Source organism: Halomonas maura, from assembly GCF_030409305.1.
GTDB classification, from domain to species: domain Bacteria; phylum Pseudomonadota; class Gammaproteobacteria; order Pseudomonadales; family Halomonadaceae; genus Halomonas; species Halomonas maura.
In genome coordinates, this window is sequence record NZ_JAUFPQ010000020.1 from 1 (window position 1) to 55289 (window position 55289).

53 protein-coding genes (1 of these 53 running past the window's edge) are annotated in these 55289 nt (G+C 71.1%); 25 read left to right on the top strand and 28 right to left on the bottom strand.

Going from position 1 to position 55289, the window contains the following annotated elements:
- Window positions 1-254 precede the first annotated feature (254 nt).
- Both QWY76_RS13755 and QWY76_RS13760 read right to left on the bottom strand, forming a co-directional pair.
- Entirely contained in the window at window positions 255-1181 is a 927-nt protein-coding gene (locus QWY76_RS13755) for a LysO family transporter (protein ID WP_290311858.1), read from the bottom strand.
- A gap of 249 nt (window positions 1182-1430) precedes the next feature.
- Complete coding sequence (locus QWY76_RS13760; RefSeq protein ID WP_290311859.1) at window positions 1431-2084, bottom strand: hypothetical protein; 654 nt, start codon at window positions 2082-2084, stop codon at window positions 1431-1433.
- Between the two features lie 143 nt (window positions 2085-2227).
- On the opposite strand from QWY76_RS13760, the gene QWY76_RS13765 reads away from it, so the two are divergent.
- Entirely contained in the window at window positions 2228-2785 is a 558-nt protein-coding gene (locus QWY76_RS13765) for a DJ-1/PfpI family protein (RefSeq protein WP_290311860.1), read from the top strand.
- A gap of 57 nt (window positions 2786-2842) precedes the next feature.
- Here QWY76_RS13765 and QWY76_RS13770 read toward each other — a convergent pair whose 3' ends face one another.
- From QWY76_RS13770 to ehuR, 4 genes are all read right to left on the bottom strand, one after another.
- Window positions 2843-4189: a nicotinate phosphoribosyltransferase gene (locus QWY76_RS13770; protein WP_290311861.1), complete on the bottom strand. Its 1347-nt coding sequence runs from the start codon at window positions 4187-4189 to the stop codon at window positions 2843-2845.
- Window positions 4186-4758 carry a nicotinamidase gene (locus QWY76_RS13775; protein WP_290311862.1) on the bottom strand — a complete coding sequence of 191 codons (573 nt, stop codon included), beginning with the start codon at window positions 4756-4758 and terminating at the stop codon, window positions 4186-4188. The genes QWY76_RS13770 and QWY76_RS13775 overlap by 4 nt, the downstream gene beginning before the upstream one ends.
- A gap of 167 nt (window positions 4759-4925) precedes the next feature.
- Window positions 4926-5861, bottom strand: a complete 936-nt coding sequence (locus QWY76_RS13780; protein ID WP_290311863.1) for a 2-hydroxyacid dehydrogenase — start codon at window positions 5859-5861, stop codon at window positions 4926-4928.
- A gap of 10 nt (window positions 5862-5871) precedes the next feature.
- Window positions 5872-7278, bottom strand: a complete 1407-nt coding sequence (gene ehuR, locus QWY76_RS13785) for a MocR-like ectoine utilization transcription factor EhuR (RefSeq protein WP_290311864.1) — start codon at window positions 7276-7278, stop codon at window positions 5872-5874.
- A 210-nt stretch (window positions 7279-7488) separates the two neighbouring features.
- Here ehuR and doeA point away from each other — a divergent pair, with 210 nt between their 5' ends.
- From doeA to QWY76_RS13845, 12 genes are all read left to right on the top strand, one after another.
- Entirely contained in the window at window positions 7489-8688 is a 1200-nt protein-coding gene (doeA, locus tag QWY76_RS13790) for an ectoine hydrolase DoeA (protein WP_290311865.1), read from the top strand.
- A gap of 135 nt (window positions 8689-8823) precedes the next feature.
- Entirely contained in the window at window positions 8824-9861 is a 1038-nt protein-coding gene (doeB, locus tag QWY76_RS13795) for a N(2)-acetyl-L-2,4-diaminobutanoate deacetylase DoeB (RefSeq protein ID WP_290311866.1), read from the top strand.
- Entirely contained in the window at window positions 9858-10334 is a 477-nt protein-coding gene (locus QWY76_RS13800) for an Lrp/AsnC family transcriptional regulator (RefSeq protein WP_290311867.1), read from the top strand. The genes doeB and QWY76_RS13800 overlap by 4 nt, the downstream gene beginning before the upstream one ends.
- 226 nt (window positions 10335-10560) lie before the next feature.
- The gene (locus QWY76_RS13805; RefSeq protein ID WP_290311868.1) at window positions 10561-11430 is read left to right on the top strand and encodes a carbon-nitrogen hydrolase family protein; all 870 of its coding nucleotides are present in this window, start codon (window positions 10561-10563) and stop codon (window positions 11428-11430) included.
- A gap of 184 nt (window positions 11431-11614) precedes the next feature.
- Entirely contained in the window at window positions 11615-13087 is a 1473-nt protein-coding gene (locus QWY76_RS13810; RefSeq protein ID WP_290311869.1) for a biotin carboxylase, read from the top strand.
- Window positions 13088-13134: 47 nt separating this feature from the next.
- The gene (locus QWY76_RS13815; RefSeq protein ID WP_290311870.1) at window positions 13135-14133 is read left to right on the top strand and encodes a C45 family autoproteolytic acyltransferase/hydrolase; all 999 of its coding nucleotides are present in this window, start codon (window positions 13135-13137) and stop codon (window positions 14131-14133) included.
- A gap of 45 nt (window positions 14134-14178) precedes the next feature.
- On the top strand, window positions 14179-16956 hold the full coding sequence (locus QWY76_RS13820) for an aminotransferase class I/II-fold pyridoxal phosphate-dependent enzyme (protein WP_290311871.1): 2778 nt from the start codon (window positions 14179-14181) through the stop codon (window positions 16954-16956).
- 201 nt (window positions 16957-17157) lie between these two features.
- The gene (locus tag QWY76_RS13825) at window positions 17158-18639 is read left to right on the top strand and encodes an NAD-dependent succinate-semialdehyde dehydrogenase (protein ID WP_290311872.1); all 1482 of its coding nucleotides are present in this window, start codon (window positions 17158-17160) and stop codon (window positions 18637-18639) included.
- 540 nt (window positions 18640-19179) lie between these two features.
- Window positions 19180-20589 carry an aspartate aminotransferase family protein gene (locus QWY76_RS13830; RefSeq protein ID WP_290311873.1) on the top strand — a complete coding sequence of 470 codons (1410 nt, stop codon included), beginning with the start codon at window positions 19180-19182 and terminating at the stop codon, window positions 20587-20589.
- A 118-nt stretch (window positions 20590-20707) separates the two neighbouring features.
- On the top strand, window positions 20708-21706 hold the full coding sequence (gene eutB, locus QWY76_RS13835) for a hydroxyectoine utilization dehydratase EutB (protein ID WP_290311874.1): 999 nt from the start codon (window positions 20708-20710) through the stop codon (window positions 21704-21706).
- 82 nt (window positions 21707-21788) lie between these two features.
- On the top strand, window positions 21789-22736 hold the full coding sequence (locus QWY76_RS13840; RefSeq protein ID WP_290311875.1) for a cyclodeaminase: 948 nt from the start codon (window positions 21789-21791) through the stop codon (window positions 22734-22736).
- Window positions 22737-22809: 73 nt separating this feature from the next.
- Window positions 22810-23493: a haloacid dehalogenase type II gene (locus QWY76_RS13845; RefSeq protein WP_290311876.1), complete on the top strand. Its 684-nt coding sequence runs from the start codon at window positions 22810-22812 to the stop codon at window positions 23491-23493.
- A 3-nt stretch (window positions 23494-23496) separates the two neighbouring features.
- Here QWY76_RS13845 and QWY76_RS13850 read toward each other — a convergent pair whose 3' ends face one another.
- Window positions 23497-24180 (bottom strand): DUF3047 domain-containing protein, encoded by a 684-nt coding sequence (locus QWY76_RS13850; RefSeq protein WP_290311877.1) that lies wholly within the window; start codon window positions 24178-24180, stop codon window positions 23497-23499.
- A 151-nt stretch (window positions 24181-24331) separates the two neighbouring features.
- Here QWY76_RS13850 and QWY76_RS13855 point away from each other — a divergent pair, with 151 nt between their 5' ends.
- Entirely contained in the window at window positions 24332-24811 is a 480-nt protein-coding gene (locus tag QWY76_RS13855; protein WP_290311878.1) for a DUF302 domain-containing protein, read from the top strand.
- Between the two features lie 12 nt (window positions 24812-24823).
- Here QWY76_RS13855 and QWY76_RS13860 read toward each other — a convergent pair whose 3' ends face one another.
- From QWY76_RS13860 to QWY76_RS13875, 4 genes are read right to left on the bottom strand one after another with little or no spacing between them, the layout of a single operon-like run.
- Window positions 24824-25030: a zf-HC2 domain-containing protein gene (locus tag QWY76_RS13860; RefSeq protein WP_290311879.1), complete on the bottom strand. Its 207-nt coding sequence runs from the start codon at window positions 25028-25030 to the stop codon at window positions 24824-24826.
- On the bottom strand, window positions 25024-25611 hold the full coding sequence (locus QWY76_RS13865) for a sigma-70 family RNA polymerase sigma factor (RefSeq protein ID WP_290311880.1): 588 nt from the start codon (window positions 25609-25611) through the stop codon (window positions 25024-25026). The genes QWY76_RS13860 and QWY76_RS13865 overlap by 7 nt, the downstream gene beginning before the upstream one ends.
- A 12-nt stretch (window positions 25612-25623) precedes the next feature.
- A complete protein-coding gene (locus QWY76_RS13870) occupies window positions 25624-26256 on the bottom strand; it encodes a TIGR04282 family arsenosugar biosynthesis glycosyltransferase (protein ID WP_290311881.1) in 633 nt (210 codons plus the stop codon).
- Window positions 26243-26947, bottom strand: a complete 705-nt coding sequence (locus QWY76_RS13875; RefSeq protein WP_290311883.1) for a TIGR04283 family arsenosugar biosynthesis glycosyltransferase — start codon at window positions 26945-26947, stop codon at window positions 26243-26245. The genes QWY76_RS13870 and QWY76_RS13875 overlap by 14 nt, the downstream gene beginning before the upstream one ends.
- A gap of 292 nt (window positions 26948-27239) precedes the next feature.
- Here QWY76_RS13875 and QWY76_RS13880 point away from each other — a divergent pair, with 292 nt between their 5' ends.
- Genes QWY76_RS13880 through QWY76_RS13890 form a run of 3 tightly spaced genes read left to right on the top strand, consistent with a single transcriptional unit; the run spans window position 27240 to window position 29619 of the window.
- Window positions 27240-28289 (top strand): DUF3179 domain-containing protein, encoded by a 1050-nt coding sequence (locus tag QWY76_RS13880; RefSeq protein WP_290311884.1) that lies wholly within the window; start codon window positions 27240-27242, stop codon window positions 28287-28289.
- Window positions 28286-28858 carry a hypothetical protein gene (locus tag QWY76_RS13885; protein WP_290311886.1) on the top strand — a complete coding sequence of 191 codons (573 nt, stop codon included), beginning with the start codon at window positions 28286-28288 and terminating at the stop codon, window positions 28856-28858. Before QWY76_RS13880 ends, QWY76_RS13885 begins: the two co-directional genes overlap by 4 nt.
- Entirely contained in the window at window positions 28855-29619 is a 765-nt protein-coding gene (locus QWY76_RS13890; protein WP_290311888.1) for a YiiX/YebB-like N1pC/P60 family cysteine hydrolase, read from the top strand. Before QWY76_RS13885 ends, QWY76_RS13890 begins: the two co-directional genes overlap by 4 nt.
- On the opposite strand, the gene QWY76_RS13895 is transcribed toward QWY76_RS13890, so the two are convergent.
- The 5 genes from QWY76_RS13895 to QWY76_RS13915 form a co-directional block, all read right to left on the bottom strand.
- Entirely contained in the window at window positions 29616-30272 is a 657-nt protein-coding gene (locus QWY76_RS13895) for an ATP-binding cassette domain-containing protein (protein WP_290311889.1), read from the bottom strand. The genes QWY76_RS13890 and QWY76_RS13895 overlap by 4 nt on opposite strands.
- Window positions 30269-31963, bottom strand: coding sequence for an ABC transporter permease (locus QWY76_RS13900; RefSeq protein ID WP_290311890.1), 1695 nt, complete (start codon window positions 31961-31963; stop codon window positions 30269-30271). The genes QWY76_RS13895 and QWY76_RS13900 overlap by 4 nt, the downstream gene beginning before the upstream one ends.
- A gap of 18 nt (window positions 31964-31981) precedes the next feature.
- Complete coding sequence (locus QWY76_RS13905) at window positions 31982-33217, bottom strand: ABC transporter substrate-binding protein (protein ID WP_290311891.1); 1236 nt, start codon at window positions 33215-33217, stop codon at window positions 31982-31984.
- Window positions 33214-34341 carry an aminoglycoside phosphotransferase family protein gene (locus QWY76_RS13910; RefSeq protein WP_290311892.1) on the bottom strand — a complete coding sequence of 376 codons (1128 nt, stop codon included), beginning with the start codon at window positions 34339-34341 and terminating at the stop codon, window positions 33214-33216. Before QWY76_RS13910 ends, QWY76_RS13905 begins: the two co-directional genes overlap by 4 nt.
- 277 nt (window positions 34342-34618) lie before the next feature.
- Complete coding sequence (locus tag QWY76_RS13915; protein ID WP_290311893.1) at window positions 34619-35023, bottom strand: VOC family protein; 405 nt, start codon at window positions 35021-35023, stop codon at window positions 34619-34621.
- Between the two features lie 87 nt (window positions 35024-35110).
- On the opposite strand from QWY76_RS13915, the gene QWY76_RS13920 reads away from it, so the two are divergent.
- The 8 genes from QWY76_RS13920 to QWY76_RS13955 all read left to right on the top strand — a co-directional run bounded on the left by QWY76_RS13920 (window position 35111) and on the right by QWY76_RS13955 (window position 42899).
- The gene (locus QWY76_RS13920; RefSeq protein ID WP_290311894.1) at window positions 35111-35413 is read left to right on the top strand and encodes a putative quinol monooxygenase; all 303 of its coding nucleotides are present in this window, start codon (window positions 35111-35113) and stop codon (window positions 35411-35413) included.
- 53 nt (window positions 35414-35466) lie between these two features.
- Window positions 35467-36972 carry an NfeD family protein gene (locus tag QWY76_RS13925; RefSeq protein ID WP_290311895.1) on the top strand — a complete coding sequence of 502 codons (1506 nt, stop codon included), beginning with the start codon at window positions 35467-35469 and terminating at the stop codon, window positions 36970-36972.
- 45 nt (window positions 36973-37017) lie between these two features.
- Entirely contained in the window at window positions 37018-37779 is a 762-nt protein-coding gene (locus QWY76_RS13930; protein WP_290311897.1) for a slipin family protein, read from the top strand.
- A 411-nt stretch (window positions 37780-38190) separates the two neighbouring features.
- Entirely contained in the window at window positions 38191-39681 is a 1491-nt protein-coding gene (locus QWY76_RS13935) for a SulP family inorganic anion transporter (RefSeq protein WP_290311898.1), read from the top strand.
- 101 nt (window positions 39682-39782) lie between these two features.
- On the top strand, window positions 39783-40637 hold the full coding sequence (locus QWY76_RS13940; protein WP_290311900.1) for a universal stress protein: 855 nt from the start codon (window positions 39783-39785) through the stop codon (window positions 40635-40637).
- Window positions 40638-40729: 92 nt separating this feature from the next.
- The gene (locus QWY76_RS13945) at window positions 40730-41929 is read left to right on the top strand and encodes an MFS transporter (protein WP_290311901.1); all 1200 of its coding nucleotides are present in this window, start codon (window positions 40730-40732) and stop codon (window positions 41927-41929) included.
- 184 nt (window positions 41930-42113) lie between these two features.
- Window positions 42114-42455 carry a TraR/DksA family transcriptional regulator gene (locus QWY76_RS13950; protein WP_290311903.1) on the top strand — a complete coding sequence of 114 codons (342 nt, stop codon included), beginning with the start codon at window positions 42114-42116 and terminating at the stop codon, window positions 42453-42455.
- 78 nt (window positions 42456-42533) lie between these two features.
- Complete coding sequence (locus QWY76_RS13955; RefSeq protein WP_290311904.1) at window positions 42534-42899, top strand: RidA family protein; 366 nt, start codon at window positions 42534-42536, stop codon at window positions 42897-42899.
- A gap of 76 nt (window positions 42900-42975) precedes the next feature.
- Here QWY76_RS13955 and QWY76_RS13960 read toward each other — a convergent pair whose 3' ends face one another.
- From QWY76_RS13960 to QWY76_RS14015, 12 genes are all read right to left on the bottom strand, one after another.
- Window positions 42976-44487, bottom strand: coding sequence for a PhnE/PtxC family ABC transporter permease (locus QWY76_RS13960; RefSeq protein WP_290311905.1), 1512 nt, complete (start codon window positions 44485-44487; stop codon window positions 42976-42978).
- A complete protein-coding gene (locus QWY76_RS13965) occupies window positions 44484-45245 on the bottom strand; it encodes an ATP-binding cassette domain-containing protein (protein ID WP_290311906.1) in 762 nt (253 codons plus the stop codon). The genes QWY76_RS13960 and QWY76_RS13965 overlap by 4 nt, the downstream gene beginning before the upstream one ends.
- On the bottom strand, window positions 45245-46099 hold the full coding sequence (locus QWY76_RS13970; protein ID WP_290311907.1) for a putative selenate ABC transporter substrate-binding protein: 855 nt from the start codon (window positions 46097-46099) through the stop codon (window positions 45245-45247). The genes QWY76_RS13965 and QWY76_RS13970 overlap by 1 nt, the downstream gene beginning before the upstream one ends.
- 67 nt (window positions 46100-46166) lie before the next feature.
- Window positions 46167-46787, bottom strand: coding sequence for a 4'-phosphopantetheinyl transferase superfamily protein (locus QWY76_RS13975; RefSeq protein WP_290311908.1), 621 nt, complete (start codon window positions 46785-46787; stop codon window positions 46167-46169).
- Window positions 46781-47506 carry a 3-oxoacyl-ACP reductase FabG gene (gene fabG / locus QWY76_RS13980; protein WP_290311909.1) on the bottom strand — a complete coding sequence of 242 codons (726 nt, stop codon included), beginning with the start codon at window positions 47504-47506 and terminating at the stop codon, window positions 46781-46783. Before fabG ends, QWY76_RS13975 begins: the two co-directional genes overlap by 7 nt.
- 9 nt (window positions 47507-47515) lie before the next feature.
- Window positions 47516-47974 carry a hotdog family protein gene (locus QWY76_RS13985; protein ID WP_290311910.1) on the bottom strand — a complete coding sequence of 153 codons (459 nt, stop codon included), beginning with the start codon at window positions 47972-47974 and terminating at the stop codon, window positions 47516-47518.
- A gap of 1 nt (window position 47975) precedes the next feature.
- A complete protein-coding gene (locus tag QWY76_RS13990; protein ID WP_290311912.1) occupies window positions 47976-49163 on the bottom strand; it encodes a beta-ketoacyl-ACP synthase in 1188 nt (395 codons plus the stop codon).
- Entirely contained in the window at window positions 49160-49741 is a 582-nt protein-coding gene (locus tag QWY76_RS13995; RefSeq protein ID WP_290311913.1) for a DUF3261 domain-containing protein, read from the bottom strand. Before QWY76_RS13995 ends, QWY76_RS13990 begins: the two co-directional genes overlap by 4 nt.
- The gene (locus QWY76_RS14000) at window positions 49738-51000 is read right to left on the bottom strand and encodes an NAD(P)/FAD-dependent oxidoreductase (RefSeq protein WP_290311915.1); all 1263 of its coding nucleotides are present in this window, start codon (window positions 50998-51000) and stop codon (window positions 49738-49740) included. Before QWY76_RS14000 ends, QWY76_RS13995 begins: the two co-directional genes overlap by 4 nt.
- A complete protein-coding gene (locus QWY76_RS14005; protein ID WP_290311916.1) occupies window positions 50984-53320 on the bottom strand; it encodes an MMPL family transporter in 2337 nt (778 codons plus the stop codon). Before QWY76_RS14005 ends, QWY76_RS14000 begins: the two co-directional genes overlap by 17 nt.
- The gene (locus tag QWY76_RS14010) at window positions 53307-53858 is read right to left on the bottom strand and encodes a LolA family protein (protein WP_290311917.1); all 552 of its coding nucleotides are present in this window, start codon (window positions 53856-53858) and stop codon (window positions 53307-53309) included. The genes QWY76_RS14005 and QWY76_RS14010 overlap by 14 nt, the downstream gene beginning before the upstream one ends.
- Before the next feature lie 37 nt (window positions 53859-53895).
- A protein-coding gene (locus QWY76_RS14015; RefSeq protein ID WP_290311918.1) for an HAL/PAL/TAL family ammonia-lyase crosses the window boundary here: on the bottom strand, window positions 53896-55289 show its 3' portion. It continues 160 nt past the right edge of the window; only the last 1394 of its 1554 coding nucleotides appear in the window; its start codon lies beyond the right edge, outside the window; the stop codon is at window positions 53896-53898.

The following is a 55289-nucleotide window of genomic DNA, read 5'->3' on the forward strand; positions in this document are numbered from 1 at the left end:
AGCGGCGGCGAAAGCCGCGAGAGGAGGAACCCGCTGACCACCGCCAACCGCCACCGGCACGCAGGTCACGCCGCCGTGCGGCTGGCTGACCCCGGGAGAGCGGCAGGGTGCCCCTTGCCTACAGCGTCGGCAGCAACAGGATCAGCGGCGGCGAAAGCAGCGAGAGGATGAACCCGCTGACCACCGCCACCGGCACGCAGGTCACGCCGCCGTGCTGCTGGCTGACCCCGGGAGAGCGGCAGGGTGCCCCTTGCCTACAGCGTCAGCAGGAACAGGATCAGCGGCGGCGAAAGCAGCGAGAGGATGAACCCGCTGACCACCGCCACCGGCACGCAGGTCACGCCGCCGTGCTGCTGGATGACCGGCAGGGTGAAGTCCATGGCCGTGGCGCCGCCGTAACCGATGGCCAGCGCCGCCTGGCGGCGGATCACCAGCGGGATCAGCACGAAGGCCAGCAGCTCGCGGCCGAGGTCGTTGAAGAAGGCCACGCCGCCGAGCAGGGGACCGAGCTGGTCGCCGATCAGGATGCCGGACAGCGAGTACCAGCCGAAGCCGGCGGCCAGGGCCAGGCCCTGGTTCCAGGGCAGCTCGAGCAAGGGGGCGGCGAGCAGGCCGCCGGCCAGCGAGCTCGCCGCCAGGGTGGAGGCGATGGCCAGGCCGAACCGGTTGAGCAGGATCTGCCGGAGCGGCATGCCGGAGTTGCGCAGCTGGCAGCCGATCAGCGCGAGCAGCGCATAGAGCACCCACTCCGCCAGCCGCTCGGCCCAGGCAAACAGCGGCTCGCCCAGGGGACCGCCGGCGGCCACGCCCAGTACGACCCCCAGCAGCACCACCCCGACGAGCGAGAGGGACCCGGCCAGGGCGGCGAGCTTGCTGGTCGGAGCGCCGGCCACCGCCCGGGAGGGGTCCACCGCCAGGCGCAGCCGGCGGGACAGCCAGCCCAGCGCGGCCAGGTTGCAGGCCGAGGTCACGCCGAGCAGGGTCAGGGCCTGCCCGCCCATCCGCGAGAGCTGGCCGCCGAGGTCGTCGAGCCCGGCCAGTCCGATCCCCATCAGCAGCAGGATCACGTAGATCGAGGCATTCACGCCACGGTTGATCAGGGCCATCGGCTCCGCCTGTCGGACCCGGACCAGATAGCCCAGGGCCAGCGGCAACAAGACGATCAACAGACCGATCAGCATGCGAGAGTCCCTTCTCCATGGGGGCGCCGTCGGCGCCGCGGAAGCCGACCACTCTAGCAGCCTGTCGGACTCGACGCTGCTCGACTGCGAAACCCGGGCGTTCGGCCGATTTCATTCGATCTGATTCGTTGAATCGCGCGCACTTCACCTCATCCGATCGATGGGCTCGTCTCGAAGGCCGTCTTGCTCGTGATGATCGGTCGAATCCGACCGGCTGCCAGGCGCTCTTGCCCCGCGGCGGAAGGGGACTCAGGGCTCGGCCAGCGCGGTCAGGGTCAGCCGGCTGCGGCGCCGGCCGTCGCGGTGGTACTCCAGGGCCAGCAGCAGGCCGGGACGCCGCGCATCGAGGTCCAGCACCAGGCGCTTGTTCGCCTCGCCCGGCTCGCTGAGGGCGACCCTTACCCGCTCGAAACGACCCAGCGGCAGGGACAGGGCATCCCGCCTCAGCACCCGGTAATGCAGCACCTCCTCGCGGCCCTTGTGGTCACGGTAGCGCAGTGGGCAGTCCCGGGTGCAGCGATCGCCGATGGCCCGGCGGGCGAGGGCGACCAGCGCGCTCTGGCGGTCGGGCAGGGCGCCGAGGTCCCGCCGATCCAGCGAGTAGCTTCGCTGGATCCCCAGCAGCGAGTAGCCGGCGGCATAGTGCAGGGCGCGCACCCCATGCCCGGCGACCCGGAAGCGTCCCCACTCCCGCCCCCAGGCCCCGGGCAGCTCGGTACGCATCTCGCTCTGCCAGGCGTCCCCGGCATGGCGGAGGCGGTGGCGGATGTCGGTATCCGGCCAGCCCTCCAGCTGCAGGTGATAGCGGGCGCTGAAGGCCTGTGGCGGGGGCGCGGCCAGGGCGGGCAGGGCCAGCGACAGCAGCGCCAGCCAGCCGATGAGGCGCAGGGCGGAAAGGCGCATGGTGGTGCCCTCGATGGGGTGACTGTCCTGAGAGCGCGGCGGGTCGCCCCGGGTTCCCGCGGGTCATGGCCGATTCACCGATGGCGGGCTAGGCTGCCCTGGCAGGGCCCCGCTTTCCCTCCCCATGCACAAGGAGATCCCCCATGGCCAGCTTGCTGCTTATCGCCGGCGACTTCGTCGAGGACTATGAGATCATGGTGCCCTTCCAGGCCCTCCAGGCCATGGGCCACCGGGTGGATGCGGTGTGTCCCGACAAGCGCGAGGGCGATCGCATCCGCACTGCCATCCACGACTTCGAGGGTGACCAGACCTATTCCGAGAAGCCGGGCCACAACTTCGTCCTCAACGCCACCTTCGCCGAGGTCACCCCCGGCGACTACGACGGCCTGGTGATACCGGGGGGGCGCGCCCCCGAGTACCTGCGCCTGGACGAGCGGGTCCTGGAGCTGGTGCGCCACTTCTTCGACCACGAGAAGCCGGTGGCCGCCATCTGCCATGGGGCCCAGCTGCTGGCCGCGGCGGTCTCCCTGGAGGGGTTCCGGGTCTCGGCCTATCCGGCCTGTGCCCCGGAGGTCCATCTGGCCGGCGGCGACTTTGTCGAACTCGAGGTCGACCAGGCGATCGTCAGCGACACGCTGGTCACGGCCCCGGCCTGGCCGGCCCATCCGGCCTGGCTCGCCCGCTTTCACGAGTTGCTCTAGGCGCGGGCCGCGAGTCCCCGCCGGCGTGGCCCGCCCACCGGCGGGCCGTGTCCGGGGTCAGTCGCGGGCGACCCGGCGTTGCAGTGCCGCAGAGAGCGCTACCGGGTAGCCGCTCTCGCCGTGGTCGAGGCGTCGCAGCGTCGCCGGCAGGCGGGTCAGGGCCCGTGCCACCCGTTCCCGGGCGGTATCCGCCAGGGCCATCGCTTCGGGGACGGGCCGGCCCCCTTTCACGCTGGGCATCAGCAGGGGCGTGGCCGCCTCGATGGCCTCGTCCCGCCCGGCGATGATATCCCCGCGGAAGTGGCCGGTCGCGTCCCGGCGGCGAAACACCTGCTTGCGCCCGGGCAGGTTGATCTTGCCCGTGGAGTGCTTGACCCGCGGCGTGCCGGCGTACTCCACCAGCTTGTAGGAGAGGTCGATGACCGGCGCATCCGCCGCCACGCCCATCTGGGTGCCGACCCCGAAGGCGTCGATGGGGGCCCCGTCCGCGAGCAGTGCCTCGATGGCCTGCTCGTCGAGGCCGCTGCTGGCGACGATCCTGATGTCCTCATGGCCGGCCTCGTCGAGCAGGGCCCGCGCGCCCTTGGCCAGCTCGCCCAGGTCCCCGGAGTCCAGCCGGATGGCGCCGATGCGCAGCTCGGGCGCGTCGCGCATCAGCTCGATGGCCAGGCGCACCCCGGCGAGGGTGTCATGGGTGTCCACCAGCAGGGTGGTGTCGGGGTAGTAGCGGGCGAAGTCACGAAAGGCCTCTCGCTCGCTGTCGTGGGCGAGCACATAGCTGTGGGCCATGGTGCCGTTCAGGGCCAGGTCGTGGCGCAGGCCGCCGAGGACGTTGCTGGTGCCGGCCAGCCCGGCGGTGCGGTAGGCTCGCACCCCGCGCACGGCGGCATCCACGCCGTGCATGCGGCGCATCCCGAAGTCCACTACCGGCCGGCCCCGGGCCGCCATGACGATGCGCACCGCCTTGGAGGCGAGTACCGTCTCCAGCTGCACCAGGTTCATCACCAGGCTCTCCAGCAGCTGCGCCTGGGCGATGGGGGCGTCGACCTCCAGCAGCGGCTCGTTGGCGAACACCGGCGTGCCCTCGGGGAGGGTCCAGATATCGCCCTCGAAGCGCCAGTTCGCCAGCCAGTCGAGAAAGCCGCTCTCGAAGTGGTCGACGCTGGCCAGCCGGGCCAGGGCCCCATCGGTGAAGCGCAGCCGGCTGGCCACCTCGGCGGCATGCTGCTGGCCGCAGGCGAGCATGAAGCGCCGCTGGGGCGGCAGCCGGCGAAAGAACAGGCTGAAGGTGGCGACCTCGTGCATGGCCTCCTTCCAGTAGGCCTGGGTCATGGTCAACTGGTAGAGATCGGTAAGCAGCGCCAGTTCGTCGTCATCCACCTGGAGGGGCGTCGGCCGGCTCATGGGCGCACCTCGGCGCCGGCATCGGCGACTTCGCGCCGGCACGTCGCCACGCTGTCGGCATCCACCGCCGCGCTCAGCGACGCGAGCAGCAAGGTGTCGAAGCCCGCTCGGCAGGCGTCCAGCACGGTGGCCCGGACGCAGACGTCCAGGGCCAGGCCACAGACGACGACCCGGGTGATGCCGCGGTGGCGCAGGAAGCCGCCGAGGCCCGTGCCGTCGAATCCCGAATAGGCATCGGCATCGAAGGCCGTGGCCTTGCTGACGCGGATGGTCTCCGCCGGCAACCGGAGGTCCGGATGGAAGGCGGCCCCCTCGGTGTCCTGCACGCAGTGCACCGGCCAGGGGCCGCCGCGATGAGCGAAACTGACATGATCCACCGGGTGCCAGTCCCGCGTGGCGACCACCAGGGCGCCCGCTTGATGGGCCGCGGTGATCTCGGCGTTGATGCCGGCCACCAGGGCGTTGCCGCCGTCCACGGCCAGGGCGCCGCCCTCGCAGAAGTCGTTCTGCATGTCCACCACCAGCAGCGCGTCGCGGGGACCGTAGTCCACCTGAGCGTGACGCATCATGCACCTCCTTCGAGGTCGGTGTGTCTTCCCTCAGACTACGCCCTGCATCCGCTTTCGTGTAGAGCCCCTTCGGAAGCAGGGTGATTGCCGTGACGGGGCCGCGTCCTCCGTCCTCGCCCCGTCACCGGCGCCCCTCGGCATGCCTGGCCGGGAGCGATGCGGGCCCCTCAGTAGCCGGCCTCGGGGTCGATGGTCTCCACCGGCTCGCCGGCCTCGAGGGCACGCAGGGCGTCGACGACCTGGTCCACGGCCTCGGCCAGCGGCGTGGGACCGGCCATGTGGGGCGTGACGAGCACCCGCGGGTGGTGCCACAGCGGGCTGGTGCCGGGCAGCGGCTCCTCCGGGAAGGCATCCAGCAGCGCCCCGCGCAGCCGGCCCTCCGCCTCGCCGTCACCGAGGGCCTCGAGCAGGGCGGCCGCGTCGATCAGCGAGCCGCGGCCGGGATTGATCAGGGTGGCGCCCTCGGGCAGCGCCGCCAGGACGTCGGCGTCGATGATCCCCCGGGTGGCCGGGGTGTCCGGCAGCAGCAGTATCAGGCTCTTCACCCGGCCGAGCAGCGTCATCAGGCCGCCCTCGCCGTGGTGGCAGGTCACCCCGGGCAGCCGCTTGGGGGAACGACTCCAGCCATGCACCGGGAAGCCGTCGGCGGCGACCATGGCGGCCACCCGAGCGCCGATGGCCCCCAGGCCGAGCACGCCCACCGGCCAGTCGGCCTTGTCGACCAGCGGATGCTCGTGCCACTCGGCCCGCGACTGCTGGCGGGCGTAGCGGTCGAAGTCGCGCTGGAAGTGCAGCAGGCCATAGCGCACATAGTCGCCGATGGGCCCCGCCATGCCGGCATCGCGCAGCTTGACGATGGGCACGCCGCGGGGCAGCCCCGGGTTGTTCAGCAGGGCGTCGACGCCGGCGCCGAGGTTGACGATGCCCTTGAGCCGCGTCGGCTCGCCGAGCAGCTCGGCGGAGGGCTTCCAGGCCGCCAGGTAGTCCGCCCGTCGGCGCTCGGCGAGGGGCGCGGCGCTGGTGAAGACCTCGGCGTCGGGCAGGCGCCTGGCCAGCGCCTCGCGCCAGGCCTCGGCGGCATCGATGTGGACCATTACGCGCATGGGAGCTCCTTCAGTAGACGATCTGCATCATGGGGGGTGGGGCCTCGTCGAGCATCCCGCCGAGGCGAGCCAGGCCCTGCTCGAGGCGTGCGATATCGGGCTCGGCGCCCAGGCTGAGCCGGATGCGCCGCGGGGCCGGGGTCTGCTCGACCATGAAGGGCACCGCCGTGGTGATGGCCACCCCTTCCTGCTCGGCCTGCTGCTGGAGTTCCTCCGCCCGCCAGGCGGGGGGCAGCGAGACCCAGACGTGCAGGCTGGAGGGGCGGGCGCTGCGTTCATGGCCGTCGAGCAGCCTCGCGGCCAGTCGCTGGCGCTCGGCGAGCAGCCGGCGCTGCTCCGCCGCCATGGCCTCCAGGCTGTCGTCGGCGATCCAGGCATCGGCGATCTCGAAGATCAGCGGGGTGGCCATCCAGGTGGTGGCGCGCATCCGCGGCAGGGTGTGGTGCAGCTGGCCCCGGGGCACGCTGAGATAGCCGGCCCGGACCCCGGGCACGGTGGCCTTGGTCAGGCTGGTGACATGAAAGCCCAGGTGGGGCAGGCGGGCGGTGAGCGGGGTGAGGCCCGGCGGCTCGAGCAGGGCATGGACATCGTCCTCGATGAGCCAGACGCCATGGTGATCGAGGACCCGGGCCACGGCGTCGCGACGCGCGCTGTCCATGGTCGCGCCGGTGGGGTTGAGCTGAGTCGGCGTCAGGCACACGGCTTGCGGCTTGAAGCGCCGGCAGGCGATATCCAGGGCCTCGGGGACCACGCCACGCTCGTCGATGGCCACGCCGCGCAGCTGGAAGCCCAGGGTCCGGGACAGGGCGATCAGGCCATGGTCGGTGAGGGCCTCGGTCAGCACCAGGTCGCCGTGCTGGACCACCGTCGAGATGGCCAGCATCAGGCCATGGGCGGCACCGTTGCACAGCACCCGGCTCTCCGGCTCGCCGGGCACGCCGAGCCGCTGGCTCAGCCAGTCGCTGGCCCGCTCGCGCTGGTGGGGCAGGCCGGCGATGGGCCGATTGGCGGTCACCACGTCCGGTCTGGCCTGCTCGGCGAGCCGTGCCAGGGTCTCGCGGAAGCGCAGGTGATGGCCCGGCGGGCAGATCGGATGGGCGATGGACAGGTCGATCAGGGCGCTTTCATGGCGCGGTTCCTGGCCGCGCAGGTAGGCCGACTCCCGGGCGTCGTCGAGGGCATTGATCCAGGTGCCGCTGCCGACCCGGGCCTGCACCAGGCCCATCTTCTCGGCCTGGGCATAGGCGCGCGAGACGGTCTGCACGCTGACGTTCAGGGTCTCGGCCAGCTGACGGTGCGGCGGCAGCCGGGTCCCCGGGGTGAGGTCGCCCTGACGGATGGCCTCGGAGAGGGCACGAGCGATGGCCAGATACTTGGGGCCGGTATCCGAGAGATAGGGTGTCAGATCAATTGTCATGATGCAATAAAGCCTTTGACCGGTCGCCGATCGGGGGTGCTAGTATCAGCGTTGAGACATTGACCGGGAATTGTCATGACACATGCTAGCAAACGTCATGACAATTCACACGACCTTAGACGTGGCCGGCGAGTCCGCCCTTGCGCCCCGGCCGCCCCCAGGAGAGGACGTGGCCGGATTCGGTGATGTGATCGTTTGATGAGCGATTCCATGATTGAGGTTTCCCTGCCGTTCACTCGTGAGGAATATCTCGGCCGCCTGTGGAAGGTGCGCGCCGAGATGGCGAGTCGAGGCATCGATGTGCTGATCATCAGCGACCCCTCCAACATGGCCTGGCTGACGGGCTATGACGGCTGGTCCTTCTATGTGCACCAGTGCGTGCTGCTCGGCCTGGAAGGCGAGCCGGTCTGGTACGGCCGGCGGATGGATGCCAACGGCGCCCTGCGCACCTGCTGGATCGACCCGGAGAACATCACCTACTACCCGGACTACTACGTCCAGAACCCCGACATGCATCCCATGGACTACCTGGCCCAGACGATCCTCCCCGATCGCGGCTGGCACGAGGGCGTGGTGGGCATGGAGATGGACAACTACTACTTCTCGGCCAAGGCCTACCAGAGCCTGCTGCGCGAGCTGCCCCATGCCCGCTTCATGGATGCCAACGCCCTGGTCAACTGGTGTCGCACCATCAAGTCGCCCCAGGAGATCGAGTACATGCGCATCGCCGCCAAGATCGTCGAGGGCATGCACTCGCGCATCCTCGAGGTGATCGAGCCGGGGCTACCCAAGAGCAAGCTGGTCTCCGAGATCTACCGGGTCGGCATCGAGGGCTGGAAGGATGCCAGCGGCAATGTCTACGGGGGAGACTACCCGGCCATCGTGCCCATGCTGCCCACCGGCAAGGATGCCGCCGCCCCCCACCTCACCTGGGATGACTCGCCCTTCCGCGAGGGCGAAGGGACCTTCTTCGAGATCGCCGGGGTCTTCAAGCGCTACCACGCCCCGATGTCGCGCACCGTCTTCCTGGGCCGGCCCCCGGCGGAGTTCATCCGCGCCGAGTCGGCATTGCTCGAGGGCATCGACAACGGCCTGGCGGTGGCCAAGCCCGGCAATCGCACCGCCGACATCGCCATGGCCCTCGGCGCGGCCATGGACAAGTACGGCTTCGACCGCGGCGGTGCCCGTTGTGGCTACCCCATCGGCATCAGCTACCCGCCGGACTGGGGCGAGCGCACCATGAGCCTGCGTCCCTCCGACGACACCGTCCTCAAGCCGGGCATGACCTTCCACTTCATGCCCGGCCTGTGGGAGGAGGAGTGGGGCCTGGAGATCACCGAGAGCATCCTGATCACCGAGACCGGCTGCGAGACCCTGGCCGACTTCCCGCGCCAGCTGTTCGTGCGCTGAGCCTGGCGATGATCAGCAGGCGGGGCGCCGGGGGCAGGTCGTAGGGGAGGTCCTGCGATTGGCCTCCGGGACGGCCCCGAGTGTCGCAGGCGCAGTAGTGTCGCCTGCCGCAAGAGAACAAGGAGTTACATGGCCATGACCAAGCGACCCAGCCCGATTTCCGCCACCGTCGACTTCGACGCCGAGGGCGTCCAGCACGGTTTCCTCAAGCTGCCGATCTCCAACGACGAGTCCGCCTGGGGCGCGGTGATGATCCCGGTCACCGTGATCAAGCACGGCGAGGGGCCCACGGCCCTGTTGACCGGCGGCAACCACGGCGACGAATACGAGGGCATCACCGCCCTGCAGAAGCTGTCGAGCTCGCTGGCGGCCGAGGATATCCAGGGGCGGGTGATCATCGTGCCGATGATGAACACCCCGGCGGCCCAGGCCGGCCGGCGTACCTCGCCGATGGACGGCGGCAACCTCAATCGCAGCTTCCCGGGGGACCCCGACGGCAGCGTCACCGAGAAGATCGCCGACTACTTCACCCGCACGCTGGTGCCGCTGAGCGACGTGGTGCTGGACCTGCATTCCGGGGGGCGCACCCTGGACATCCTGCCCTTCGCCGCCTCCCACGTGCTCGAGGACCCCGATCAGCAGCGCCGGGCCCTGGCGGGCGCCAAGGCCTTCGGCGCCCCCTATGCCATGATGATGTTCGAGCTCGATGCCGAGGCGCTGTTCGACACCGCCGTGGAGCGCCAGGGCAAGATCTTCGTCGCCACCGAGCTCGGCGGTGGCGGCACCTCGACGCCGCAGAGCCTGGCCATCACCGAGCGGGGCATCCGCAACTTCCTGGTTCACTTCGGCCTCGTCGAGGGCACCCTGGAGGCGCCCGAGGCGCCCCAGGTGTACCTCGACATGCCGGATGCCAGCTGCTACGTGCAGAGCGAGCATACCGGCCTGCTGGAGCTCACCGTGGCGCTGGGCGAGGGCGTGGCGAGAGGGCAGGTCATCGCCCGGGTCTACGACATGACCCGCAGCGGCGCGGCGCCGGTCGAGTACCGGGCCGGGCGCGACGGCGTGCTGGCCGCCCGGCGCTTCCCGGCCAACGTCAACATGGGCGATACCATCGCGGTGATCGCCGAGGTCGTCGAGTCGCTCGGCGGAACCCCTGACCAGAGATCCCCATGAAGCTCGATCGTTACGACCTGAAAATCCTCGAGATCCTCTCCCGGGACGGGCGCATCACCAAGTCGAAGCTGGCCGAGGCGATCAACCTCTCGGTCAGTCCCTGCTGGGAGCGGGTCAGGCGCCTGGAGAAGGCCGGCATCATCGAGGGCTACGCGGCCCGGCTCAACCCCCGGGTGCTGGTGCCGCGCACGCCGGTCTGGGTACAGATCGAACTCAAGGCGCACCATGCCGAGAGCTTCGCGCGCTTCGAGGCCCTGGTGCATGACACGCCCGAGGTCACCGAGTGCGTGGCGGTGGGTGGCGGCGTGGATTACCTGGTGAAGGTCGAGGCGTCCTCCATCGACGCCTACCAGCGGCTGATCGATGCCTGGCTGACGTCGGACGTGGGCATCGAGCGCTATTTCACCTACATCGTCACCAAGACCGTCAAGCGCCCGGCGGCCGGCGTTTCGGCGGCCGAGCTGGCCCTCTAGTTCGTCGGCATGGAGCAGCTCCGAGCGCCAAGGCTAACTACAATAGCCATGGACTGCGGACCCACAGCGTTGATTTCGGGTGACGGACATGGGATAAGCTGGTCGAGGGGTGGGTAGAAGACCCACCCCTGCCGGGCGATCCCACCGGCGTTGACGAATCTTGCGGCGCCGGAGTGCTGGACCTAGCCCGACTGATTCGAGATCGCCTGACGCAGAGAGACCGCCGATGTCCTACTTCACGATTGCCGGTGTCCAGATGCATGCCCTGCATCATGGCGACAACACCGAGGCCATGCGCCATCGCATCGATGTGCTGATGAGCCGTTTTCCCCAAGTGCAGATGGTGCTGTTCAGCGAGCTGATGCCCATGGGCGCCTCGCCGCACCACGCCCAGCCCCTGCCCAGCAACGCCGAGGCGATGTTCTGCCAGCTCGCCGAGCAGCACCGGATCTGGCTGATTCCCGGCTCGATGTTCGAGCAGGCCGAGGGAGCCGTCTACAACACCCTGTCGGTGATCAATCCCCACGGCCAGGTGGTGGCCCGCTATCGCAAGATGTTCCCGTTCCGCCCCTACGAGGCCGGGGTGGAGAGCGGCAGCGAGTTCGTCACCTTCGACGTGCCGCGGGTCGGCCGCTTCGGGGTGTCGATCTGCTACGACATGTGGTTCCCCGAGACCACCCGCACCCTGGCCGCCATGGGCGCCGAGGTGATCCTCCACCCGACCATGACCGATACCATCGACCGGGATATCGAGCTGTCCATCGCGCGGACCAACGCCGCGGTGAACCAGTGCTACTTCTTCGACATCAACGGCGCCGGCGCCATCGGCAACGGCCGCTCCATCGTGGTGGGGCCCTCCGGGGACGTCATCCACCAGGCCGGCACCGGCGAGGAGATCATGCCCATCGAGGTGGACTTCAGCCGGGTGCGCCGCGAGCGCGAGACCGGCCTGCGCGGCCTCGGCCAGCCGCTCAAGAGCTTCCGCGATCGCCGCGTCGATTTCTCGCTGTATCGCCACGAGGGCGGCTCCACCCCTTTCCTCGATACCCTGGGGCCGCTCGCCAAACCACAGCGCGCCGATATCGAGGAATACTGACTCGCCAGGGACAGGCGCCAACGGAAGAGGAGGTCCCATGCTTACCCGGATCCTGCACGTCCTGCGTCGCCTGTTCGACCCGTCCCGGGCCGCCGGCCCCGCCGGCGCGTCCCCGCCCGACCGGCCCGCCCCCGCCAAGGGGGCGGGGCAAGGGTCATCCGCCGATAGCCAGGGAGCGACAACGATGAGCAAGATAACCAGCATTGCCGATGTCCGCCGCCACTTCCTCAACAACAAGGAGCCGATCTACTTCATCTCGGCGACCAACTTCAACCTCCTCGGGATCGGCGACTGGGTGGGCAACTTCCGCCATATCAACTACATCGACTGCTTCGAGGGGCGCCAGCGCAACGTCTTCGTGCCCCGGGAGAAGTTTCCCCGCGACTTCGAGAGCATCGAGGACATCAACAACTACCTGCTCGAGCACAAGGAGGTCATCGACTTCCTCCAGTCGCGGGCCGACGGCGACAACGCCGGCACCGCGACCTTCCTGATGTTCGACGAGCACACCGAGGAAGTGTGCGAGCAGCTGGGCCTCAAGGTGGCCTTCCCGCCGGCGGAGCTGCGCTCGCGAATGGACAACAAGATCGAGACGGTGCGCATCGGCAACAAGGCCGGGGTGCCCAGCGTGCCCAACGTGCTGGCCAGGGTGGGCAGCTACCAGGAACTCTGCGAGGTCAGCCGCGAGCTGGGCACCGACCTGGTGGTGCAGACCGCCTTCGGCGATTCCGGCCACACCACCTTCTTCATCGCCAGCGAGGACGACTACTACAAGCATGCCGAGGAGATCGAGGCCGAGCCCGAGGTCAAGATCATGAAGCGCATCAACTGCCGCGGCTCGGCCATCGAGGCCTGCGCCACCCGCTGCGGCACCGTGGTCGGCCCGTTGATGACCGAGCTGGTCGGCTTCAAGTCGCTGACCCCCTACAAGGGCGGCTGGTGCGGCAACGAGATGTTCGCCGGGGCCTTCAGCCAGGAGGTGCGCGACAAGGCCCGCGAGTACACCTTCCGGTTCGGCGAGGCGCTGCGCGAGGAGGGCTATCGGGGCTATTTCGAGCTCGACTTCCTGATCGACATGGACAGCCAGGAGGTCTATCTCGGCGAGCTCAACCCGCGGGTCACCGGCGCCAGTTCGCTGACCAACGTGGCGGCCTTCGCCCATTCCGACATCCCGCTGTTCCTGTTCCACCTGCTGGAGTTCTCGGCGCTGGACTTCGACCTCGATATCGCCGAGATCAACGAGCGCTGGGCGCACCCCGACAGCATCGACAGCTGGAGCCAACTGGTGATCAAGCATACCGAGGAGTCGGTCGACCTCTTGACCCAGGCGCCCCAGTCCGGTGTCTGGAAGATGGCCGAGGATGGCAGCATCGCCTACGACCATTACGATTCCCACCCGCATGCCGCCGAGAATGAACGGGAGGCCTTCTTCCTGCGCATCAGCGGCGAGGGCGACTTCCGCTACGAGGGCGCCGACCTGGGCATCCTGATCACCCGTGGCCGGCTGATGGATGACGACTTCCAGCTCACCGAGCGGGCCCGCGCCTGGATCGAGGGCATCCGCGGCCAGTACGCGGGCCAGTCGCTGCAGGATCCGGTGGTGGAGGAGGTCGCCGTCAGCCATGCGGTCGGCGGCGGCAACTTCAAGATCCTATGAGCGGAGAGCAAGGCACCGACCCGCAGGGCCGGATGCCGCGGGGCGCGATGGACAAGATGCTGGACTTCCGGACCGTGCGCGAGGACAGGCCCGGCGCCCGGTGGAAGTCGCTGTTCGACTACCACTGGCCGGCCTACGAGCACTGGTACCTCAGCGAGGGCGAGCGCGAGCGGCCGGCCTACCTGGCGTGCTTCAACGCCCTGCGTCGCCATATGCCGGAGTTGCTGGGGACCTACCGGGCCCTCTGCGACCTGGCCGGCGGTGGCGACCTCAGCGCGCGACTGCTCAGCCTCTACCGTCCGCCCCCCTATATCACCGGCTGCTCCCAGGCGGTGCTGGCCCGGCCCGGGTCCACGCTGCTGGCGCGCAACTACGACTATCCGCCGGAACTCTGCGAGGGCACCATCCTCTACAGCCGCTGGAACGAGCGCCGGGTGATCGCCATGTCCGATTGCCTGTGGGGCGTGCTCGACGGCATGAACGATGCCGGCCTGGCCGTCTCCCTGGCCTTCGGCGGACGCAAGGTGGTCGGTGACGGCTTCGGCGCGCCGATCATCCTGCGCTACATCCTGGAGTTCTGCGACAGCGTGCCCCAGGCCGCCGAGGTGCTGGCCCGGGTGCCCACCCACATGGCCTACAACATCACCGTCGCCGACCGCGCGGGGCGCTACGTGACGGCGATGATCGCGCCGGACCACAAGGCCAGCATCCGGCGCGTGCCGGTGGCCACCAACCACCAGAAGAAGATCGAGTGGTATGCCCATGCGCTGGCCTCCGAGACGCTGATCCGCGAGCGCCAGCTGTCGATCCTGGTCGACGACCAGGCCACCACCGAGGAGCGCCTGGTCTCGGCCTTCTTCGCGCCGCCGCTGTTCCGCCACGACTACGGACGGGGCCTGGGCACGGTCTATACCTCCGTCTACCGCCCCGCCGAGGGGCGCGCCCAGTTCCACTGGCCGGGCCTGCACCTGAACCTGACCTTCGACGACTTCCCGGAGGAACGCATCACCGTGCGTTATGGCACGCGCGGCCTCTATTCGGGCTGAGCCGCAACGCCTCCCTGCAGAACAACGACCGAGAAGGGTGTCGCCATGCAAGAACCGACGCAAACCGAAACCCCCTACACCGCCCTGGGCTTCTACCACAAGATTTCCCACCTGCGTGCCGATACCTGGAATGCCCTGACCCGGGACCTGGGCCAGCTGGTGCGGCTCAAGGACGAGAGCCGGACGAAGAACCTGATCAAGGCCATCGACGTCAAGCTCACCCGCCTGGAGATCATCGAGGACTACCATGCCTTCCCCTCCAAGGAGGACTTCCGGCACATCTGGGGGCTGTTCGAGCGCGAGGAGTACGTGCTGCTCGAGAAGGTGGTCAAGCGCCTGGTCAGGGCGCTGATCAGCGAGTCCTACCGGCGTCGCCACGTCGACCTCAGCGAGACCGACGCCGATGCCGAGGACCTCGAGACCCTCGATGCCCTCAACCAGCTGCGGCGCGGCCATCCGGCCTCCAACAGTTCGGCCCAGCCCTACTTCGAGTTGCTGATCGTCGACAACTGCTCGCCCCAGGAAGAGGAGGTGGTCCGCGAGGCCTTCCACAACCTGCGTCGCCCCGAGGACAAGTTCGTCTACGACGTGGTCACGGCGAGAAGCTTCGAGGACGCGCTGATCGCGGTGCTGGTCAACCCCAACATCCAGGCCTGCCTGATCCGCTTCGACTTCCCCTTCAAGTCGAAGTACAACCTCAGCGCCCTGCGTGGCTACCTCGAGGGCCTCTCCGAGCAGGCACTGGACAGCCAGACCGAGGCCGATCGCAGCATCATGCTGAGCTCGATGATCCACGAACTGCGCCCCGAGGTGGACCAGTTCCTGGTCACCAGCGGCGACGTGGAGTCCACGGCCAGTCGCGACATGCGCTACTTCAACCGGATCTTCTATCGCGAGACCGACTACATCGAGCAGCACCACACCATCCTGCGCGCCATCGACAGTCGCTTCCGCACGCCCTTCTTCGATGCCCTGCGCGAGTACAGCAAGAAGCCCACCGGGGTCTTCCACGCCATGCCCATCTCGCGGGGCAAGTCGGTCACCCGCTCGCACTGGGCGGGGCACATGATCGACTTCTACGGCATCAACATCTTCCTCGCCGAGACCTCGGCGACCTCGGGGGGACTCGACTCCCTGCTGCAGCCCTACGGACCGATCAAGAAGGCCCAGGAGTATGCCGCCCGGGCCTTCGGCGCCCGCCAGAGCTTCTTCGTCACCAACGGCACCTCCACGGCCAACAAGATCGTCGTCCAGGCGCTGATCAAGCCCAAGGACATCGTGCTGGTCGATCGCGACTGCCACAAGTCGCACCACTACGGCATGGTGCTGGCCGGGGCCCACGTCAGCTACCTGGACTCCTACCCGCTCAACGACTACTCGATGTACGGGGCGGTGCCGCTGCACGAGATCAAGAAGACCCTGCTGGCCTACCAGCGGGCCGGCCTGCTGCACAAGGTCAAGATGCTGCTGCTCACCAACTGCACCTTCGACGGGGTGGTCTACAACGTGCGCCGGGTGATGGAGGAATGCCTGGCGATCAAGCCCGACCTGGTGTTCCTGTGGGACGAGGCCTGGTTCGCCTTCGCCTCCTTCAATCCCACCTACCGGCCACGCACCGCCATGCACGCCGCCCGCACCCTGCGCGACCGCTACCGCAGCGAGGCGTACCGCGAGGAGTACGCGGCCTGGAAGGCCGAGTTCGACCAGCTCGACCCCGACGATGATGCCACCTGGCTCGAGCGGCGCCTGCTGCCGGATCCGGAGCGGGTGCGGGTGCGCACCTATGCCACCCACTCCACCCACAAGACCCTGACCTCGCTGCGTCAGGGCTCGATGATCCATGTCTACGACCAGGACTTCCGGCAGCGCGTCGAGGCCCCCTTCCACGAGGCCTACATGACCCACACCTCCACCTCGCCCAACTACCAGATCCTCGCCTCGCTGGACGTGGGACGCATGCAGGCGGAGATGGAGGGCTTCGAGCTGGTGCATGCCCAGGTCGAGACGGCGCTGTCGCTGCGCGAGCAGCTCTACACCAATCCGCTGCTGCTGAAGTACTTCCGCGTGCTCAAGAACAGCGACATGGTCCCCGCGGCCTACCGCGAGTCCGGCGTCGAGTCCTACTACGACCCGGTGAGCGGCTGGAACCAGATGGAGGAGGCCTGGGCCCGGGACGAGTTCGTGGTCGACCCGACCCGGGTGACCATCGCCATCGGCAACACCGGGGTGGATGGCGATGCCTTCAAGAACGAATACCTGATGAACAAGTACGGCATCCAGATCAACAAGACCTCGCGCAACACCGTGCTGTTCATGACCAACATCGGCACCTCCCGGGGCGCCATCGCCTACCTGCTCGACGTGCTGATGAAGATCGCCAAGGAGTTCGAGTACCGCTGGGAGGACAGCAGCCGGCCCGAGCGCAAGATCATCGAGCGCCGGGTGCACTCGCTGACCCGGGAACTGCCGCCGCTGCCCGATTTCAGCCGCTTTCACGACGCCTTCCGCCAGCGGGCCGAGACCCCGGAGGGCGATATCCGGCGGGCCTACTTCCTGAGCTACGACGAGGAGAACACCGAGTACCTGCGCTTCGACAACGGCGAACTGCAGGCCCAGATGCGCGAGGGCAGGGACGTGGTCTCGGCCAGCTTCGTGATCCCCTATCCCCCCGGCTTCCCGGTGCTGGTGCCGGGTCAGGTGGTCAGCGAGGCGATCCTCGCCTTCCTGCAGGCCCTGGACGTCACCGAGATCCACGGCTATCGCCCGGAACTCGGCCTGCTGGTGTTCTCCGAGCAGGCCCTGACCGCCCCGCCGGACGACTGACCCTCGGCCCACGGCGGGGCACAAAAAAAACCGTAACTTCTCGGGCGCGGAACGAAAAACCCGCCGTGTCCGGGGCGGTGCTTCGAAAAGTCCTGAGCGTCCATCTCCCTTACCATGAAGGCATCGCGCGGCTCCGGCCGCGGATGACATTTCATCGCCGGCGCGACGACCCGACGCGCCGGTGCCTCAGGGGAGGTGCCCATGACTCTGTCCAACATGCTTAGCGATCCGCGTCTGTTCCGTCAGTATGCCTATGTCGACGGCAAGTGGACCCATGGCGATGGTGGCCGCGAGGACACCGTGTTCAATCCCGCCACCGGCGAGGCGCTGGGGCACATCCCGCTGCTCGAGGCCGAGCAGGTCAGCGCGTCCGTGGACGCCGCCGAGGCGGCCTTCGCCCGGTGGCGGGCGCTGCGCGCCGACGAGCGCTGCGAGCGCCTGCTGGCCTGGTACGACCTGCTGCAGGCCAACCGCGAAGACCTGGCCACCATCATGACCCTGGAGCAGGGCAAGCCGATGCCGGATGCCCGCGGCGAGGTCGAGTACGGGGCCAGCTTCGTGCGCTGGTTCGCCGAGGAGGGCAAGCGCACCTTCGGCGAGACCATCCCCAGCCATATCCCCAACGCGGCCCTCGGCACGCTCAAGGAGCCGGTGGGCATCGCCGCGCTGATCACGCCCTGGAACTTCCCGCTGGCGATGATCACCCGCAAGGCCGCCGCGGCCATGGCCGCCGGCTGTCCGGTGATCGTCAAGCCCGCCCACGAGACGCCCTTCTCGGCGCTGGCCCTGGCCGAGCTGGCCGAGCGCGCCGGGATTCCCGCCGGGGTCTTCAACGTGGTGCTGGGCGAGGCCGCCGAGGTCTCGAAGATCCTGTGCTACGACGACCGGGTCAAGGCGCTGTCCTTCACCGGTTCCACCCGGGTCGGCCGGCTGCTGCTGGAGCAGTGTGCGAACACCGTCAAGCGGGTCTCGCTGGAGCTCGGCGGCAATGCGCCCTTCATCGTCGGCCCGGACATGGACCCCAAGGAGGCGGCCTACGCCGCGGTGGCGGCCAAGTTCCAGACCGCCGGCCAGGACTGCCTGGCGGCCAACCGCATCCTGGTACACGAGTCGATCCATGACGCCTTCGTCGAGCAGTTCGCCAGCCGCATGGCGGCGCTCAGCGTGGGCAACGGCATCGAGGCGGAGGTCGACCTGGGGCCGCTGATCCACCGCCAGGCGGTGGAGAAGGCCGCGTCCATCGTCGATGACGCCCTTTCCCAGGGCGCGACGCTGGTCGCCGGCGACCAGCTCGAGGCCCCGGGCCCGAACTTCTTCATGCCGACCCTGTTGACCGGCGTGACGCCGCAGATGAAGGTCTGGCGCGAGGAGAACTTCGCCCCGGTGGCCGGCATCACGGCCTACGGCGACGACGACCAGGTCATCGAGATGGCCAACGACACCGAGTACGGCCTGGCGGCCTACGTCTACACCCACGATATCCGCCGCATCTGGAAGCTCCTGCGCGCGCTCGAGTACGGCATGGTGGCGGTCAACTCGGTGAAGATGACCGGCCCGCCCATCCCCTTCGGCGGCGTCAAGCAGTCGGGGCTGGGCCGCGAGGGCGGCGTAACCGGCATCGATGAGTATCTGGAGACGAAGTACTATTGCCTCGGCGCCCTGGGCTCTGTCTCCGGGAGCTAGCTGCGCTTGGCCATACGGCGTTGGATCTTGACTCGGGCGCGAGTCCGATCGAACAGCTCATTTACAGGACGTAAACTCCGCTGTTCTCGTCAAGATCCGCCTTGTGACCCACACGGATGTGGGAAATGCGTTGGCCCGTAGGGAAGGGGCCTGGCCCAGGCCTTCGCTCGCAGAGCTCTCTGGACCGGGGGCACTAGGGAATCGGCCATCCGAGCTCGATGGGCGTCGGGGTCAGGTCGCAGTGAGGGTCTTTTGCCATGGGTGAGGCGGAAGGAGAAGACCATCCAGTGAATGTTCTTCCCGCCGAACGGGTTGGCCACGGATGGCCATCCCGGGCCCTGCAAGCGGAGCAGGACGCAAGAGCGCCGCAGGGCAAAAGTAGCGCCCAGGGATGGGTTGACAGCGCCCTCACGGAGGCCTGCCGCCGGACAGCCCCTTCCTGCATTGGCCTAGTGGCGAAAAGAATCACCAGACCAAAGACAACCCGAGAATGACGAACATCCTCCCCGGCGGGGCCGGGGAGCCTTACTGGAGAAGCGCATGACCACCCATCAGGACCTGATCGACCGCGACCGCAAGGTGACCTTCCACGCGTCCACCCACCTGCGCGACTTCGCCCATGGCGACGCCCCGGGACGCGTGATCACCGGCGGCAAGGGCATCCATATCATCGACAAGGACGGCCGCGAGTTCATCGACGGGTTCGCCGGGCTGTACTGCGTCAACATCGGCTACGGCCGCACCGAGGTCGCCGAGGCGATCTACCAGCAGGCCCTGGAGATGTCCTACTACCACACCTATGTGGGCCATTCCAACGAGCCGCAGATCGCGCTCTCCGAGAAGATCCTCGAGCTGGCCGGCCCCGGCATGTCCAAGGTCTACTACGGCATGTCCGGCAGCGACGCCAACGAGACCCAGCTCAAGCTCGTGCGCTACTACAACAACGTGCTGGGGCGGCCGCAGAAGAAGAAGGTCATCGCGCGGATGCGCGGCTACCACGGTTCCGGCATCGCCTCGGGCTCGCTGACCGGCCTCAAGGCCTTCCATGATCACTTCGACCTGCCCATCGACACCATCCGCCACACCGAGGCGCCCTACTACTACCACCGCGCCGCGGAGCAGGAGGGCATGACCGAGCGCGAGTTCTCGGCGCACTGCGCCGACAAGCTCGAGGAGATGATCCTCGCCGAGGGTCCGGAGACCGTGGCTGCCTTCATCGGCGAGCCGGTGCTCGGTACCGGCGGCATCGTGCCGCCCCCGGAAGGCTACTGGGAGGCCATCCAGGCGGTCCTGGCCCGGTACGACGTGCTGCTGATCGCCGACGAGGTGGTCTGCGGGTTCGGTCGCATCGGTGCCGACTTCGGCAGCCACCACTACGGCATCCGGCCGGACCTGATCACCGTGGCCAAGGGCCTGACCAGCGCCTACCAGCCGCTCTCCGGCGTCATCGTCGGTGATCGGGTGTGGCGCGTGCTGGAGCAGGGCACCGGCGAATACGGTCCCATCGGCCACGGCTGGACCTATTCCGGTCACGCCCTGGGCTGTGCGGCCGGCCTCGCCAACCTGGCGATCATCGAGCGCGAGGGCCTGACCGCCAACGCCGCCGAGACCGGCGCCTACCTGCAGCGGCAGATGCAGGCCGCCTTCGGCGACCACCCGATCGTCGGCCAGGCCCGCGGCGTGGGCATGCTGGCGGCCCTGGAGTTCTCCGCCGACCCGGCGCGGCGCCGCCACTTCGACCCGAGCCTGAAGGTGGGGCCGCGCATCGCCGCCGCCGCCCTGGAGGAGAACCTGATCGCCCGGGCCATGCCCCAGGGGGACATCCTCGGCTTCGCGCCGCCGCTGACCACCCGCCGCGACGAGGTCGACGAGATCGTCGCCCGCACCCGCCGTGCGGTGGACAGGGTCACCGACGCCCTGGTTCGGGAGGGCGCCCTCGAGACCGCCTGACCGCGACCGCGGTCAACGTCGAGCGCCGCGGGGTGGCCCCGCGGCGTGGCTGTTGGAGGGGCGCATCGACCATCTTCATGGCGGATGCCCCGTGCCCGAAGCCCTGAGGAGGCCGTGGATGCGCGAGCCGAGCCATGGCGTCACCCTGGCGGCGATCCAGGCCGCCCGTCGGCGCCTCGAGGGCCAGGTGGCCCGCACGCCCCTGGTGCGTTCCGAGGCCCTGTCGCGGCGCTTCGACGCCGATATCCTGCTCAAGCTCGAGACCTGCCAGCCCACCGGCGCCTTCAAGCTGCGCGGGGCCACCAACATGATCGCGGCCCTGCTGGAAGAGCGGGGGCGGGAGGCCCTGTCCGCCGGGGTGGTGACCGCCTCCACCGGCAACCATGGCCGGGCGATGGCCCATGCGGCGGCGCGGCTGGGGATCCCGGCGGTGGTCTGCCTGTCGCGGCTGGTGCCGGCCGACAAGGCCGAGGCCGTCGCCGCCCTGGGCGCCGAGGTGCGTCGTGTCGGCGATAGCCAGGATGCGGCCTTCGCGGAGGTCGCGCGGCTGGTCCGCGAGCGGGGCATGGTGTCGATCCCGCCCTTCGACGATCCCCTCGTCGCCGCCGGCCAGGGGACCATCGGCCTGGAACTGCTGGAGGACGCGCCCGATCTCGACCGCGTGCTGGCCGGGCTCTCCGGTGGCGGCCTGCTCGGCGGCATCGGCGCGGCGCTCAAGGCGCTGCGCCCCCAGGTCACCGTCACCGGTGTCAGCCTCTGCCGCGGCGCGGCCATGGCCGAGAGCCTGGCCGCGGGGCATCCGCTGGCGGTGGAGGAGGTGGCGAGCCTGGGAGACTCCCTGGGCGGTGGTATCGGACTCGACAACCGCTGTACCCTCGCCCTGGTCCGCGAGGTCATGGACGAGCACTACCGGGTCTCGGAGGCGGCCATCGCCGCGGCCATGGTCGACTTCCTCGAGCACGAGAAGCGCCTGGTCGAGGGCGCCGCCGTGGTCGGCCTGGCGGCCCTGGCCGAGCACGGTATCGCGGTGCGCGGGCAGCAGGTGGCCCTGGTGGTCTCGGGCAACGCGGTCTCGCTCGAGACCCTCGATCGGGCCCGGGCGATGGTCGGGCGGTAGGGGTGAGGAGACGGCGATCACCGCCTGCTCACGCCTCTCACCTGACGCCTCACCCTTCCCCCTCACTCGTACGGAGATCCATATGCAGCTCTTTCAGCGTGACGCCATCGAGGCCGCCGTGGGCATCGATCGCGAGGCCCTGGTGGCGGTGGAGGCCGGTTTCGCCGCCCTGGGCCGCGACGAGGCCGTGCAGCCGCCGATCCTCTCCATGGCCATCGAGGAGGCCAATGGCGAGGTGGACGTCAAGACGGCGCATATCCGCGGTGCCGCGCGCTTCGCCATCAAGGTCAGCCCCGGCTTCTTCGACAATCCCGGGCTCGGCCTGCCGAGCCTCAATGGCCTGATGATGGTGTTCTCGGCGAGGACCGGCCAGGTGGAGGCCGTGCTCTTCGACGAGGGCTACCTGACCATGGTGCGCACGGCCCTGGCCGGAGCCATCGCCGCCCGTCACCTGTCCCGGGAGAACAGCCGCCGGGTAACGGTCCTGGGGGCCGGTGAGCAGGCCGAGCGCCAGGTGGAGGCCCTGCGCCTGGTGCGGGACATCCGTGTGGTGGATGTCTGGGCGCGCCGTGCGGAGGCCGCCGAGGACCTGGCCGGGCGGCTGCGCGCCCGCGGCCTCGAGGCGCATGTCCATGAGGAGGTCCCCGGCGCCTGTGCGGCGGCCGATATCATCGTCACCGCCACGCCGTCCCGGACGCCGCTGCTGTTCGCCCGGGATCTCCCGGAGGGGGTGCACGTCACCGCCATGGGCTCGGACAGTCCCGACAAGCGCGAGCTCGATGCCTCGGTGCTGACCCGGGCCGACGCCTTCGTCGCCGACAGCCGGGCCCAGAGCGAGACCAACGGCGAACTCAAGGCCTTTGCCGGCCGGGAGACGCCGTTCAAGGTCCACGAGCTCGGCCGGGTGATCGCCGGCGGTGACATGCTGCGGCTCTCGGCGGCCACCATCACGGTCTGCGACCTCACCGGCACCGGTGTCCAGGACACCGCCATCGCCGCCCATGCGCTGTCGCGGCTGGCCGGGACCTAGCCTTGTGCCCGGCGCCGGCCTGGCGCAGGCTGCACGGGTAAGCCCAGTGATCGACGCAAGGAGAGAGCACGAGATGGCAATGGTACTGGCCTTCGATGTCTACGGGACCCTGATCGATACCCATGGCGTGGTGACCGAGCTGGAGCAGCGGCTGGCCGCCCAGGGCCAGTCCGAGCTGGCCCCGGAGTTCTCGCGACGCTGGCGGGACAAGCAGCTCGAGTACAGCTTCCGTCGCGGCCTGATGGGGGCCTACGTGGGCTTCTCGCAGTGCACCCGGGAGGCCCTCGACTACACCGACCGGGCGCTGCGCACCCGACTCGGCGAGGCCGACAAGGATCACCTGATGGACGCCTACGCGCGGCTGCCGGCCTTCCCCGAGGCCGAGGCCGCCCTGGCGCGCCTCGCCGAGGCCGGCGTGACCTGCGTGGCCTTCTCCAACGGCGGCCGTGACGCCGTCGAGGGCCTGCTCGGCGAGGCCGGCCTGCTCGAGCGCTTCGACGACATCGTCAGCGTCGAGGAGGTCAAGCGCTTCAAGCCCGACCCGGCGGTCTATGCTCACCTGCGCCACCGCCTCGAGGTGGAACCCGGTGACACCTGGCTGATCTCGAGCAACGCCTTCGACGTCATCGGCGCCCGCCATGCGGGCCTGCATGCGGCCTGGGTCAGGCGCCTGCCGGAGGCGCCCTTCGATCCCTGGGGCATCGAGCCCGACCTCACCGTGGCGGATCTGGCGGGGCTGGTCGACGCCCTGGTCTGAGCGTCAGGCGGGACACGCCAGGGGCGTGGCATCCGCCGAGAAGACCAGCCGGCCGAACCAGGCACGGGCATCGCCCCCGGCATTGTCGCCATCGGTCATCAGGGCCACGCCGTCGATGGTCGCCGGGGTGGCCCCGAACAGGCGGCGGTAATCCGCGCGTACGTCGCGAACTTCGGCGACCCACTCGCCGACCCGGGCCGTTCCGCCCTGCAGGGCCAGCAGGTGGGCCCGGTCGGTGAAGGCGTTGGGCCAGTCGCTGCCGGCGGCCTGGGTCGACGACCACACGTAGTTCACCGACTGCACCTGCCAGGGCAGCAGGCCGGTGCGCCGGGCCACATAGACCCGCCCCGGGTAGTCGTCCCCCGCCTTGGTGGTCTCGTCGAGGCCGGGATAGATCCCCGAGACCCGCCAGCACCATTTCAGATAGGGCGTGGCGGTCAGGTCGATGCGCCGCTCCAGGTACTTGGCCGAGGCCTGGCCATCGGCCCGGGCCCGCAGCACCATCTGGCCGTCGAGGTCCACCAGCCGGTACTCGGTGTGGCCGACGAAGGAACGGCTGGGCCAGCCGAGGATGTCGCGGGGCGAGAACGCCAGCTCGGCGGCGGCCGAGGCGCTCGCCAGGCCGAGGAGCAGGCCGGCCAGCAGGTGCAGCACCAGGCGTTTCGGGGTAGCGGAAGGGGGACGCATGGAGTCTCCTTGCGGGGAGGGGGCGGGTGACGGGAACGCTGCGAGGGGCTGGGTCGCGGCGGTCGGGCCTTCCTTGCCTGTGCCCCTGATGACTTGACCCGCTGCCGGGTGTCGCCAAGGCTGAGGACGTCCACCGACGGGAGGGAGTGCCATGAAGCGACTGACAAGGCCCCTGGCCATGCTGGGGCTGGCGATGGGGGTGGCGCTTGGCGCCGCCGCCGATGACGCCAGCGAGCGATCGCAGCATGGCATCCTTCACAGGATAAGCCAGGACGACATCGCCCGGGTCGATGGCCGCCTGCGCGAGGCTCTGGCGGCTCGCGGCATGCGCCTGATGACGGTGGTCGACCATGCCGGGAACGCCGCCGGGGTCGACCTCGAACTGCCCGAGACACGCACCTTCGTCTTCGGCAATCCCGCCGTGGGCACGCCCATGATGCAATGCCGGGGCAGCCTGGCCCTGGACCTGCCCCAGAAGATGCTGCTGCGCGAGACCGCCGAGGGCACCCGCATCGAATGGAACGATCCCCGGTACCTGGCCCGGCGCCATGACCTCGAGGCCTGCGAGCTGCCGCTGGGCAAGGTGGCGGGAGCGCTGTCGGGCATCGCCGAGGCGGCCGCCGGGCCCTAGCGTCCCGGGAACTCAGCGCTCCTCGTCGTCGCGGGCCTCGCCTTCCGCGGGGGGCGCATAGTGGCGGCCCACCCGGTGCAGCAGCTCGAATTGCCGGTCGCAGTTGCGGCAGGCGCCGCACATCGCCAGGTGCAGGCGCAGCGACAGGCGCTCCTGGAAGGTCAGGGGGCGGTCCCGCTTGAGCGACATCAGGCGTGTCGCCTCCTTGCACATCAGCATGTCGAATCCTCCAGCCAGCCGCGCTCGATGCAGGCGCGCAGGCGCAGTCGTGCCCGGTGGAGCATCACCCAGCAGTTGTTCTCCTTGATGCCGACCTCGTGGCAGATATCGTCGGTGGACAGCCCCATCAGCTCGCGCAGCGAGAAGACCCGGGCCAGGTTGTCCGGCAGATGGATCATGCAGGCGTCGAAGACCTGCCAGAAGCGCTCGTTCTCGAAGGTCGCCTCCGGCTCGCCCCAGCTCGATGGCCGGGCGGATTCCTGCCAGCGGCCGTTGCGCTGGAACTGGCGATCGATGGCGTCATCCTCGTCCTCGTCCTCCAGCGGTTGCCACTTGCCGTGGCGCTTCTGGGCCCGCAGGGCGTCGAGGATCTTGTACTTGAGGATACCGAACACCCAGGTCTCGTAGCCGGAGCGACCGGCGAAGGCGTCCTGCTTCTCGATGGCGGCGACCAGGGCCTCCTGCACGGCGTCCTCGGCCTGGGCGGCATCGCGAAGGTGCATCAGGGCGAAGGCCACCAGGCGTGGCCTGACGGCCGCCAGGCGGCGGTGGCGATCATCGTCGGGGCTGTTCGTGGTCACATGGCCTCCCTGTCAATCCGTGAACGCGTCCAGGGCGGCGAGCCGCCGCAGGTCCTCTGGGCGGTCAACATCCCATACCTCGGCCGGACAGGCCAGTCGCCATCCCAACGCTCGTGCCCGTTGCCGGGTCTGGGCCATGACACGGTCCGTGCCCCAGGCGATGCCGCGAAACAGCCCGGGGTGGCTCTCGCGGATGCCGATCAGCGCGTAGCCGCCGTCCTCGGCGGGCAGGCAGACCGCCTCCGCCGTGTCCAGGGCCGCGTGGCATTGCCCCAGCAGCGCGGGGGTCAGCACCGGGCAGTCGCCGCCCACCAGCAGGCCGGGGCCGTGGATGGCCGCCAGGGCATGATGCATGCGCGCGCCCAGGTCGCCCGCGGGCTGGGGGGCCAGGCGGATGCCGTGGTCCTCGGCGAGCGCCAGGAACAGTGGGTGGGCAGGGTCCAGGGCCGTCCACAGGGTGATCCGCTCGGGGTGGGTCGCCGCCAGCGCCACGGCCAGGGTATGACGCAGCAGCCGGACATGCAGTGCCGCCGCGCCGGCCGCGCCCAGCACGGGAATCAGCCGCGTCTTGACGCGTCCAGGCAAGGGGGCCTTGGCGAGGATCGCCAACCGCGGGCCATCCGGCCGGAACTCAGCGGACATCATGGTAGTGCCTGGCCAGTTGTGCGGGAGGAGTGCCACGCCAGTAGCGGTAGCGCAGCCACCACATCAGCAGCATGGTCCGCCAGGCGCCGCGGCGCTCCCAGCGTCGCCCGTCGCTGACCACCGGGTCCGGCAGGCAGGCCGGGTGCGACAGGCGCTTGAGGCGCCGGGACATCTCGATATCCTCCATCAGTGGCTGATCGGGAAAGCCGCCCACGGCGTCGAAGGCCTCGCGGGTCATGAACAGTGCCTGGTCGCCGGTGGCGATGCCGGTGAGCCGCGAGCGCAGGCTCATGGCCCGGGCGATCACCGGCAGCAGCGGGTGGCGCCCGGCCAGGCGGATGTCGAAATGGCCCCAGTGGTGGGCACCGGCCAGGGCGGCGGCGATGCGCCGGTCGGCGTCGGGGGGCAGGCGCGTGTCGGCATGCAGGAACAGCAGCCGGCGGGCCCCGGCCAGCCGGGCCCCGGCGTTCATCTGGCGGGCCCGGCCGGACGCGGCGACGACGACCCGGGTGGCCAGGGGCTCGGCCAGCTCGGCGGTGTGGTCCCGGCTGCCGCCGTCGACCACGATCAGCTCGGCGCCGCGTTGGCGATACACGCGCAGCGCGTCGAGGGTCGCCGTGATCGTGCCGGCCTCGTCAAGCGTCGGCACGATGATGGTCAGGGGCGGGGGGGCAGCGTGTGGGTCGTGCACGGTCGGTGTCCTGGCGACGTCGAAGGCAAGCCACTTGGTCGGCGAGCCTGTGCCTAAGGTTTGTCTGAAAAGTCGACGAGCGATGGCCAAACAAGGCAAAAACCGGAGAAAAGACGGAGTTTACGCGGTGTAAATGAGTACTTTGATCCGATTTTTAACGCCGGATGGGCGAGCGCAGGCAGTTTTCAGACAAAGCGTAGCTTACCGCGACCTCGCGCCCGTGTAAGTCCCGGCGCGGATTAGCGACGAACCCCAGAGAGACGATGAGTGATTCGCCGAGGGGAGGACCGCGATGATGGCACGCGCCTTGTCGACCCTGATCCTGGGCCTGTCGCTGTTCCTGGCCGGGTCGGCGGCCGCGTGGGCGGCGGCACCGCCGACGCTCCCCCGGCCCGAGGTGCCGCTGGCGCATTCCCTGGAGGCCTTTCGTCAGGCGGTGCGCTCCGGTGGGCCGGGCAAGGACGGCATTCCCGCCATCGACCGGCCGCGCTTCGAGACGCTCGCCGAGGCCGATGGCTGGCTGGCGCCGGGCGATCGGGTGATCGGCCTCTATCGCGACGGCGAGGCCCGGGCCTATCCCCAGCGCATCCTGGTCTGGCACGAGATCGTCAACGACGCGGTGGCCGGCGAGTCGCTCGCCATCACCTACTGCCCGCTGACCGGCTCGGCGCTGGGCTTCCGGCGAGGCGACGGCACCTTCGGCGTCTCCGGGCGCCTGCTCAACAGCAACCTGGTGATGTACGACCGGGCCACCGACAGCGAGTGGCCCCAGCTGCTGGGCGTGGCCATCGACGGCTCCCTGGCCGGCCGGGGGCTGGTCCCCGAGCGGCTGGTGTGGACCACCTGGGGGGCCTGGAAGGCCCGTTATCCCGCGACCCGGGTGCTGAGCCGCGACACCGGCTACGTGCGCAACTATCGCCGCGACCCCTACGGCGACTACAACCCCTTGGCCGGCTACTACCGGCCCGAGAGTCGCCGCCTCTTCCCGGTGATGGCCGAGGATCGCCGCCTGCCGCCCAAGGCCATGGTGCTGGCCTTCCGCGAGGCCGGGGGCGCCGCCGCCGTCAGCCTGCCGGCGCTGCGCCGGGCCGGCATCCTGCGCTTGACCCTCGGGGAGCGCGGCTATGTGGTCATCCATGATCCCGAGCTGGATACCGGCTGGGTCTATCGCCATCCCGAGGAGCGGGACATCGACCCCGCGGCGCTGCGCTTCGGTCCCGGAGGCGTGAGCGGGGCGGGGATCGCGGCGCTCGAGCCGGTGAACGCCTTCCAGGTCATGTGGTTCGCCTGGGCCGGCTTCCACCCCGACAGCCTGCTGGTCGGCGAAGGCGGGGCACCGTGAGCGCCCTGGCCCGGCTGCTCGCGGCGCTGTTATCGCGGCCCGTCACCCTCGCCATGATGGCCGCGACGACCCTGGGCTATGCGCTGCTCTTCCTGTGGCTGTCCGGCGATATCGCCGGCGGCGGTCGGGGCGGCGTGCAGCTGTCCCTCACCGCCTGGCAGCGGATGTTCGAGTCTCGTGGGCCGCTGCGCTTCGAGCCGGTGGGGCTGGTCGAGCTGGGCCCCTGGGTGTGGACCCTCAGCCCCCTCGACACCCTGATCGCCCTGGGGCTCGGCCTGCTGCTGGGCGGTAACCTGGCCGGGCTGTGGCTGGCCCGCCGGGAACCGGCCGCCTGCCCGAGGCGGGCGCCTCGCGTCGCCGGGCTGGCGGCCCTGCCGGCGTTGCTGGCCGGCGGGGCCTGCTGTGCCCCGCTGGTGGTGGTCTGGCTGGGGCTGCCGATCGCCGGCGGCCTGGCGGTCCTGGCCCCCTGGCTGATTCCGCTGGCCTACCTGGCCCTGGTGCTGGGACTGGTCCGCCTGGCGGCCGGGCGCGAGCAGCAGCGGCAGGCGGGCCGGGGAGGGGGGCGATGACGACCTGGCGGGAGCGGTGCGGCTATTGGCTGGGCTGCTGGCTGTCCTGCCCGCGGCCCTGGCACCGCACGGTGGCCCCCTACGACGAGGACGTGCGCGGCTGCCTGCGCCCCGGCGATGTGCTGCTGGTCGAGGGCTCGTCGCGGTTGAGCACGGTCATCAAGTACCTGACCCAGTCCTCCTGGTCCCACGCCGCCCTCTACGTGGGCGAGCACCAGGCTCGGCGCCTCGGCATCGCGCCCGGCCAGGGGTTCATCGAGGCCGACCTGGCCGAGGGGGTGCGCCTGGTGGGCTTCGACGCCTATCGGGGCCACACCCTGCGCATCTGTCGGCCGGTGGGCCTGTCGGCGGCGGAGATCGAGCGGCTGATCGACTTCGCCCACGCCCGGGTGGGCCATCGCTATGACCTGCGCAATATCGTCGACCTGGCCCGCTACCTGATGCCCCTGCCGCCGGTACCGGTCGCCTGGCGGCGCAGCCTGCTGGCGCTCGGCAGCGGCGACCCGACCCGGGCCATCTGCTCCACCCTGCTCGCCGAGGCCTTCCAGTCGGTGCACTATCCCATCCTGCCGATTCGCGTCGCCGGCCATCGTCGGCTGTTCCGGCGGCGACACTACACCCTGTTCACGCCCCGGGACTTCGATATCTCGCCCTTCTTCGCTGTCGTCAAGCCACGCCTGGTGGGTGGCTTCAGCCCCCGCGAGCTGCGCTGGCTGGAGGATCTGCCCGCGCCGCGCGTCCCGGCATGGCCCGCGCCCTAGGCGAGCTCGATCACCCGCCCCCCGGCCGCCTCGGCATCGTCGCGGTCGTGAGTCACCATCAGGGTCGGCAGGCCCCGGGCGCGGATGCGCGCGAACACCAGGCGGCGCATCTCGTCGCGCAGCGCGGCATCGAGCTTGGAGAAGGGCTCGTCGAGCAGCATGGCGCGGGGCTCGGCCAGCAGCACGCGCATCAGCGCGACCCGGGCGCGCTGCCCGCCGGACAGGGTCGCCGGGTCGCGGTCGGCGAAGCCGGCCAGCCCGATGTCCGCCAGGGCCGCCTCGACGGCCTGCCGGCGCCGCCGGCGGCCGCCGTCGGCGGGCATGCCGAAGGCCAGGTTGCCGCCCACGCTGAGGTGGGGAAACAGCAGCGGATCCTGGAAGAGCAGTCCCAGCCGCCGGCGCTCCGGGGGATGACGGCTCAGGTCGTCGTCGCCGAGCCGGATCCGCCCGGTGGCGGTGAACACCGGGGCCAGGAAGCCGGCGACCTGGGCCAGCAGGGTCGACTTGCCGACCCCGGAGGGGCCCATCAGGGTCAGCACCTCACCCGGCGGGATCCGGGCATCCACGGCGACCAGGGGCTGCTCGCCGTGGTGGATGACCACCCGCTCCAGGATCAGCGGGGAGGGGGCGGTCGGGGGCGTGGTCTGGGTCATGGCAGTAGCTGGCGTCGATGGCGAAACAGGAAGCGGGGCAGGCCGAGGGCCAGCGCGAAGCCCAGGGCCGGCAGGGCGAGCTGGCCCAGCGCGTAGACCGCCGTCAGGCGACGGTCGCCGCCGCTGGCCAGGCTCACCGCCTCGGTGGTCAGGGTGGCCAGCCGGCCGGCGCCGAGCAGCACGGTCGGCAGGTACTGGCCGACGCTGACCGCGAAGCCCACCGCGGCGGCCACGGCGATCGGCCCGGCCAGCATGGGCAGCCGGACCCGCCGAAAGGTGGCGGCCCGGGACGCGCCCAGGGCGGCGGCGACCTGGCCCCAGCGGGGGTCGAGCCGCCGGTAGCTCTCGGCCAGCGAGAGGAACACATAGGGCAGCACGAAGAGACTGTGGCCGAGGGTCACCGCCAGCCAGCCGGCGGCCAGGCCGAGCTGGGCCTGGAGCTGGACCAGGCCGTAGAGGAAGGCCACCGGGGGCACCAGCAGCGGCAGGTAGAGGATCAGCTGGGCCCCGGGCCGCAGCGGCCGCCGGCGCAGGGTCTCGGCCTCCAGGCAGCCGACCACCAGCACCACCGACAGGGCGGTGGCACCGAGGCCGATGGAGGCGGTATGGCGCAGCGGCTCCAGGGCCGTGTCGGCGGCCTCCCGCCAGGTGCGCAGCGTCATCGGCGAGGGCCAGGCGGCGGGAAAGGGCCAGTAGGCGGCCAGCGACCAGAGGATCAGCCCGGCCAGGCTGGCCGCCAGCAGGCCGATGGCCAGCCAGGTCAGGCCGGCGCCGAGCACCCGGCCGGTGGCCTCGCCGCGTCGCCGGCCGCCATCGATCAGCCAGCCGGCTGCCAGTCGGCGCACCAGGCGCTCGGCGCCCCACCAGGCGAGCAGGGCCAGGGCGGTGGCGGCGAGCTGCAGCAGGGCCCCGGCCGAGGCCAGGAAGCGCAGCGACAGGTCGGGGTCGCCGAGCCAGCGGACCACCGCCACGGCCAGGGTCGGCGGCGTCGAGGGGCCCAGGATCAGCGCCACCTCGACGGTGGACGAGGCGAAGGCGATGACTGCGTAAACCGGCAGGCGGATCAGCGGGTAGAGCCCCGGCAGCACGGCCTTGGCGAAGGCGCTGACCGGGCCGTAGCCCAGCGAGCGCGCCACCATCAGGCGTTCCCGGGCCTGGCACTGGGGCAGGGCGGCCAGGCTCATCAGCAGCAGGAAGGGGACCTCCTTGAGCACCAGGCCGGCGATCAGCGCCACCCCCCCCGGGTCGCCGGGGAAGAGGAAGTCCGGCGGCTGGGTCCAGCCGGTCAGCCACGGCGAGAGCAGGCGGCTGGCGAGCCCCGAGGGGGCCAGCAGGAAGGCCAGGCCGATGGCGGCGGCGGCGTGGGGCACCGCCAGCAGCGGCGAGAGCAGGCGCCTGACCACCCGGAACAGCGGCGTCTCGAGGAAGGCCGCCAGGAACAGCACCACGATGGCCAGCGCCAGCAGGGTGCTGGCGAGCCCGGTGACCAGGCTCAGGCGCAGCATGTCGGCGAGCCCCGGCGCCTGCCACAGCGCCTGCCAGTGGGCCAGCGTCCCGCTGCGCCCGCCCAGCGCCGGCAGCCAGCCGAAGGCCGGCGCCACGACGCCCACCAGGCCCGCGGTCACGGGCAGCACCAGCAGCAGGATGGTCAGGCGGGGCAGCAGGCGAATCGCCAGGGTGAAGCCCGACATCAGCATCCCACCCGAGCGTCAGCCCTTGGCATAGCGGGCGATCCAGGCCGCCTCCAGGGCCTCCATCCAACTGGGGTGGGGCTCGGGCAGGAGTTTCTCCAGGGCCTCCGGCGGCAGGCGTGCCGGGTTGGCGTCGCCGCGGTCGAAGGCCTCGCGCTGCTCGGCACTCAGGCGGTCCATATCGAGCACGGTGGGATCGCCCCAGACCGCGATGTCCTGCTTGCGGGCCTGGGCCTCGGGGGACAGCAGGAAGTTGGCCAGCACCATGGCCCCGGCCTTGCGCCGGGCATTGAAGGGGATCGCCACGAAGTGGACGTTGCCCAGGGTGCCGCCGTCCAGCACGTAGCTGCGGGTGCCGGGGGGCAGCTGGTGGTCGGCCACCGCCGCGGCGGGCTCGGCGGGATTGAAGGTGAAGGCCAGCGACAGTTCGCCGTCGCCCATCAGCTGCTTGAGCTCGGGCCCGCTGGCGGGGAAGTGGCGGCCCTGGCGCCACAGGTGCGGGTGCAGGGCATCCAGGTAGTCCCACAGCGGGGCGGTCACGGTTGCCACCTCGTGGTCACTCGCCGGCTCGGCCAGCACCGTCGGGTCTTCGACCAGCTCGAGCAGCGCCTGCTTGAGGAAGGTGCTGCCCAGGAAGTCCGGGACCAGGGGGTAGGTGAAGCGGCCGGGGTGGGCCTTCGCCCAGTCGAGCAGGGCCCGCATGTCGCGCGGCGGCGCCTCGACGCGTTCGGCATCGTAGTAGAAGGTCAACTGAGCCTTGCCCCAGGGGGCTTCGAAGCCCTCGGTGGGCAGGGTGAAATCGGTGCGCATCTCGGGATTGTCGTCCGGCGCGGTCAGTGCGAAGTGGGGCAACCGCTGGGCGAAGGGACCGAACAGCAGGCCGTTGCGCTGCATGGCGGCGAAGTTCTCGCCGTTGATCCACACCAGGTCGATGGCGCCGTCGTCGACGTTGCCCGCCGATTTCTCGGCGATGACCCGGGAGACCGCCGCCGCGGTGTCGTCGAGCTTGACGTGCACCACCTCCACGCCGTGGCGCTCGGCCATCCGCTCGGCCACCCAGCCGATATAGCGGTTGACGGCGGCATCGCCCCCCCAGGCGTTCCAGTAGACGGTCTGTCCCCGGGCCTGGGTCTCGATGGCGTCCCAGTCCTCGGGCAGGCTCGTCTCGGCGGTCGCCGCCGCGGGAAACGAGAGGGCCAGCGGTATCGCCAGCAGCAGGGGGAGCGCGCGTCGGGCCAGATCGCTTGGGGTCATCGCGGTGATCCTGTGCAGTGGGGAGAGCGGGGGAAACGCGCCGCCAGGGCCTCGAGTTCGTCGCGGCCGCGCCGCAGCGTGGCCGGTGCCAGGTAGTGATCGACCCGGTCGCGCACGTGGCTGACCAGGGCGTCCTCGCTGAGCGCGGCGGACCAGTCCTCGCCGTCCCCGGCGTGACGGGGCCGACGCCCCTGGGCGACGCGCCACTTGGCACACCAGGTCAGTGACCACAGCCACATGGCACGGCGACAGGCCAGCAGGGCGTGCGGGGAATGCGTGGCGGCGGCCGGGCCCATGGCCTCGCGCCAGTGGGCATGGAAGTCGGCGAGCTGGTCGAGGCTCAATACCGCCTGGCTGGCGAGGTCCCAGGTGGTGGAGGTGTAGAGGCTGGCATGGGCCAGGTCGAAGCCCGGCAGGCCATAGCGGCACTTCTCCAGGTCGACCAGCACCGCGCGGCCGCCGGCCTCGACCAGGAAATTGCCCGGGTGGGCATCGAAGCTGATCAGCCTCGCCATGCGCGCGTCCCCCGGCAGCCGCTCGGGGAGCGCGGCGAGCTGGGCCTCGATCAGCCGGCGCGCCTCGGTCCCGAGCCCCGCCTCGGGCAGGGCGGCGGCCTGGCCGAGCACTTCCTCGCGCATCGCCCGCCAGGGAGCGTCGGGTGCCTGCAGGGGGGCACGCTCCGTCGCCGGCGGGCAGGGCAGCCGATGCAGGCCGGCCAGGCTGCGCGCGATGGCCGGCAGGTCCTCGGGGAGTCGCGCCGGGCGACCGTCGATGGCCTCGACCAGCAGGGCGCCGCGGGGCAGGTCCTCGTCCGGCGGCAGGCGGCCGTGCAGGGTCGGGGCATGGCCGCCGGCGGCGGCCCGCGCGAAGCAGGCCGCCTGGTAGGCCAGGTTATCCCGGGCCGGCAGGCCCATCTGGCTCTGCTTGGGGATACGCGCCACCCGGTCGCCGTCGCGCCGGTGAAGCCAGACATGCCAGTGGGCGAGGCCGGTATCGGCCATCGTCGTGAGATCCTGGATCGCCTCGAGCTCGCCGGCCCGCGCCAGGGCGCGGGTCAGGCGAGCCAACAGGGTATCCGCGTCGCGGCGATCCGTGTCGGCCGGGGGGGACGACGTCTCGGGCATCGGGGCTCCTGTGGTGGGTAGCGTGCCGACACTCGGTCGCATGCGGCACGCTTTCCTTACAACGGCGGGCGGCAAGACCGCGTCCTCGTGTCTCAGCATAGCCGCCGGCGCCCGTTGGCCGGGCGCTCGCCGTCAACGCCGTAGCCTGTCGGCCCGCCGCCTCGATCGCCAGTCGCGGCACGCTAAAGGGCGCCACCATGGCCGGTGGCGCCTCGCGAGTCGGCATGCCGAGCAGGCCGGGGAGTCGGCGGTCGGGGACCGCCGCGAGTCAACCGGGTCAGCGCAGGCGCTGGCCGGAGACGCTGGGATGGTAGAGCGGCTGCACGGTGTTGCCGTCCGGGTCCTTGCAGTAGAGGCTGCGCCCCCCGTCGGCGTGGTCGTGGGGACCGCGCACCACCTCGACGCCCCGGTCGACGAGGTAGGCGTGCCAGGCATCCACGTCCTCGCGCTTATCGACCACGAAGCCGAAGTGGTCGAGGCGCTGGGGATCGTCACCGGTCGGGCGACGGGCGCGGGACAGCGAGACATTGTCGTTGCCGAGCGTCAGGTAGACGAGGTCCTGGTGGGCGCGGCGCAGCACGTCCAGGCCGAGCACCTCGACGTAGAAGCGCTCGCAGGCCTCCAGGTCCTGGACCTGCAGGGCGATGTGGCGCATGCCGTTGAACGGGGCGGGACGTTGCATGGGGCCTCCTCGGCGCAATGGGGCTTCATCGATGAATTGGAAAATGTTTCCATATAACTTCTCGATCCACAACCCTCGGGAGTCCCCATGTATTGCATCATCGTCCAGACCCGGCTGAAGCCCGGTAGCCGCGAGCGCTTCCTCGCGGCCATGCTGCCCAATGCCGAGGCCTCGGTCCGCGACGAGCCGGGTTGCCATGCCTTCGACGTGATCGAGGACCGCGATACTCCGGACCTCATCCATCTCTACGAGATCTACACTGACCAGCAAGCCCTGGCGGCCCACAAGGCCACACCGCACTACGCGGCCTGCCGGGCGATCGTCAACGAACTGATTGCCGAACAGCAGGTGATTCGCGCCGATGTCCTGGCGACGAGCCCCAGGGCCTGAACGAATCGCCGGACCAGGCATCTCAGCTTTAACCTTATGCCGAGGCGGGGGTCATGATGTCCACCGGATCGCATGCCAGGCGTCGAGTCGTCTTATGGCTGAGCCTGGCCTGTCTGCTGCTGGGTAGCCTGGCCGCCTGGCAGTCGACGGCTCAACAGGAGCGTGGCACGGCGCTGGTGATGACCCTCGACGGCGCCATCGGCCCGGCCACCAGCGACTATTTCATGCGCGGTCTCGACCTCGCCGAGGAGGGCGACGCCAGCCTGGTGGTGGTGCAGATGGATACCCCCGGGGGCCTCGACGCCGCCATGCGCGACATGATCTCCGCCATGCTGTCCTCCGAGGTACCGGTGGCCTTCTATGTCTCCCCCGGCGGCGCCCGGGCGGCCAGCGCCGGCACCTACCTGCTCTACGCCAGCCATGTGGCGGCCATGGCCCCGTCCACCCACCTGGGCTCGGCCACACCGGTGCAGATCGGCGGCGGGGGCGGCTTGCCCGGCATCGGCGAGCCGGAGACGCCGGACGACCCGGAAGGGGAGGCCGGTGGCGGCGACGGCGCCTCCCGCGGCGGCAAGGACAAGAGCGGCGGCGCGGCGAGCGAGGAGGATGCCGGCGGCCAGCCGGACGACACCGCCGAGGCACCGGGCAGCGAACCTGGCAAGCGCCGTGGCGAGACCGCCATGGAGCGCAAGGTGCTCGAGGACGCCGTGGCCTATATCCGCTCGCTGGCCGAGCGCCACGGCCGCAACGCCGACTGGGCCGAGGACGCGGTGCGCGAGGCGGTCAATCTCACCGCCCGGGAGGCCCTCGAGCAGGACGTCATCGACGTGCTGGCCACCGACCTCGACGATCTGCTGACCCAGATCGACGGCCGCGAGGTGGTCATGGCCGACGGTACGCTGACCCTGGCCACCGCCGACCTGGTCATCGAACGCTTCGATCCGGACTGGCGCACCCGGCTGCTGGAGGTCATCACCAATCCCAACGTGGCCTACTTCCTGATGATCATCGGCTTCTACGGCCTGATCTTCGAGCTCTCCAACCCCGGCAGCCTGGTGCCGGGCACCATCGGCATCATCTGCCTGTTGCTGGCGCTCTTCGCCTTCCAGGTGCTACCCGTTAACTATGCCGGCCTGGCGTTGATCCTGGTGGGGCTGGGGCTGATCGTCGGCGAGGCGCTGATGCCCAGCTTCGGCATCCTCGGCATGGGCGGCATCGTGGCCTTCGTGATCGGTTCGGTGATGCTGATGGACGCGGACACCCTGAATATCTCGCTGCCGCTGATCGGCGGCATCGCCCTGGTGGCGGCGGGGCTGATGCTGTGGATCATGACCCGCTTCCTCGGCCTGCGCCGGCGCCCGGCGCGTACCGGCCAGGAGGAGCTGCTGGGCAATGAGGCCCAGGTGCTGGAGGATTTCCAGGGCGAGGGGCATGTGCGCCTCCATGGCGAACGCTGGAACGCGCGCAGCCGGCGCCCCTTGAATCGTGGCCAGGTGGTGCGCGTGGTCGGCATCGATGGCCTTACCGTCGAGGTCGAGCCGGAGGATGGATCGTCCTGAAGGAGGCCGGCTGATGCCGGCCGTCAACGTCGAGGAGAGACAACCATGATGATTTCCTATCTCGTGCCGGTCGTTCTGGTGCTGATGCTGATGGCGGCCTCGATCCGCATCCTGCCGGAGTACAAGCGCGGCGTGGTGTTCTTCCTGGGGCGCTTCCAGGCGGTGAAGGGGCCGGGGCTGTTCATCATCATCCCCGGCATCCAGAAGATGGAGGTGGTCGACCTGCGGGTGATCACCATGGACGTGCCCGAGCAGGACGTCATCTCCCAGGACAACGTCACCGTCAAGGTCAACGCGGTGCTCTATTTCCGGGTAGTCGACCCGGAGAAGGCGATCATCCAGGTGGAGCACTTCGTCACCGCCACCAGCCAGCTGGCCCAGACCACCCTGCGTTCGGTGCTCGGCAAGCACGACCTCGACGAGATGCTCTCCGAGCGCGACAAGCTCAACGACGATATCCAGGAGATCATCGACGCCTCGGCGGAGGGTTGGGGCATCAAGGTGGCCAACGTCGAGATCAAGCACGTCGACCTGGACGAAAGCATGATCCGCGCCATCGCTCGCCAGGCCGAGGCCGAACGCGAGCGGCGCGCCAAGGTCATCCATGCCGAGGGCGAGCTGCAGGCCTCGAAGAAGCTGGTGGAGGCCGCCCATGTCATGTCGGCCAACCCGGCGGCGCTGCAGCTGCGCTACTTGCAGACCATGAACGACATGAGCAACAAGAACGCCTCCACCATCGTCTTCCCGATGCCCATGGACCTGATGGAGGCCTTCCGGCAGATGGCCAAGCCTGGCGGCAGCGACTGATCCGCCTCGCCGGCGTTACCGCATGCAGACCGTCGACATTCCTGCTAGAATCCAGCGCCTTTGTGCCCGGGGCCATGCCCCGAGGCCGCTCAGGAGCACAGGGATTCGACCGACCATGATACCGCCTCGCGCCGGGCAGGCCACGCCGCCCTAGCCATTCCCGCCCCAGGCGATTCGGCGGGCGCCGTCATCGGCGCGTCATCGCCCGGCATCATCTTGGTGCCCCGGTGTCTCTCGGCACCCTCCCTGCGACCCCCAGAACGCTCGACACGTGCCCGACGCGGCAGCGGCGACAGGGCCTGTCCGTGTCGTCTGAACGCTGGGCGTTGGCCGGGAAGCGCAGGGACTCTTCAGACATGCCCAGGCCCTGGCGCCTTATGGCATCACACACCCCTTCGACTGGACCGCAGCATGATCCGATCCATCAAGCAAGACTGGTTCTCGAACCTGAAAGGCGACAGCCTGGCGGGCATCGTCGTGGCCCTGGCCCTGATTCCCGAGGCCATCGCCTTCTCCATCATCGCCGGGGTCGACCCCAAGATCGGCCTCTATGCCTCCTTCTCCATGGCGGTGATCATCGCCTTCGCCGGCGGCCGACCCGGGATGATCTCGGCGGCCACCGGCGCCATGGCGCTGCTGATGGTGACCCTGGTCAAGGAGCACGGCCTGGAGTACCTGCTGGCCGCCACCCTGCTCACCGGGGTGCTGCAGATCGCCGCCGGCTACCTGCGCCTGGCCGACCTGATGCGCTTCGTCTCGCGCTCGGTGGTCACCGGCTTCGTCAATGCCCTGGCGATCCTGATCTTCATGGCGCAACTGCCGGAACTGACCAACGTGACCTGGCATGTCTATGCCATGACCGCGGCGGGGCTGGGGATCATCTACCTCTTCCCCTACGTGCCGGTGATCGGCAAGACCCTGCCCTCGCCGCTGGTCTGCATCCTGGTGCTCACCGCCGTCTACCTGCTGACCGGCATGGACATCCGCACCGTCGGCGACATGGGCGAGCTGCCGGATACCCTGCCGGTGTTCCTGTGGCCGGACGTGCCGCTCAACCTGGAGACCCTGGCGATCATCCTGCCCTACTCGGTAATGCTCACCGTGGTGGGCCTGCTGGAATCGATGATGACCGCCACCATCGTCGATGACCTCACCGACACCGGCAGCGACAAGAACCGCGAGTGCAAGGGCCAGGGGCTGGCCAACATCGGCACCGGCCTGCTCGGCGGCATGGCGGGCTGCGCGATGATCGGCCAGTCGGTGATCAACATCAAGTCGGGCGGCCGCAGCCGCCTCTCCACGCTGATCGCCGGCGTGATGCTGCTGCTGATGGTGGTCTTCCTCGCCGACTGGGTGTCGCGGATCCCCATGGCGGCCCTGGTGGCGGTGATGATCATGGTCTCCATCGGCACCTTCAGCTGGACCTCGATCCGCGACCTCAGGAAGCATCCGATGTCCACCAACCTGGTGATGCTGGCCACCGTGGTGGTGACGGTGGGCACCCACAACCTGGCCATGGGGGTCTTCGTCGGGGTGCTGCTGGCGGCGCTGTTCTTCGCCAACAAGGTCGGCAATATCCTCTACATCGGTGCCGAGGCCGGCGAGGGCGAGAGCACGCGGGTCTACAGGGTGGTCGGCCAGGTGTTCTTCGCCTCCTCCGAACGCTTCGCCGCCGCCTTCGACTTCAAGGAGAGTCTGGAAAAGGTCACCATCGACCTGTCCCGGGCCCACTTCTGGGATATCACCGCCGTCCAGGCCCTGGACCGGGTGGTCATCAAGTTCCGCCGCGAGGGCACCGAGGTGGCGCTGATCGGCCTCAACGAGGCGAGTGCCACCATCGTCGATCGCTATGCCATCCACGATGATCCCGAGGCGGTCGAGAAGCTGATGGGCGGTCATTGAGCCGTTGCCGATCCATCGCCGGGTCGCCCCTGTGACGGGGCGGCCCCGATGGTGTAGAACGTGGGTAACGAGACAACACACGCCAGCTTCAGGACAGACAGATGACAGAACAGGTGATGGCCGCCATCGACGGCTCGCAGTTTTCCGAGGGCGTCTGTGACTACGCGGCCTGGGCCAGCCTGGCGCTCGGCGCGCCGCTGACCTTCCTCCACGTGGTCGACAACCACCCCCAGACCGCCGAGGCGGACCTCTCCGGCAATATCGGCCTGGGCTCCCGGGAGCACCTGCTCGAGGAGCTCTCGCACCTGGATGAGCAGCGCGCCAAGGTTGCCCAGGAGCAGGGCCGCCTGATGCTCCAGGCGGCCCGGGAGCGGGCCATCGAGGATGGCGTGGCGGAGCCCGCCACCCGCCAGCGCAACGGCACCCTGGTCGAGACCCTGGCCGAGCTGGAGGACGACATCCGCCTGCTGGTGGTCGGCAAGCGCGGCGAGACCGCCCACCAGGCCAGCGAGCATCTGGGCTCCAACCTGGAGCGGGTGGTGCGCAGCCTGCATCGCCCGATCCTGATGGTGCCCGAGGGCTTCCAGCGCCCCGAGAAGGTGATGATCGCCTTCGACGGCAGCAAGACCACCCGCAAGGGCGTCGAGATGCTCGCCAGCAGCCCGCTGTTCAAGGGCATTCCCTGCCATGTGCTGATCGTCGGCGCCGACACCGGCGACAACCGCTCCCAGCTCGACTGGGCGCTCGCCACCCTGCGCGAGGTGGGCCACGAGGCCGAGGGGGCCATCCGCGCCGGCGAGGTGGAGGAGACCCTGCGCGCCTACTCGGAAGAGCACGCCATCAACCTGGTGGTGATGGGGGCCTACGGGCATTCGCGCATCCGCCACCTGCTGCTGGGCAGCACCACCACCACGGTGCTGCGCCGCGCCAGCATCCCCGTGCTGCTGCTGCGCTAGGCGGTGCCCCGGCCATCCCGGGGCACCCCGCAAGACTCAGGCCCCGCCCCGGCGGGGCCTTTGCCGTTCGTCGCCGCCAACCGGAGAGCATCATGAGCTATCGCACCCTGCTGAGGGACCATCGGGGGCTGCTCGGCATCGCCTTTCTGGCGATGTTCTCGTCGAGCCTGGGCCAGAGCTTCTTCATCGGCCTCTTCCAGGTGCCCATCGGCGAACGGCTGGGCCTGTCCGCCGGCGAGTTCGGCACCGCCTACGCCCTGGTCACCCTGGCCAGTGGCTTCGCCATGCTGCGCCTCGGCCCCAGCATCGACTGGGTGGCGCCGCGTCGCTTCGCCCTGGCCGTCCTGCTGGCGCTGCTCGCCGGCATCCTGCTGCTGACGCTGTCTCCCGGCTGGCTGGTCGGGCTGCTGGGGCTGGGCCTGGTGCGGCTGTGTGGCCAGGGCATGATGAGTCACCTGGGCAATACCCTGGCGGGACGCGAGTTCACCGCCCTGCGTGGCCGGGCCCTGGGGCTCGCCGGACTGGGGCTGATGCTCGGCGAGACCCTGCTGCCGCCGCTGGTCGCCGCGCTGCTGGTGTGGCTCGGCTGGCGCGAGCTGTGGTGGAGCCTGGCCGCGGCGGTCGCCCTGGCGTGGCTGCTGATGCTGGGCGGCGCCCCCTGGCCGGCGGCACCGCGCTCGCGGCGGGACCGACAGGCCAGCCGCGAGGGGCCGCGGCCCTTCCGCGAGGCGCGCTTCTGGCGGCTGCTGCCGCTGTTGATGGTCTTGCCGATCACCATGACCGGGCTGTTCATCTACCAGGCCCATCTGACCGAGGCCATGGGCAGTTCGCTGGCCAGCTACTCGCTGGCCCTGACCGGCATGGGGCTCGCCAAGCTGCCCGGGGCGCTGCTCGGCGGCCACTGGGTCGACCGGCTGGGACCGGTGCGCCTGGCACGCCTCTACCTGCTGCCTTTCGCCCTGGCCCTGCTGCTGGCCCTCACCCTGGGGGGGCACCTGACGGTGTGGGCGTTGATGATGGGCGGCGGTCTGGGGATGGGCGCCCAGGAGGCCATCGCCACCAGCCTGCTGGTGCGGCTGTGGGGCGCCGAGCACCTGGGGCGGGTGCGTGCCACCCTGAGCGCGGCGATGGTGTTCTCCACCGGGATCGCCCCGGCGCTGGTGGGGCTGGCGCTCGACCTGGGCGCCTCCTTCACCCTGGTGCTGGCGGGCATGCTGGCGCTGCTGGTCGGCAGCTGGTGGCTGGCCCAGGGGGTGCTGGCCAGTCCCGAGGCCCGAGGGGCTACCCCCTAGGATGGGGGCGTACCGGCCTGGCGCCGGGCGCGTGACGCCCTAGGGTCTTTGTCCTTCGGGTCAACATGGCAGCGGTGCCACCGCGCATCGCGGCGATGCGCCGATAGGCCTTGATGTGTCGCGGCCGCTGACGAATGCTTACAGGGGCCGCGCCACTACGTCGTCATCACCGTGAGAAGAGCCCATGAACCATCCCGAGCTGGACATGGCCGCCGTCACCGCCCGCCTCGAGGCCCTGCGCGACGACCTCCTCGAGCAGAGTGCCGACAGCCGCGACGCCCGCGAGACCGTGATGCTGGACCAGACCGCGGTGGGGCGGTTGTCGCGCATGGATGCGCTGCAGGGCCAGGCGATGGCCAGGGCCGAGGAGGAGCGTCGCCGGCTGGCCCTGACGCGTATCGCCTCGGCCCTGGCGCGGATCGCGCGGGGCGAGTACGGCGTCTGCATCGCCTGCGGCGAATGGATCGCGGCCCGGCGCCTGGAGGGAGACCCGGTGGCATTGAAGTGTATCGATTGTGCCGAATGAATCGGTGATATCGACTGCTTTGTTCTTTATCGCTAGGTTATCATCTTGAGTTCACCCCTTATGGCAGGAGACGTATCGATGACCATCCAACGCCACGACACCAAGGCCCGCATGAGCCGTGCCGTGATCCACAATGGCGTGGCCTATCTGTGCGGCCAGGTGGCCGGCCCCGAGGCCCGTCAGGGCGACATCACCGAGCAGACCGAGAGCATGCTGGCCCGGGTCGATGCCCTGCTCGAGGAGATCGGCTCGGATCGCGAGCACCTGCTGTCCGCCACTCTTTACCTCAAGGAAGGCCATGACTTCGCGGCCATGAACGCCGTCTGGGATGCCTGGGTGCCGGAAGGCCATGCCCCGGCACGCACCTGTGTCTGTGCGCCGATGCCTGCCGACGAGCTGCGGGTGGAGATCACCGTCACCGCCCTGGTGAAGGACGCCGCCTGATCCCGGTCGTGATGCACGCCTGAGGCGAAGGGCCGGCGCTGGATGGCGCCGGCCCTTCGCCTTGCGTGTTCGGGGATCAGCGCAGGCAGGGGTCGTCCAGCGGGACCTGGCGGGGGCGCAGGCGTCGCGACAGGGCATCCACGGCGATGTTGAGCCCGGCGGTGACCAGCAGCAGGAAGAAGGCCACGTCGAACATCAGGTACTGGAAGTTCTCGTCGATGTAGTAGCCGAGTGTCGCCACCCCCAGCATGCCGAGGATCGCCGTCTCGCGCAGGATCACCTCGGCGCGGTAGTAGAGCAGCGCCAGCAGCCCCGGGTAGATGCGCGGCAGCAGCTCGTAGGCATAGCGGCCGGTGGCGGACAGTCCCGGCATCCCGGGGGCCAGGGCGTCGGCATGGCGGGCGGCGAGGAAGGCGATCAGCGCGCCGTTGTGCAGTGACAGCGCCAGCCAGGCGGGCAGCAGCGACGGCCCGAGCAGCAGCAGGAAGACGAAGGCCAGCATCAGTTCGGGGGTCGAGCGCAGCAGGATCAGCAGGCCGCGACCGGCCAGCCGCGAGGGCCCGCAACCGAAGTGGCGGCTGGCCAGGGGCCACAGCGTGAGCGCCACCAGCAGGGCACCGACGGTGCCCAGCAGCCCCAGCAGCAGGGTATTGCCGATGGCCGGGGCGAGATCGGGGATGTGCGCCAGCCAGTCGGCCAGGCCGGCCCCGTCGCCCGCGCGCAGTGGCGCGGGCCACAGGTCCTGGCTGACGAAGCGCCACAGCAGTCCGCCGTCCACCGCCGGCCAGGGCCCGAGCAGGAAGGCGCCGCCCGCCAGCAGCAGCGGCACCAGGCGCCGGTGGCTCCACCAGGGCAGGGCGGCGATCAGCAGGTAGAAGCACCACAGCAGGGCCCCGGCCTCGGGGTAGCGCCCCTCGCGGAAGGCGGTCTCGAGCTGGAAGCCCAGCGTCGGCAGGCCGACGAAGCCGAGCAGCACGCTGGCGCGCAGGCCGCACTCGAAGCGGTAGCGGGTATAGGCGGCGAGCTGGGCCCAGGCCATCGGCAACTCGGTGTAGACGAGCCGCGAGAGGCGGCCGACCCCCGGGGGCAGGGCGTCCCGGGGCGCGCTCGGCGCCTGCTCGAGGATCTCGGCATAGACCTTGGCGAAGATGCCGGCGTAGGGAATGGCCAGGGCCAGCAGCGCGGTGAGTGCCGAGAGGCCGAACACCTGCAGGAACAGCAGCGCCCAGAACAGCTCGTGGATGGCGCGGACGAAGGCGCAGCCGGCGCGCACCAGGCGCGAGCGGGCGAACAGCAGCGCCAGCGGGATGCCCAGCACCACGCCGCCCAGGGTGCCCCACAGGGCCACCGCCACGGTCAGCCCCAACGCCGAGAGCGGCGACTCCACCGCGCCGAAGGCCGGCCAGGCCAGGCCCCGGGCCATGCGGGCCAGCTCGGTCCAGGGATCGCGGGTGATCACCGCCAGGTCGGCCAGCGGCAGCAGCAGCAGGGCCAGGGCGACCAGGGTCAGGGTATGGCGGGCCAGGCGCGGCCCCGGGGCGCGCCCGGCGAGCCAGGCCGGCCGGGCGGGCGTGACGGCGTCGCTCATGCCCTCCCCCGGGAGCAGGGCAGCGCCTCCGGGGCGGGCGCGGCCATCTCGGCGGGGTCGCCCGGGTCGGCCGCCGTGGTGGCCTCGGCGTCGGGATAGAGGGCGTCGAGATCGGCGAGGCTCAGCTCAGTGACCGGGGCGTCGATCACCAGCCGGCCGTCACGCAGCCCCCAGACCCGGTCGAAATGGGAGAGCGCCAGCTCGCGCTGGTGCAGGGCGACCACGCTGGTGGCATGGCGCGCCTCGATCAGCGTCAGCAGGCGCAGGGCCTGGTGGGGGTCGACGCTGGCCACCGGCTCGTCGCCGAGGAACACCGGGCGCCGCTGGTAGAGGGCCCGGCCGATGGCCGTGCGCTGGCGCTGGCCACCGGACAGCCGACCCACCGGTCGACGCATCAGGCCCTCGAGACCGAGGATCGCGCAGAGCTCGGCGATCTCCCGCCAGGGCGTGCGCAGCGGGCGCACCAGGTTCCACAGGTTGGCCAGCGCCGAGTGCTCGGCCAGGCGGGCCATGTAGATGTTGTGGTAGACCGCGAGACCCGGCACCAGGCCGTGGTGCTGGGGACACCAGGCGGCCGCGTCGCCGAGGCGCTCGCGCAGGCCCGCCAGCAGGGTCGACTTGCCGGCCCCGCTGGGTCCCAGCAGGGCGACCCGCTCGCCGTGGTGCAACCGCAGGCGCAGACCCGGCAGCACGACCCGGTCGCCGTGGCCGAGATCGGCGCCCTCCAGGGCGACCAGGCTATGGCGGGACTCGCCCATCAGCGCAGCAGGCCGAGGTCTTCCGCCACGTCCTCGATGGGGGCATACATGGCGTTGTCGGCGGGGATGAAGGCCGAGCGGGGGAAGCTCGCCAGCAGGTCCGGGTCGTCCATGTCCAGCAGGGCGCTGCGCACCGCCTCGGTGAAGCCTTCGCCGTAGCGCTCGTCGGCGTCGCCGCGCAGGGTCCACTGGTAATCCGGATAGGTCGGCGTGGACCAGATCACCTCGACCTTGTCGGTGTCGACGCGGCCGTCCTCCACGGCGGCCTCCCAGACCGAGTAGTTGACCGCGCCGAGCTCGTAGGTGCCGGCCTCGACCAGGGCGATGGTGCGCGAGTGGTCACCGGAGAAGCCGACCCGGGAGAAGATCTCCTCGGGGGCCGCAGCGAAGCGCTGGCGCAGGAAGTGCTCGGGCATCAGCCGGCCGGAGGTCGAGGTCTTGGCGCCGAAGGTGAAGCTCTTGCCCTCGATGGCCGCGGGCAACTCGTCGGCGGGCTCCAGCTCGGTGGACCGATGGGCGATGACGTAGCTCTCGAATTCCGCGTCCTCCGCGCCCTGGGCCAGGGCCTGGGAACCCGGCACCAGGCGACGGGCCTGGACGCCAGAGAGGCCGCCGAACCAGGCGAGCTGGACCTGGTCGTTGCGGAAGGCGGTGACCGCGGCGCCGTAGGACTTCACCGGCACGTATTCCACCTCGACGTCCAGCCGCATCTCGAGGTAGTCGGCGACCTTGGAGAAGCGCTCGACCAGGCGCGACTGATCCTCGTCGGGGATGGCGGTGAAGCGGAAGGTGTCGGCGGCGACGCCCTGGGCGAACAGGGCGAGGGCGGCGGTGCAGGCGGCGATCCAGCGCATCGGCGGGCTCCGGGAAAGGGGTGAGGCCGCTATTGTTGTGGCTAGCCGGCCCCTTGGCAAGCCGGGCTCAGGGCAGGGCGTCGTGGGACAGGCGCCTCAGCGGCAAGCGCGGGGCGGCGGTGATGCGCAGCCGGGCATCGGGGGCACAGATCGACAGGGTCCAGTCGGCCTCCTGCCACTGCCAGGCGAGGAGGCCGCCGCCGGGTCCGAGGCGGGCCAGGCGGGTGGCGAGCACCGCGGGCGGCGGCCGGCCGGCGAGGCACGCCAGCTTGAAGAGCGCCTCGTGGAGGGTCCAGGCGCGGTAGAAGGCCGCCGGCGGATCCCCGGCGGCGAGGATGGCCCGACGCACCTCGGGCTCGGGCAGTCGGGCGACCAGCGCCGCCAGGCGCCTGGCATGGCGGGCCCTGGCATGCTCCAGGTCGAGGCCGACGGGACAGTCGGCGAGCCCCGCCACGACCCGCTCGTCGCGATGGGAGAGGGCCGCGTGCAGCCCGGTGGGCAGGGCGGGGTGGCGTGGCGGCCCCGAGCCCCGCGGCGACCAGCCGTCCAGCGGACAGTCCAGGCCGCGGCGCCGCGCCAGGCGGCTGAGCAGCTCGCGTCCCCGCCGCGAGGGCGCGTCGCGGTCGCGACCGGGAGGCACCCGCGCCATCACCAGGTCCAGCGTCGGCGCGGAGCAGGACCTCAGCACAGGCCGCCGTTGACGCCGAACACCTGGCGGGTGATATAGCCCGCCTCGGCGGAGCACAGGAAGCTGACCAGGGCGGCGACCTCGTCGGCGGTGCCGGCGCGGCGCATGGGGATCTGGCCGAGGGTCGCCGCATCCAGCTGGTCTTCCGCCATCTCTGTGTCGATCAGTCCGGGGGCCACGCAGTTCACGGTGATCCCGCGGCTGGCCAGTTCCACGGCCAGGGCCTTGGCCGCGCCGATCAGGCCGGCCTTGGCGGCGCTGTAGTTGACCTGGCCACGGTTGCCCATCAGTCCCGAGACCGACGACATCACCACGATGCGGCCCGGAGCCCGGCGCCGCACCAGCGGCAGGACCAGCGGCTTGACCACGTTGTGGAAGCCGTCGAGGTGGGTGTGCAGCACGTTGTCCCAGGCCTCGTCGCTCATGGCCGCGAAGGTGGCGTCGGCGGTGATCCCGGCGTTGCACACCACGCCGTAGTAGGCGCCGTGGGCCGTGACGTCGTCCTCCAGGACGCGGCGCGCGCTCTCGCGGTCGGTGACGTCGAAGCACAGCAGGCGGGCGTGGCCGCCCGCCCGGCGGACCTGCGCCACCACGGCCTCGGCGTCGGCCGAGGGGCGGCGGGCGTGCACCACCACATCGAAGCCGTCGCGGGCCAGGCGCAGGGCGATGGCGCGGCCGATGCCGCGGCTGGAGCCGGTGATCAGGATGCTGTCGTTCATGGCGTCTCGTCAGGCGGGGGAGGCCCCGCGTCGATGGGGTTCGAAGACCTGCAGCCGGCCCTCGGCCAGCGGCTCGCCGCCGGAGGCCAGCACGCGGCCGTGGAACTCGGCCAGGCCATTGTCGGCCCGGAAGTCGAGGTTCACCTCGACCCGGACCCGGCGTCCCAGGGCGAAGTGGCCCACCGGGCAACAATAGCGCCGGCTGCCCACCAGGAAGCCGACCGCCGGGGCCTCGCCGCGGCGCGCCGCCTCGACGCCGGCCCAGGCCGCGACGGCCTGGGCCAGCCATTCGAGGCCCACCCAGCCGGGGATGCCCCGGGGCGTGGCGAAGGGATCGTCGGGGCCGGGGCGGGTCTCGGCGGCGAGGAAGCCGTCGTCCAGCGCCACCAGCCGCTCGAGCAGGCACATGGCCTGGCGGTGGGGCACGTAGGGCGCGATGGGGCAGGGCAGGTCGGGCAGGTCGGGCATGTCAGTCGTGGCGTCCCAGCAGCAGGGCGGCGTTGTTGCCGCCGAAGGCGAACGAGTTGCTCAGCGCCAGGCGCGGCCTGGCGGCGGCGCTAGAGGTCACCAGCGGCAGCGCGGGCAGGTCGGGATCGTAGTGACCGTCGTAGACGTGGCGCGGCAGGAAGCCGGCGTCGAGGGCCAGCCAGCAGAAGGCCGCCTCCAGGGCCCCGGCGGCGCCCAGGGTATGGCCGGTGAGGGCCTTGGTCGAGCTGCAGGGCGGCGGGGCGGCGAACAGCGCGGCGATGGCCGCCGCTTCCATGCGGTCGTTGTGAGGGGTGCCGGTGCCGTGGAGGTTGAGGTAGTCGACCTCCTCGGGGCGCCGCCCGGCCTGCTCCAGCGCCTCGCGCATGGCCGCCAGGGCGCCGCTGCCGTCGGGCCGCGGCGCCGACACATGATAGGCATCGGCGCTCTCCCCGATGCCCTCGAGCTGGATGCCGCCCGCGGTGGCCTCGACCACGAACAGGGTCGCCGCCTCGCCCAGGTTGATGCCGTCGCGGTGGCGCGAGAAGGGCTCGCAGGGCCGTTCGCTGATGGCCTCGAGGCTGGCGAAGCCGTTGACGGTGAGCCGGCACAGGCTGTCGGCGCCCCCGGCGATCACCGCGTCGCACTCGCCGGCGAGCAGCAGCCGGCGGGCACTGGCCAGGGCCCGGGCCCCGGAGCTGCAGGCGGTGGAGAGGGCGTAGGCCGGCCCGGCCAGGCCCAGCCGGTCGGCGACGAAGCGGGCCGGCGCGCCCAGCTCCTGCTGGGCATAGCGGAAGCCGTCGGGCAGCGGCCCCTGGCCCGCCCGGGCCAGGGCCTGCTCGGTCTCGGCGATGCCGGAGGTGCTGGTGCCGATCACCACCCCGATGCGTGCCGGATCATGGCTGGCGAGCACCCGGTGCAGCGGCGCCGCGAGGCGTTCCAGGGCGGCGGCCAGCAGGCGATTGTTGCGGCTGCGGTGGGCCGCCGGCCAGTCGTCCGTCGCCGGGAGGGGGACCGTGACGCGGCCCAGCGGCAGCGGCCGGCCGGGAGTGTAGGCGTCGTCGGTGGTCAGCCCTCGGCGCCCCTCGGCCAGCGCCTCGCGGAGCTCGGCGAGGCCGCTGCCCAGGCTGCAGACGATGGCCGGCGGCGACAGCCGACAGGGCTGCCGTGGCGGGCAGGGACGTGGGCTCATGGCGGGTCTTCCTTCAGGGGGGCGATGGTCAGACGGTACTCACCCTGGCGGTCATCCAGCAAGACCCGCTGCGGGCTCCCGAGCCGGGGATCGGCCGGGCGGATGCGCGCGACCAGGCTGCCGCGATGGCGGATCTCGCGGCTGTCGCCGACCCGCGCCACCGACCAGGGCGTCCCGGCGAAGGCCTGCCGCAGGGCCTCCAGGGGCCACAGGCACCATTCCAGGCGGGCGGCCAGCCAGTCGGCCGGGACCGGCAGCGGGGCCTCCCCGGGGACGGCGGCGTCGCCGCTCTCGTAGCGGCTGCCGCGGGCATCCCGGACCAGGGTGGCCAGGCGCTGGCCGTAGGGGGTGAGCAGCACGGCGCGCAGGCGGTCTGCCTCCAGGCTGACCACCATGATCAGCGTCCGGGCCTGCTGCGGACTGGCGTCGGGGGTCAGGGTCAGGCGTCGCTGGACCGGTCCCATGGCCGGCATCGCCGCCAGCGCCGGCGAGGGCGGCGGGGCCGGCCGCAGCGCGGCGCAGCCGCCCAGCTGCAGGGTCAGCAGCAGCGCCGGCAGCAGGCTCGACAGCGCCCTCACGGGCCCCCCCCGGGAGATGGCCGGTGAGCGCAGAGGCGGGCCAGGGCGGTCAGGCGGCGATTCGGGGCCCGCACGAAGGGGTTGTCGTCATCCCAGGCATAGCCGGCCAGTACCGCGCTGATCTGCCGGCGCAGCGAGGCGGGCTGGCGGGGATGGAAGATGATCGCCGGCAGGCGGCCGTCGTACCAGGCCTCGACGAAGGCCCGGAAGGTGGCGATGCCGCGGCGCAGCGGCGTCTCGAAGGCCGCCGCCCAGTCGATCGCCTCGCCGTCCAGCCGACGGGCGACCAGGGGCGCGGCCAGCAGCGCCGAGCGCAGGGCGATGGTGACGCCCGAGGAGAACACCGGGTCGAGGAATTCCCCGGCATTGCCGAGCACGGCGTAGCCGGGGCCATGCAGGCGGCAGGCCGCGGCGGCATAGCCCTGGAGCTCGCCGAGCGGGCGGCGGCGCCGCGCGTCCCGCAGCAGGCCGCGCAGGCGGGGTTCGGCGTCCAGCAGCGCCTGCCAGCGCGCCTCGGGCGTGCCGCCGTGGCGGGCCAGGGCCGCGGGATCGCCGACCACCCCCAGTGAGGCGCGGCCGCCGCTGAAGGGGATCAGCCAGTACCAGACGCCGGCTTCCCGGGGATGGATCGCGATGAGGATCTTGTCGCGGTCGAAGGCGGCGTCGCGGATGCCATCGTCGACATGGCTGAAGAGGGCCTGGCGCGGCGCCAGCCGGGGTGGCCGGGCGAGGCTCAGGGCGCGGGCGATCACCCGCCCGGGACCGCTGGCATCGAGCAGGAAGCGGGCCGTCAGGACCCGGGTGCGTCCGTGCTGGTCGACCCGGGTGAGGCGGGGGCGCCGGTGGTCCGGGTGGACCTCGGTGACCGTCACGCCGAATTCGACCTCGACGCCCTGCCCGCTGGCGGCGTGGATCAGCCGCTGGTCGAAGTCGGCGCGCTCGACCTGATAGGTGTGGCGCCAGCCGGGGCCCGGCTGGTCGCGGAAGTCGACGGTAGCCTCCCGCCCCCGCCAGGTGAAGGCGGCACCGTCCTTGACCTGGTAGCCGCCGCGCTGGACGCTGTCGAGCAGGCCGGCCCGCGAGAGGTCCTCCATGCACGCCGGCAGCAGGCTCTCGCCGAGGCAGAAGCGCGGGAAGTGGTCACGCTCCAGCACCCGTACCCGGTAGCCGGCGCGGGCCAGCCAGGCGGCGGCCGCCGCACCGGCGGGGCCGGCGCCGATGATCAGCACGTCCGCGTCGGTGTCAGGGTGTCTCGACATGGGCACTCTCCCTTGGCGAGGTCTCGACGCCGGGGGCGGCCCAGCGTGCCAGCCACCATACCAGGGCCAGGCCGATCAGGCAGGACAGTCCCAGGTAGTGCAGCGCGGGGGTGGCGCTGAAGGCCAGCAGCCCGAAGGCCAGCAGGCTGGTCAGGGTGGACAGGCTGATGGCCAGCCAGGTGGCCGCCCGGCCCTCGGCCTCGGCGCCGAAGATGCCGGCATCCAGGCCGATGCCCAGCACCAGCAGCAGGCCGAGCTGGCTGAACACGTTCAGCGGGACCCCGGCCAGGGCGTAGACCCCGAGCACGCCGAGTACGCCCCCCAGCGGGGGCGTCAGCACCCGCCAGGTGTGTCCACGATAGCGCCAGGCCAGGCCCAGCGCGAGCAGCGCCAGGGCGCCGCCCAGCCAGCCGGCGATCTGGCCGCGCAACTCGCCGAGCAGCCGGCCCAGGCGGGCGGCGCGATCCACGTAGGTGACCCCCGGCCGGGCATCGGCCAGGGCCTGCAGGCGGGCGTCCAGCGCCTCGGCCCCGGCGCCGGCGGGCAGGTCGGTCAGCAGGATCAACGCGGCCACGCCGTCACCGCTGTCACCAAGCCACAGGCGCCGCTGGTGACGTCCCGGCGGGGACCCCAGCCAGGCCTCGACGCCGAGCAGCGGCACGGCCTCGAGCCGGGCGCGGGCCCGGTCCAGGGTCCGGGGGGGCAGGCCGGCGCGCGCCACCAGCTCGGCCAGCGGCTCGCCGTAGAGCCGGCGCACCCGCTCGAGGTCGGCGGCCTGGCGCGCCGGCGAGGGCACGCTGTCGGTGAGGTTATGGACCGAGAAGTCGGCGCCCTGGTCGCGCCAGCGCTCGAGGGTCGCCCCCAGGCCCTCGAGGCGCTCGAGCAGGCGCGGCTCGTCGGCGCCGCGGACCAGCAGGTAGCGGCGGCCGGTGTCGCGGCCCAGCAGGCCCTGGAGGGCGCGCTCCTCGGCCAGCAGCTCGGCCGGCGAAGGGTTGAGCAGGGCGAGGCTGTCGTCGGTGTCGAGTCGCCAGGCGATCACGGCGACCACCAGCAGCAGGCCGACCAGCGCCAGGCGCGGCGAGAGCCCGCCGCGGGGGCCGGCCCGGAGCCACCAGACCCGCGCCAGGCGCGCGGTCACCGGGTGCGGGGCGAGGCGCAGGCGGGGCAGCCAGAGCACCACGGTGAGCCAGGCGCCGGCCAGCCCCAGGGCAGCGAACACCGCCATCTGGCGCAGGCCCGGCATGGGCGTCAGGGCCTGGGCCAGGTAGGCCACCAGGCTGGAGGCCAGGCCGAGGGCCAGGGCCGGCAGCATGGCGTGCAGCCGGAAGCGCCGGCCCTGGACCGCGCGACGGCACTGCAGGTGCAGGGCATAGTCGATGGCGATGCCGATCAGGCTGGCACCGAAGGCCAGGGTCAGCAGGTGCAACCGACCGAACAGCAGCAGGGTCAGCGGCAGGGCCAGCAGCAGCCCCGTCGCCAGTGGCAGCAGCATCTGGGCGATGGCCCGCGGCGAGCGGAACACGGCCAGCAGCATGCCGAGCAGGCCGGCCAGGGCGCCCAGGCCGATGGTGGTGATCTCGCCGCGCGCCTGGCGGGCCCCGGCGGCGGCGTGGAAGACCAGCCCCGAGCGGGAGAGCGTCGCCTCGGGGTGGGCGGCGCGGAAGGCGTCCAGGGCGGTGGTCAGCGAGCGCTGGGCGGCCAGGTCATAGGGCGAGGCGGCGAGGTGGCCGATCAGCAGGGCCTGGGGCCGGCCGTCGTCGGTCACCGTCAGCAGGCCGTCTCGACTCTGCACCGGGCTGGTGTCGTGGGCGGCCAGCCAGCGGTCCAGCAGGCCGAAGGGATCGGCGACCGGATCGGTGGTGGCGGTCGGCGAGAACAGCGCGCGCAGGGCCGGTGCCACCAGGGACCGGCCGCCGTCGGCGTCGATTTCCCGGCGCACTTCCGCGGTGAGCAGGCGGTAGCGGGACTCGCCGAGGCGCTGGTCGGGGCCGCGGTCGGCCAGGTCGCTGGCCCGCCAGTCGAGGCGGTCGAGCAGCGGGCGCTCGCCGTCGGTGGCCTGCAGGGCCCGGGCCAGGTCGGCGGCCGCCCCCGCCAGCGACGGCGCGTCGAGCAGCAGCACGAAGCGCTCGGCGAAGGCCTGGCCGAGCTGGTCGTCCGCTCGCTCGACCAGCGGCGTGCGGCGATCCTCCGGCAGCATCGCGGTGAGCCGGGTGTCGGCCGGCAGGCCGTCGCGCAGCTGCCACGCCAGCAGCAGGGCGCAGCCCAGCAGCAGGCCGGCCCAGAGGGCGGCCAGCAGACGCCCGGCGTCAGGGCGCGGCATCGCCGGTCTCCACGGGCCGCTGGTCGGAGAGGCGCACCCTCAACCGGTCGCCGTTGGTCGCGTCCAGTGCCAGTCGCTCCAGGTAGCGGCCGCCGCGCAGGCGGATCTCGTCGATGCGCTGGCGCAGGGCCGCCTGGCGGGGTCGCAGGGTGACCCGCCAGGCGTCGGCATCGCCGCTCAGGCTCAGGGTGAAGCGCTCCTCGAGGGCCTGCCAGTGGCCCTGCAGCAGGTCGAGGAACAGCGTGGCGGCCTCGGCCTGGCGGCGGTCGCCCGCGCCCAACTCGGGGGGCGCGTCGGCCGAGAACTCGAGGCGCTCCTCGACCGGCGTCTCGAGGGTCCACACCACCCGCGCGTCGCGCTCGTAGCGGAAGTGGCCGGTGCTCTCCAGCTGGCTGTCGAGGTCGGCCAGGTGACGGGTCTGGACGAAGCGTCCCTCCAGGCTGGGCGTGGCCTCGAGCCGGCGTTGCAGGTCCCCGAGCCCGAAGGCCAGGACCGTGGTGGGCAGCAGGCATAGCAGCAGGGTGAGCAGGCGGGTCATGGGCGGTCTCCCTGAGGGGTCCGGCGGTGCCGGGCGGTCATTCCGGATAGAGGTGCCGGGCGAGGCGGGGCAGGTGCCGGCAGAGCCCGCGCAATTCCGATTCCAGGGCCCGGTCCTCGGCGAGGAAGGGGACCCGTCGGCGCAGGCGTTCCTGCCAGGCGGCCAGGGCCGGGGGCGGGGCGCAGGCCGACCGGTCGCGGCGCAGGTCCAGGGCCTGCCCGGCGGCGTGCAGCACGCCGGCGACGACCTGTTCGGTCAGGGTGATCACGCGCAGGGCATCGCGGGCGGCGATGGTGCCCATGCTGACCTTGTCCTGGTTGTGGCACTCCGTGGAGCGCGAGAACACGCTGGCCGGCATGGTCAGCTTGAGGGCCTCCGCCGTCCAGGCCGAGACGCCGATCTGCAGCGCCTTGTAGCCATGGTTGAGGGCCAGCCGCTCGGCGTCGGCGCCGCTGAGGTTGGCGGGCAGCCCGTGGTTGTAGCGCGGGTCCACGAGCAGCGCGAGCTGGCGGTCGAGCAGGTCGGCCAGGTTGGCCACCAGGGGCTTCAGGGCATCCATGGCGAAGGCCACGTGGCCGCCGTAGAAGTGGCCGCCATGCAGCACCTTGCCGGCCTCGGCGTTGATCAGCGGGTTGTCGTTGGCGCTGTTGAGCTCGCGCTCGAGCTGGGCATGCAGCCAGGGCAGGGCATCCTCGAGCACGCCGATGACATGGGGGGCACAGCGCGTCGAGTAGCGGTCCTGGAGGCGCGAGGGGTTGCGCGGGGTGGTGCCGGGGGTGTCCCGTCCCAGGTCGTCGCGCAGCCGCGCGGCGACGCGCTGCTGGCCGGGGTGCGGCTTGGCCGCGAAGAGGTCGGCATCGAAATGGTAGGGGTTGCCGTCCAGCGCCCAGACGCTCATGGCGGTGATGCGGCTGGCCAGCCGCGACAGCCGTTCGGCGCGGCCCCAGGCCAGGGCGGCCAGGGCGGTCATCACCGCGGTGCCGTTCATCAGCGCCAGGCCCTCCTTGGGGCGCAGCCGGTAGGGGGCCAGGCCGCGCTCGGCGAAGGCCTCGGCGGTGGCCCGGCGGCGGCCGCCATCGAACACCTCGCGCTCGCCGCAAAGCACCGCGGCGAGGTAGGACAGCGGGGTCAGGTCGCCGCTGGCGCCCACCGAGCCCTCGGCGGGGATCACCGGGACCACGTCGTGCTCGAGCAGCCAGGCCAGCCGCTCGAGCAGCGCCAGGCTGACCCCCGAGACCCCGCGGCACAGGGACACCAGGCGCACCAGCACCACGGCCCGGGCGGCCTCCACGTCGAGCACCTCGCCCAGGCCGCAGCCGTGGAAGGTGTAGAGGTGGCGGGGCAGCTCCTCGTGCAGCTCGGCGGGAACGGCCCGGGTGCAGGCGTCGCCGAAGCCGGTGGTGACGCCGTAGATCACGCCGTCCTCCGCCA

What these genes read in the sequence shown, in the direction of transcription:
- QWY76_RS13755 (WP_290311858.1), bottom strand. Translation starts at nt 1,181, where the DNA reads ATGCTGATCGGTCTGTTGATCGTCTTGTTGCCGCTGGCCCTGGGCTAT.
- QWY76_RS13760 (WP_290311859.1), bottom strand. Translation starts at nt 2,084, where the DNA reads ATGCGCCTTTCCGCCCTGCGCCTCATCGGCTGGCTGGCGCTGCTGTCG.
- QWY76_RS13765 (WP_290311860.1), top strand. Translation starts at nt 2,228, where the DNA reads ATGGCCAGCTTGCTGCTTATCGCCGGCGACTTCGTCGAGGACTATGAG.
- QWY76_RS13770 (WP_290311861.1), bottom strand. Translation starts at nt 4,189, where the DNA reads ATGAGCCGGCCGACGCCCCTCCAGGTGGATGACGACGAACTGGCGCTG.
- QWY76_RS13775 (WP_290311862.1), bottom strand. Translation starts at nt 4,758, where the DNA reads ATGATGCGTCACGCTCAGGTGGACTACGGTCCCCGCGACGCGCTGCTG.
- QWY76_RS13780 (WP_290311863.1), bottom strand. Translation starts at nt 5,861, where the DNA reads ATGCGCGTAATGGTCCACATCGATGCCGCCGAGGCCTGGCGCGAGGCG.
- ehuR (WP_290311864.1), bottom strand. Translation starts at nt 7,278, where the DNA reads ATGACAATTGATCTGACACCCTATCTCTCGGATACCGGCCCCAAGTAT.
- doeA (WP_290311865.1), top strand. Translation starts at nt 7,489, where the DNA reads ATGATTGAGGTTTCCCTGCCGTTCACTCGTGAGGAATATCTCGGCCGC.
- doeB (WP_290311866.1), top strand. Translation starts at nt 8,824, where the DNA reads ATGACCAAGCGACCCAGCCCGATTTCCGCCACCGTCGACTTCGACGCC.
- QWY76_RS13800 (WP_290311867.1), top strand. Translation starts at nt 9,858, where the DNA reads ATGAAGCTCGATCGTTACGACCTGAAAATCCTCGAGATCCTCTCCCGG.
- QWY76_RS13805 (WP_290311868.1), top strand. Translation starts at nt 10,561, where the DNA reads ATGTCCTACTTCACGATTGCCGGTGTCCAGATGCATGCCCTGCATCAT.
- QWY76_RS13810 (WP_290311869.1), top strand. Translation starts at nt 11,615, where the DNA reads ATGAGCAAGATAACCAGCATTGCCGATGTCCGCCGCCACTTCCTCAAC.
- QWY76_RS13815 (WP_290311870.1), top strand. Translation starts at nt 13,135, where the DNA reads ATGGACAAGATGCTGGACTTCCGGACCGTGCGCGAGGACAGGCCCGGC.
- QWY76_RS13820 (WP_290311871.1), top strand. Translation starts at nt 14,179, where the DNA reads ATGCAAGAACCGACGCAAACCGAAACCCCCTACACCGCCCTGGGCTTC.
- QWY76_RS13825 (WP_290311872.1), top strand. Translation starts at nt 17,158, where the DNA reads ATGACTCTGTCCAACATGCTTAGCGATCCGCGTCTGTTCCGTCAGTAT.
- QWY76_RS13830 (WP_290311873.1), top strand. Translation starts at nt 19,180, where the DNA reads ATGACCACCCATCAGGACCTGATCGACCGCGACCGCAAGGTGACCTTC.
- eutB (WP_290311874.1), top strand. Translation starts at nt 20,708, where the DNA reads ATGCGCGAGCCGAGCCATGGCGTCACCCTGGCGGCGATCCAGGCCGCC.
- QWY76_RS13840 (WP_290311875.1), top strand. Translation starts at nt 21,789, where the DNA reads ATGCAGCTCTTTCAGCGTGACGCCATCGAGGCCGCCGTGGGCATCGAT.
- QWY76_RS13845 (WP_290311876.1), top strand. Translation starts at nt 22,810, where the DNA reads ATGGCAATGGTACTGGCCTTCGATGTCTACGGGACCCTGATCGATACC.
- QWY76_RS13850 (WP_290311877.1), bottom strand. Translation starts at nt 24,180, where the DNA reads ATGCGTCCCCCTTCCGCTACCCCGAAACGCCTGGTGCTGCACCTGCTG.
- QWY76_RS13855 (WP_290311878.1), top strand. Translation starts at nt 24,332, where the DNA reads ATGAAGCGACTGACAAGGCCCCTGGCCATGCTGGGGCTGGCGATGGGG.
- QWY76_RS13860 (WP_290311879.1), bottom strand. Translation starts at nt 25,030, where the DNA reads ATGCTGATGTGCAAGGAGGCGACACGCCTGATGTCGCTCAAGCGGGAC.
- QWY76_RS13870 (WP_290311881.1), bottom strand. Translation starts at nt 26,256, where the DNA reads ATGATGTCCGCTGAGTTCCGGCCGGATGGCCCGCGGTTGGCGATCCTC.
- QWY76_RS13880 (WP_290311884.1), top strand. Translation starts at nt 27,240, where the DNA reads ATGATGGCACGCGCCTTGTCGACCCTGATCCTGGGCCTGTCGCTGTTC.
- QWY76_RS13890 (WP_290311888.1), top strand. Translation starts at nt 28,855, where the DNA reads ATGACGACCTGGCGGGAGCGGTGCGGCTATTGGCTGGGCTGCTGGCTG.
- QWY76_RS13895 (WP_290311889.1), bottom strand. Translation starts at nt 30,272, where the DNA reads ATGACCCAGACCACGCCCCCGACCGCCCCCTCCCCGCTGATCCTGGAG.
- QWY76_RS13900 (WP_290311890.1), bottom strand. Translation starts at nt 31,963, where the DNA reads ATGTCGGGCTTCACCCTGGCGATTCGCCTGCTGCCCCGCCTGACCATC.
- QWY76_RS13905 (WP_290311891.1), bottom strand. Translation starts at nt 33,217, where the DNA reads ATGACCCCAAGCGATCTGGCCCGACGCGCGCTCCCCCTGCTGCTGGCG.
- QWY76_RS13910 (WP_290311892.1), bottom strand. Translation starts at nt 34,341, where the DNA reads ATGCCCGAGACGTCGTCCCCCCCGGCCGACACGGATCGCCGCGACGCG.
- QWY76_RS13915 (WP_290311893.1), bottom strand. Translation starts at nt 35,023, where the DNA reads ATGCAACGTCCCGCCCCGTTCAACGGCATGCGCCACATCGCCCTGCAG.
- QWY76_RS13920 (WP_290311894.1), top strand. Translation starts at nt 35,111, where the DNA reads ATGTATTGCATCATCGTCCAGACCCGGCTGAAGCCCGGTAGCCGCGAG.
- QWY76_RS13925 (WP_290311895.1), top strand. Translation starts at nt 35,467, where the DNA reads ATGATGTCCACCGGATCGCATGCCAGGCGTCGAGTCGTCTTATGGCTG.
- QWY76_RS13930 (WP_290311897.1), top strand. Translation starts at nt 37,018, where the DNA reads ATGATGATTTCCTATCTCGTGCCGGTCGTTCTGGTGCTGATGCTGATG.
- QWY76_RS13935 (WP_290311898.1), top strand. Translation starts at nt 38,191, where the DNA reads ATGATCCGATCCATCAAGCAAGACTGGTTCTCGAACCTGAAAGGCGAC.
- QWY76_RS13940 (WP_290311900.1), top strand. Translation starts at nt 39,783, where the DNA reads ATGACAGAACAGGTGATGGCCGCCATCGACGGCTCGCAGTTTTCCGAG.
- QWY76_RS13945 (WP_290311901.1), top strand. Translation starts at nt 40,730, where the DNA reads ATGAGCTATCGCACCCTGCTGAGGGACCATCGGGGGCTGCTCGGCATC.
- QWY76_RS13950 (WP_290311903.1), top strand. Translation starts at nt 42,114, where the DNA reads ATGAACCATCCCGAGCTGGACATGGCCGCCGTCACCGCCCGCCTCGAG.
- QWY76_RS13955 (WP_290311904.1), top strand. Translation starts at nt 42,534, where the DNA reads ATGACCATCCAACGCCACGACACCAAGGCCCGCATGAGCCGTGCCGTG.
- QWY76_RS13960 (WP_290311905.1), bottom strand. Translation starts at nt 44,487, where the DNA reads ATGAGCGACGCCGTCACGCCCGCCCGGCCGGCCTGGCTCGCCGGGCGC.
- QWY76_RS13965 (WP_290311906.1), bottom strand. Translation starts at nt 45,245, where the DNA reads ATGGGCGAGTCCCGCCATAGCCTGGTCGCCCTGGAGGGCGCCGATCTC.
- QWY76_RS13970 (WP_290311907.1), bottom strand. Translation starts at nt 46,099, where the DNA reads ATGCGCTGGATCGCCGCCTGCACCGCCGCCCTCGCCCTGTTCGCCCAG.
- fabG (WP_290311909.1), bottom strand. Translation starts at nt 47,506, where the DNA reads ATGAACGACAGCATCCTGATCACCGGCTCCAGCCGCGGCATCGGCCGC.
- QWY76_RS13985 (WP_290311910.1), bottom strand. Translation starts at nt 47,974, where the DNA reads ATGCCCGACCTGCCCGACCTGCCCTGCCCCATCGCGCCCTACGTGCCC.
- QWY76_RS13990 (WP_290311912.1), bottom strand. Translation starts at nt 49,163, where the DNA reads ATGAGCCCACGTCCCTGCCCGCCACGGCAGCCCTGTCGGCTGTCGCCG.
- QWY76_RS14000 (WP_290311915.1), bottom strand. Translation starts at nt 51,000, where the DNA reads ATGTCGAGACACCCTGACACCGACGCGGACGTGCTGATCATCGGCGCC.
- QWY76_RS14005 (WP_290311916.1), bottom strand. Translation starts at nt 53,320, where the DNA reads ATGCCGCGCCCTGACGCCGGGCGTCTGCTGGCCGCCCTCTGGGCCGGC.
- QWY76_RS14010 (WP_290311917.1), bottom strand. Translation starts at nt 53,858, where the DNA reads ATGACCCGCCTGCTCACCCTGCTGCTATGCCTGCTGCCCACCACGGTC.